53 protein-coding genes, 10 tRNA genes and 2 rRNA genes (1 of these 65 running past the window's edge) are annotated in these 57,671 nt (G+C 43.2%); 14 read left to right on the top strand and 51 right to left on the bottom strand.

The genetic code is table 11. The features are described 5' to 3' along the window. From uvsE to LF817_RS10415, 6 genes are all read right to left on the bottom strand, one after another. Positions 1–176 carry the 5' portion of a UV DNA damage repair endonuclease UvsE gene (gene uvsE, locus LF817_RS10440; RefSeq protein WP_253935748.1) on the bottom strand. 775 nt of this gene lie to the left of the window's left edge, so 176 of the gene's 951 nt are visible here — the first part of the coding sequence; its start codon is at positions 174–176; its stop codon lies off the left edge, out of view. A gap of 177 nt (positions 177–353) precedes the next feature. After that, positions 354–1,352, bottom strand: coding sequence for a biotin synthase BioB (gene bioB / locus LF817_RS10435; RefSeq protein WP_253935747.1), 999 nt, complete (start codon positions 1,350–1,352; stop codon positions 354–356). Between the two features lie 11 nt (positions 1,353–1,363). Then, entirely contained in the window at positions 1,364–1,966 is a 603-nt protein-coding gene (locus tag LF817_RS10430) for a biotin transporter BioY (RefSeq protein WP_253935746.1), read from the bottom strand. A gap of 354 nt (positions 1,967–2,320) precedes the next feature. Then, positions 2,321–3,145: an aldo/keto reductase gene (locus tag LF817_RS10425; RefSeq protein ID WP_253935745.1), complete on the bottom strand. Its 825-nt coding sequence runs from the start codon at positions 3,143–3,145 to the stop codon at positions 2,321–2,323. Between the two features lie 320 nt (positions 3,146–3,465). Next, positions 3,466–4,257 carry a DUF4362 domain-containing protein gene (locus LF817_RS10420; RefSeq protein WP_253935744.1) on the bottom strand — a complete coding sequence of 264 codons (792 nt, stop codon included), beginning with the start codon at positions 4,255–4,257 and terminating at the stop codon, positions 3,466–3,468. 74 nt (positions 4,258–4,331) lie between these two features. Further along, on the bottom strand, positions 4,332–5,177 hold the full coding sequence (locus LF817_RS10415) for an SAM hydrolase/SAM-dependent halogenase family protein (RefSeq protein WP_253935743.1): 846 nt from the start codon (positions 5,175–5,177) through the stop codon (positions 4,332–4,334). Between the two features lie 190 nt (positions 5,178–5,367). Here LF817_RS10415 and LF817_RS10410 point away from each other — a divergent pair, with 190 nt between their 5' ends. After that, entirely contained in the window at positions 5,368–5,787 is a 420-nt protein-coding gene (locus LF817_RS10410) for a MarR family winged helix-turn-helix transcriptional regulator (protein WP_253935742.1), read from the top strand. 20 nt (positions 5,788–5,807) lie between these two features. Further along, entirely contained in the window at positions 5,808–7,373 is a 1,566-nt protein-coding gene (locus tag LF817_RS10405; protein WP_253935741.1) for an MDR family MFS transporter, read from the top strand. 978 nt (positions 7,374–8,351) lie between these two features. On the opposite strand, the gene LF817_RS10400 is transcribed toward LF817_RS10405, so the two are convergent. Together LF817_RS10400 and LF817_RS10395 are read right to left on the bottom strand one after the other, a co-directional pair. Further along, complete coding sequence (locus tag LF817_RS10400; RefSeq protein WP_253935740.1) at positions 8,352–8,585, bottom strand: YuzB family protein; 234 nt, start codon at positions 8,583–8,585, stop codon at positions 8,352–8,354. A gap of 28 nt (positions 8,586–8,613) precedes the next feature. Beyond that, positions 8,614–9,558 (bottom strand): bifunctional riboflavin kinase/FAD synthetase, encoded by a 945-nt coding sequence (locus LF817_RS10395; protein WP_253935739.1) that lies wholly within the window; start codon positions 9,556–9,558, stop codon positions 8,614–8,616. Between the two features lie 110 nt (positions 9,559–9,668). Between LF817_RS10395 and LF817_RS10390 the strand changes: the two genes are divergently transcribed. Then, positions 9,669–10,211: an HD domain-containing protein gene (locus tag LF817_RS10390; RefSeq protein WP_253935738.1), complete on the top strand. Its 543-nt coding sequence runs from the start codon at positions 9,669–9,671 to the stop codon at positions 10,209–10,211. A 38-nt stretch (positions 10,212–10,249) separates the two neighbouring features. Here LF817_RS10390 and LF817_RS10385 read toward each other — a convergent pair whose 3' ends face one another. Then, positions 10,250–11,740 (bottom strand): UDP-N-acetylmuramoyl-L-alanyl-D-glutamate--2,6-diaminopimelate ligase, encoded by a 1,491-nt coding sequence (locus LF817_RS10385; protein WP_253935846.1) that lies wholly within the window; start codon positions 11,738–11,740, stop codon positions 10,250–10,252. A 257-nt stretch (positions 11,741–11,997) separates the two neighbouring features. On the opposite strand from LF817_RS10385, the gene LF817_RS10380 reads away from it, so the two are divergent. The 3 genes from LF817_RS10380 (at position 11,998) to LF817_RS10370 (ending at position 15,992) form a co-directional block, all read left to right on the top strand. Continuing rightward, a complete protein-coding gene (locus LF817_RS10380; protein WP_253935737.1) occupies positions 11,998–13,452 on the top strand; it encodes a UDP-N-acetylmuramoyl-L-alanyl-D-glutamate--2,6-diaminopimelate ligase in 1,455 nt (484 codons plus the stop codon). Positions 13,453–13,531: 79 nt separating this feature from the next. Continuing rightward, entirely contained in the window at positions 13,532–14,194 is a 663-nt protein-coding gene (locus LF817_RS10375; protein WP_253935736.1) for a type 1 glutamine amidotransferase domain-containing protein, read from the top strand. Between the two features lie 952 nt (positions 14,195–15,146). After that, positions 15,147–15,992, top strand: a complete 846-nt coding sequence (locus tag LF817_RS10370) for a GAF domain-containing protein (RefSeq protein ID WP_253935735.1) — start codon at positions 15,147–15,149, stop codon at positions 15,990–15,992. Between the two features lie 26 nt (positions 15,993–16,018). Here the strand turns inward: LF817_RS10370 and LF817_RS10365 are convergent, their stop codons facing one another. The 8 genes from LF817_RS10365 to LF817_RS10330 all read right to left on the bottom strand — a co-directional run bounded on the left by LF817_RS10365 (position 16,019) and on the right by LF817_RS10330 (position 24,438). Next, positions 16,019–17,140 carry an NAD(P)/FAD-dependent oxidoreductase gene (locus LF817_RS10365; RefSeq protein ID WP_253935734.1) on the bottom strand — a complete coding sequence of 374 codons (1,122 nt, stop codon included), beginning with the start codon at positions 17,138–17,140 and terminating at the stop codon, positions 16,019–16,021. A 1,050-nt stretch (positions 17,141–18,190) separates the two neighbouring features. Next, positions 18,191–18,790, bottom strand: coding sequence for a class D sortase (locus tag LF817_RS10360; RefSeq protein ID WP_253935733.1), 600 nt, complete (start codon positions 18,788–18,790; stop codon positions 18,191–18,193). A gap of 79 nt (positions 18,791–18,869) precedes the next feature. Next, the gene (locus tag LF817_RS10355) at positions 18,870–19,379 is read right to left on the bottom strand and encodes an LPXTG cell wall anchor domain-containing protein (protein WP_253935732.1); all 510 of its coding nucleotides are present in this window, start codon (positions 19,377–19,379) and stop codon (positions 18,870–18,872) included. Positions 19,380–19,558: 179 nt separating this feature from the next. Then, complete coding sequence (gene trxB, locus LF817_RS10350) at positions 19,559–20,512, bottom strand: thioredoxin-disulfide reductase (RefSeq protein WP_253935731.1); 954 nt, start codon at positions 20,510–20,512, stop codon at positions 19,559–19,561. Beyond that, complete coding sequence (gene arsA / locus LF817_RS10345; RefSeq protein WP_253935730.1) at positions 20,513–22,270, bottom strand: arsenical pump-driving ATPase; 1,758 nt, start codon at positions 22,268–22,270, stop codon at positions 20,513–20,515. Positions 22,271–22,331: 61 nt separating this feature from the next. Next, on the bottom strand, positions 22,332–22,754 hold the full coding sequence (gene arsC, locus LF817_RS10340) for an arsenate reductase (thioredoxin) (RefSeq protein ID WP_253935729.1): 423 nt from the start codon (positions 22,752–22,754) through the stop codon (positions 22,332–22,334). A gap of 30 nt (positions 22,755–22,784) precedes the next feature. Beyond that, positions 22,785–24,080: an arsenic transporter gene (locus LF817_RS10335; protein WP_253935728.1), complete on the bottom strand. Its 1,296-nt coding sequence runs from the start codon at positions 24,078–24,080 to the stop codon at positions 22,785–22,787. A 13-nt stretch (positions 24,081–24,093) separates the two neighbouring features. After that, positions 24,094–24,438, bottom strand: a complete 345-nt coding sequence (locus tag LF817_RS10330) for an ArsR/SmtB family transcription factor (protein WP_253935727.1) — start codon at positions 24,436–24,438, stop codon at positions 24,094–24,096. A 284-nt stretch (positions 24,439–24,722) separates the two neighbouring features. Here LF817_RS10330 and LF817_RS10325 point away from each other — a divergent pair, with 284 nt between their 5' ends. Further along, the gene (locus tag LF817_RS10325; protein WP_253935726.1) at positions 24,723–25,934 is read left to right on the top strand and encodes a threonine synthase; all 1,212 of its coding nucleotides are present in this window, start codon (positions 24,723–24,725) and stop codon (positions 25,932–25,934) included. 853 nt (positions 25,935–26,787) lie between these two features. On the opposite strand, the gene LF817_RS10320 is transcribed toward LF817_RS10325, so the two are convergent. The 7 genes from LF817_RS10320 to LF817_RS10295 all read right to left on the bottom strand — a co-directional run bounded on the left by LF817_RS10320 (position 26,788) and on the right by LF817_RS10295 (position 35,611). Further along, positions 26,788–27,474: an SIMPL domain-containing protein gene (locus LF817_RS10320; RefSeq protein ID WP_253935725.1), complete on the bottom strand. Its 687-nt coding sequence runs from the start codon at positions 27,472–27,474 to the stop codon at positions 26,788–26,790. 66 nt (positions 27,475–27,540) lie between these two features. Beyond that, positions 27,541–29,256, bottom strand: a complete 1,716-nt coding sequence (cydC, locus tag LF817_RS10315; protein ID WP_253935724.1) for a thiol reductant ABC exporter subunit CydC — start codon at positions 29,254–29,256, stop codon at positions 27,541–27,543. Further along, positions 29,253–30,983 (bottom strand): thiol reductant ABC exporter subunit CydD, encoded by a 1,731-nt coding sequence (gene cydD / locus LF817_RS10310; protein ID WP_253935723.1) that lies wholly within the window; start codon positions 30,981–30,983, stop codon positions 29,253–29,255. The genes cydC and cydD overlap by 4 nt, the downstream gene beginning before the upstream one ends. Positions 30,984–32,623: 1,640 nt before the next feature. Beyond that, positions 32,624–33,625: a Gfo/Idh/MocA family protein gene (locus LF817_RS10305; protein WP_253935722.1), complete on the bottom strand. Its 1,002-nt coding sequence runs from the start codon at positions 33,623–33,625 to the stop codon at positions 32,624–32,626. Positions 33,626–33,764: 139 nt separating this feature from the next. Further along, a complete protein-coding gene (locus LF817_RS20230) occupies positions 33,765–33,896 on the bottom strand; it encodes a hypothetical protein (protein WP_256558273.1) in 132 nt (43 codons plus the stop codon). A gap of 332 nt (positions 33,897–34,228) precedes the next feature. Then, positions 34,229–34,660, bottom strand: coding sequence for a VOC family protein (locus LF817_RS10300; RefSeq protein WP_253935721.1), 432 nt, complete (start codon positions 34,658–34,660; stop codon positions 34,229–34,231). Positions 34,661–34,663: 3 nt separating this feature from the next. Beyond that, positions 34,664–35,611, bottom strand: coding sequence for an MBL fold metallo-hydrolase (locus LF817_RS10295; protein WP_253935720.1), 948 nt, complete (start codon positions 35,609–35,611; stop codon positions 34,664–34,666). A 136-nt stretch (positions 35,612–35,747) separates the two neighbouring features. Between LF817_RS10295 and LF817_RS10290 the strand changes: the two genes are divergently transcribed. Then, positions 35,748–36,113 (top strand): hypothetical protein, encoded by a 366-nt coding sequence (locus tag LF817_RS10290; protein WP_253935719.1) that lies wholly within the window; start codon positions 35,748–35,750, stop codon positions 36,111–36,113. Positions 36,114–36,413: 300 nt separating this feature from the next. Here LF817_RS10290 and LF817_RS10285 read toward each other — a convergent pair whose 3' ends face one another. Next, on the bottom strand, positions 36,414–36,602 hold the full coding sequence (locus LF817_RS10285) for a helix-turn-helix domain-containing protein (RefSeq protein WP_253935718.1): 189 nt from the start codon (positions 36,600–36,602) through the stop codon (positions 36,414–36,416). A 255-nt stretch (positions 36,603–36,857) separates the two neighbouring features. Between LF817_RS10285 and LF817_RS10280 the strand changes: the two genes are divergently transcribed. From LF817_RS10280 to LF817_RS10265, 4 genes are all read left to right on the top strand, one after another. Next, complete coding sequence (locus LF817_RS10280) at positions 36,858–37,049, top strand: helix-turn-helix domain-containing protein (RefSeq protein ID WP_253935717.1); 192 nt, start codon at positions 36,858–36,860, stop codon at positions 37,047–37,049. Positions 37,050–37,102: 53 nt separating this feature from the next. After that, positions 37,103–38,566 carry a SulP family inorganic anion transporter gene (locus tag LF817_RS10275; protein WP_253935716.1) on the top strand — a complete coding sequence of 488 codons (1,464 nt, stop codon included), beginning with the start codon at positions 37,103–37,105 and terminating at the stop codon, positions 38,564–38,566. 28 nt (positions 38,567–38,594) lie between these two features. Next, positions 38,595–39,017: a universal stress protein gene (locus LF817_RS10270; RefSeq protein ID WP_253935715.1), complete on the top strand. Its 423-nt coding sequence runs from the start codon at positions 38,595–38,597 to the stop codon at positions 39,015–39,017. Between the two features lie 116 nt (positions 39,018–39,133). After that, positions 39,134–39,745 (top strand): class I SAM-dependent methyltransferase, encoded by a 612-nt coding sequence (locus LF817_RS10265; RefSeq protein WP_253935714.1) that lies wholly within the window; start codon positions 39,134–39,136, stop codon positions 39,743–39,745. 184 nt (positions 39,746–39,929) lie between these two features. Here LF817_RS10265 and LF817_RS10260 read toward each other — a convergent pair whose 3' ends face one another. Beyond that, positions 39,930–40,031, bottom strand: coding sequence for a putative holin-like toxin (locus LF817_RS10260; RefSeq protein WP_253935713.1), 102 nt, complete (start codon positions 40,029–40,031; stop codon positions 39,930–39,932). Positions 40,032–40,520: 489 nt separating this feature from the next. On the opposite strand from LF817_RS10260, the gene LF817_RS10255 reads away from it, so the two are divergent. After that, on the top strand, positions 40,521–41,501 hold the full coding sequence (locus tag LF817_RS10255) for an L-lactate dehydrogenase (RefSeq protein WP_253935712.1): 981 nt from the start codon (positions 40,521–40,523) through the stop codon (positions 41,499–41,501). Between the two features lie 404 nt (positions 41,502–41,905). Here the strand turns inward: LF817_RS10255 and LF817_RS10250 are convergent, their stop codons facing one another. From LF817_RS10250 to sigW, 11 genes are all read right to left on the bottom strand, one after another. Next, positions 41,906–42,940: a S66 family peptidase gene (locus LF817_RS10250; RefSeq protein ID WP_253935711.1), complete on the bottom strand. Its 1,035-nt coding sequence runs from the start codon at positions 42,938–42,940 to the stop codon at positions 41,906–41,908. Positions 42,941–43,176: 236 nt separating this feature from the next. Continuing rightward, positions 43,177–43,974, bottom strand: a complete 798-nt coding sequence (locus LF817_RS10245; protein WP_253935710.1) for a SurA N-terminal domain-containing protein — start codon at positions 43,972–43,974, stop codon at positions 43,177–43,179. 358 nt (positions 43,975–44,332) lie between these two features. Then, complete coding sequence (locus LF817_RS10240) at positions 44,333–45,205, bottom strand: AraC family transcriptional regulator (RefSeq protein WP_253935709.1); 873 nt, start codon at positions 45,203–45,205, stop codon at positions 44,333–44,335. 150 nt (positions 45,206–45,355) lie between these two features. After that, on the bottom strand, positions 45,356–45,613 hold the full coding sequence (locus LF817_RS10235) for a hypothetical protein (RefSeq protein ID WP_253935708.1): 258 nt from the start codon (positions 45,611–45,613) through the stop codon (positions 45,356–45,358). Positions 45,614–45,783: 170 nt separating this feature from the next. Next, positions 45,784–45,975, bottom strand: a complete 192-nt coding sequence (locus LF817_RS10230; RefSeq protein ID WP_253935707.1) for a hypothetical protein — start codon at positions 45,973–45,975, stop codon at positions 45,784–45,786. Between the two features lie 430 nt (positions 45,976–46,405). Then, positions 46,406–48,205 (bottom strand): glutamine--fructose-6-phosphate transaminase (isomerizing), encoded by a 1,800-nt coding sequence (gene glmS / locus LF817_RS10225; protein WP_253935706.1) that lies wholly within the window; start codon positions 48,203–48,205, stop codon positions 46,406–46,408. A gap of 1,532 nt (positions 48,206–49,737) precedes the next feature. Then, positions 49,738–51,087, bottom strand: coding sequence for a phosphoglucosamine mutase (gene glmM, locus LF817_RS10220; protein WP_253935705.1), 1,350 nt, complete (start codon positions 51,085–51,087; stop codon positions 49,738–49,740). A gap of 51 nt (positions 51,088–51,138) precedes the next feature. Then, positions 51,139–52,116, bottom strand: a complete 978-nt coding sequence (locus tag LF817_RS10215; RefSeq protein WP_253935704.1) for a CdaR family protein — start codon at positions 52,114–52,116, stop codon at positions 51,139–51,141. Continuing rightward, positions 52,109–52,927 (bottom strand): diadenylate cyclase CdaA, encoded by an 819-nt coding sequence (gene cdaA / locus LF817_RS10210; protein WP_253935703.1) that lies wholly within the window; start codon positions 52,925–52,927, stop codon positions 52,109–52,111. The genes LF817_RS10215 and cdaA overlap by 8 nt, the downstream gene beginning before the upstream one ends. A 139-nt stretch (positions 52,928–53,066) precedes the next feature. Next, the gene (locus LF817_RS10205; RefSeq protein WP_253935702.1) at positions 53,067–53,714 is read right to left on the bottom strand and encodes an anti-sigma factor family protein; all 648 of its coding nucleotides are present in this window, start codon (positions 53,712–53,714) and stop codon (positions 53,067–53,069) included. Between the two features lie 15 nt (positions 53,715–53,729). Then, positions 53,730–54,293, bottom strand: a complete 564-nt coding sequence (gene sigW, locus LF817_RS10200) for an RNA polymerase sigma factor SigW (protein WP_253935701.1) — start codon at positions 54,291–54,293, stop codon at positions 53,730–53,732. A gap of 157 nt (positions 54,294–54,450) precedes the next feature. On the opposite strand from sigW, the gene LF817_RS10195 reads away from it, so the two are divergent. Next, on the top strand, positions 54,451–54,642 hold the full coding sequence (locus LF817_RS10195) for an aspartyl-phosphate phosphatase Spo0E family protein (RefSeq protein ID WP_253935700.1): 192 nt from the start codon (positions 54,451–54,453) through the stop codon (positions 54,640–54,642). A 14-nt stretch (positions 54,643–54,656) separates the two neighbouring features. Here the strand turns inward: LF817_RS10195 and rocF are convergent, their stop codons facing one another. The 14 genes from rocF to LF817_RS10125 form a co-directional block, all read right to left on the bottom strand. Then, on the bottom strand, positions 54,657–55,559 hold the full coding sequence (gene rocF / locus LF817_RS10190; protein WP_253935699.1) for an arginase: 903 nt from the start codon (positions 55,557–55,559) through the stop codon (positions 54,657–54,659). 87 nt (positions 55,560–55,646) lie between these two features. Then, positions 55,647–56,162 (bottom strand): HAD-IIIA family hydrolase, encoded by a 516-nt coding sequence (locus LF817_RS10185; protein WP_253935698.1) that lies wholly within the window; start codon positions 56,160–56,162, stop codon positions 55,647–55,649. 90 nt (positions 56,163–56,252) lie between these two features. Further along, positions 56,253–56,328, bottom strand: a tRNA-Ala gene (locus LF817_RS10180). Between the two features lie 14 nt (positions 56,329–56,342). Next, positions 56,343–56,417 (bottom strand) — tRNA-Gly (locus tag LF817_RS10175). A 77-nt stretch (positions 56,418–56,494) separates the two neighbouring features. Then, positions 56,495–56,567 (bottom strand) — tRNA-Lys (locus tag LF817_RS10170). 130 nt (positions 56,568–56,697) lie between these two features. Further along, a tRNA-Gln gene (locus tag LF817_RS10165) sits at positions 56,698–56,772 on the bottom strand. 62 nt (positions 56,773–56,834) lie between these two features. Next, positions 56,835–56,920, bottom strand: a tRNA-Tyr gene (locus tag LF817_RS10160). 16 nt (positions 56,921–56,936) lie between these two features. After that, positions 56,937–57,012, bottom strand: a tRNA-Thr gene (locus LF817_RS10155). A gap of 4 nt (positions 57,013–57,016) precedes the next feature. Beyond that, positions 57,017–57,092: transfer RNA gene (locus LF817_RS10150), tRNA-Val, on the bottom strand. Between the two features lie 2 nt (positions 57,093–57,094). Continuing rightward, positions 57,095–57,169 (bottom strand) — tRNA-Glu (locus LF817_RS10145). Between the two features lie 20 nt (positions 57,170–57,189). Next, positions 57,190–57,261, bottom strand: a tRNA-Thr gene (locus tag LF817_RS10140). Positions 57,262–57,264: 3 nt separating this feature from the next. Continuing rightward, positions 57,265–57,339: transfer RNA gene (locus LF817_RS10135), tRNA-Asn, on the bottom strand. Positions 57,340–57,368: 29 nt separating this feature from the next. Beyond that, positions 57,369–57,482: ribosomal RNA gene (rrf, locus tag LF817_RS10130) — 5S ribosomal RNA — on the bottom strand. A 79-nt stretch (positions 57,483–57,561) separates the two neighbouring features. Beyond that, positions 57,562–57,671, bottom strand: a 23S ribosomal RNA gene (locus LF817_RS10125); the annotation flags it as partial.

The following is a 57,671-nucleotide window of genomic DNA, read 5'->3' as shown; positions in this document are numbered from 1 at the left end:
ATGTTATAATACAGAGCTCTTTGTGTATTTTTTATATTCGTTCTTATAATTCTCTCCAATTGTTCGTCACGCTCGTTTTTTGAAAGCTTTTGGTATCTTGAAAATGTCATTGTTTTTGCGGGTGTAGATTCATATAAACTCAAAGCATTTGCCACATAACCAAACCGTATTCTCATTAAGCAATCTCCCTTTCAAACAGGTCATTGGTTTGTATGTTTCCCTTTCCCCATTCATTTTAAAAGCTCATAAGCACGTTGGAGAGGTTTTTGGTGTGGCAGTCGCTTAGCATGGAGGCACCCATGTTCTATAAGGCTTAAAAACACAAAAAAAAGGCGCACTATGCGCCCTCGATCCTATCTATTTACCGTCTCTTCCTCTGTAACGTAATCAACTTCAAACCCTAAATCTTCTAACATTTGATGATCCTTCGTCCCTTCTTGTCCAGCTGTAGTCAAATAATCTCCGACGAATATGGAGTTTGCCGGGTATAGACCCAGAGGCTGGAGACTTCTCAAGTTGACCTCTCGACCGCCAGAAACCCGGATTTCCTTTGAAGGGTTGATAAACCGGAATAATGCAAGCACCTTCAAACAGTATGTCGGCGTAAGTTCATTGGTTCCTTCGAGTAAGGTTCCGTCAATCGCATGCAGGAAATTGACTGGAATTGAATCAGTATCAAGCGCTTTTAGAGCACGGGCCATATCTATGACGTCTTGTTTGGTTTCTTTCATTCCTACAATCACACCGGAACACGGCGAAATCCCCGCTTCTTTTACGTGGTTGACTGTTTCTACCCGATCATCATAAGAGTGACTCGTTGTGATGTTGTCGTGATGATTTGCGGAAGTATTAATGTTGTTATTATAACGATCGACTCCCGCCTCTTTTAAACGTTGAGCCTGATCAGGCTTCAATAAACCAAGACAGGCGCAGATTTTCATGTCATATTTATCTTTGATTTCTTCCACCGCAGAAGTCACGATATCGAGTTCTCTTTTGGAAGGGCCTCGTCCGCTGGCTACAATGCAATATGTTCCTGACTTCAACCGGTGCGCTTGCTCTGCCCCTTGTAAAATTTGTTCTTTATCCATCATCCTGTATTTTTGAATCGGGGCTGAGGAATCTCGCGATTGCGCACAATACCCGCAATTCTCAGGACAGAAACCAGATTTTGTGTTGATAATCATATTCAGTTTCACTTTGTTTCCGTAGTGATGTTTTCGAACCTGGTACGAACTATGTAATAAGTCCAGCATTTCATCATCTGGACTTTCAAGAACCGACAGAGCTTCCCTATCCGTGAGTTCCTTCCCCTCGAGTACCTTTTCAGCTAATACATTCCAATTTGTCATACGATCCCACCTCAGGCGATTTTTTGACTTCTACGAAATGAACTGTTGCGAAGGACACTTTTTTCCAGACGGTTCGCCAGCACTCCTGCTAAGACCGCCAAAACAATATCTTTAGGCAATGGTACGGCCATCCATGCCCATACGAGTGAATAAGTCAGCCCTTCAGGTGCCTCAAACCAAAATACATAAGCAGCGTACATCCAGTTGGTTCCAATAATATAATTGACCGCCATCGCCACTAACGCAGCGGTGATGTAAGAAGGCAGGGTGCGTTTACGCTCGACCATTTTACCAGCTATGTAAGCAATGAGAATATAGGATAGTATAAAGCCGAACGTAGGCATGATCGCTGTCCCAAGTCCTCCTTTAAATTGAGCAAAAACTGGAGCTCCAGCCAGCCCTAACAGTAAGTAAGTAAACATCGATAAAGCGCCTATCCGGCTGCCAAGAATAAGACCGGCTAATATAGCAAAAAATGTTTGCAGCGTAATCGGAACGCCTCCTATTACCATAAAGGGTGCAATAGTCGTAATATTGGCACCGACGGCCATCATCGCTACGAATAGGCTCCCCATCGTTAATTCAAATGCACTGTATCTCGTTTTTTGTCCCATAATCAACCTCTTCTCCTCTACATTTTATAAAACTAGCATAGAAGAAAATGCTTCCATATGTCAACTTAAATTTTAAATGGTTAACGAATAAACATAAAAAAAGAACGCCCTTTAGCGTCCCTCTTAAAATTTCTTATAAGCAGTTGTATTTTGAACGATTTCATTTTCTAAAACTTATCCCGCCAAAGACTCCTAAAAACCACCTTCCTCTAATCATTACTGACTGAACAGCAGAGATTCGAAGCTAGTCTCCCACAATCCTGTCATATCTTTTTTGAAAAGATAAAAAATCACCTATGACGTTTAATATATACAAATAAAAAAAAGGACGCCCAAAACGGCGTCCTGTTCTCATTATCTATGGTTCATTTCACTTGGTTCAGGGCCTTTACGTTCGCCGCGATCCAGTTCATGAATCTGTGCCATATCTTCCTCAGTCAGTTCAAAATCAAATACATCAAAATTTTCTTCAATTCGTGAAGGTGTCACAGACTTAGGAATAACTACTGTGTCATTTTGCAGATGCCAGCGGATAATGACCTGAGCCGGTGTTTTCTCGTGCTTCTTGGCAATCGTTTGGACAGCGTCATTCTTAAGAACTTCTCCACCTTGCATCAACGGGCTCCATGCCTCAACAAGAATACCATTCTCGCGGCAGAATTCTTTCAACTCATTCTGCGCTAGGAACGGGTGGCATTCCACCTGGTTGATTGCAGGCTTAACGTCACATTCGTCCAACAGACGCTGAAGGTGATCGATGTTGAAGTTACACACACCAATCGCTTTCGTTTTTCCGTCTTTCTGGAGCTGTTCCAACGCTTTATACGTTTCCACATATTCATCAAAATCCGGAGTCGGCCAGTGGATTAAATACAAGTCCACATAATCCAGCCCTAATTTTTCTAAGCTTTCATCCATAGCTTTTATCGTATTTTCATAACCTTGATCGGCATTCCAAACCTTTGTCGTAATGAAAAGATCTTCACGAGGGACATCACTCTTCGCAATCGCTTCGCCGACCTGACGCTCATTCTTATAGATCGCAGCCGTATCAATCGAACGGTAGCCTGTCTCAATCGCTTTAGTAACAGCAGGTACTGCGTCTTTCTCTTCTACTTGCCATACGCCAAATCCCAGCTGGGGCATGTCGATTTTGTCATGCAGTTTTACTGTGTTCATTATTGAATCTCTTCCTTTCTTTGTAAAAGGTTACAGAGGTAGTGTAGCACAGGTGAGAGGGGTCTGGCTCTCATTCTGCTTGCCTTGCTTGGTCTATTATGAGGAGCGATTTCAAGGGGGACTGCAAAGTATATTTAAAGCTTTACAGATTTACCAAAAAATCACCTCACCTATGGGGTAGAATGAAAAACTTTGTTCAGCGTTGTTAATGATTTTTCATAAGAGTGCAACGATGCTGCTCTGACTCAACTCTCTCTCTTTATCGAAAGCAAATGAAAAATCAATGCAAATAAAATAACCCCCGCTTCTCCGACGAGAGTTTACTCGAACACGCTTCGATAGGATTGTGTTTTTTCTATAATATCAATGACGCGCTCAGCCATCTGCGTCATGTCCGCTACATCTGCGCCTTCGTCACAATCCGACCATTCAAAAACACGCTGGCCCCCATTGATTGTTACAGTCATAGAATAATCAGGATTTTGGCTGCATCGCGCGCTTAAATCTTTCTCTTCCATATAATTTTCTAACACTAGTAATTTATAAATTTGGTTCAGCTGGGCTTCGGTAAATTGAAATCCGTTTTGTGTGATGCTATTTTCATCTGACTGGACGGTTAACGATTGTTTCTGCGTGCTTATGTTTACGCGGTTTCCGTTATCATAAGAGAAATCTATTTCGAAGGAGTCCTGACGATTGGCATCATAATCAATAGTAAGCAGATCAATAGGCGAAGTGTTTTCCCCGCAGCTCACTTCATAAATCGTCTCTTTCGTACGGTCAATTCTATTGATTTCTTCACACTTCTTTTTTGAAACTTTATCGGCACCAAATTGATCCTGGGTCGTATCAAGTTTGTATTCGATCTCTTCCCCATTAAAGTTCAAATCTTTAAAAACAGGATCCCCTTCTGAGGTGTAACTGACTATTCTCACCTCAGCATCTTCTCCTTGATCCACACTTCGAATGAATTCATCTAAATACTGTGGATTGTCTATCTGGCCATGACTTTCGATTACATTATGATCCTGCTGATTATACCCTTTAAACTCGTCTGAAATACCCGCAATTTGGACTGAACAGCCTGCTGCCAGGAAAATTAGAAGGCTCACCAAGTAAAACCTCATAGCATTCACCTCAACCTATTTGTCGAGACAGACAAATGGATTTTTTATGACTGCTCCATTCAACCCTCTCTTTTCCGGAAAATAACGACCCAATTGGAGCCTGTCCTTATTCCATAAGCTTTAGCAAAGGAACCCTGGTTAATCGCTACAGCCATATTATCCAGAGAATTAATATAAACAAGAGGCTCACCTTTATGAGTATCTGCAAATGAGCGTCCGAACGTCATGACGTTTTGATAAATCGTACGGCCTCCATGCTGAATTTCCACCTCAATCGTCCCGCCATATGGAATTTCCAGCTTTTTGAACAGCTCACGGCTGATGTTTGTCCATAAATTCCCGAAGCGAATATCAAGTATATCGATCATACCTTCTACGAGATTCCCCTCGAGCTGAGCATCTTTGACTGGAAGCCTCACGATGCTTTCGACAGGTATTTGCGGTCCTGTTCCTTCAAAAGAAATGACCTCTGAAGCCAACCTTGCACCTGTATAGGCATAAATATCGCGTCCATGAAAAGTGTAGGATTCTCCTGATTTAGGCAGTCGGTTAATTTCTTCGTCAATTTCCCTGGCGGCCACTATGCCTTCCGTACGGGCAATATGTGTAAGCGATCCATTATCAGGCGTGACCACATAATGGCCCGATCCGGTCTTAACAACAATACTTCTTCTAGTAGAACCGACTCCTGGATCGACTACAGATACAAACACCGTTCCTTCAGCCCAATAGGTGATCGTCTGCCATAAACGGTAGGAAGCTTCCCAAATATCATAAGGGGGGATGTCATGGGTGAGATCAAAAATTTTCAGGTCGTGGTCTACAGAGTTCGCTACACCGTGCATTGCACTAACGGCGCCGTCACTGATTCCAAAATCTGATTGTATTACTAAAGCTTTTTTCATGATGTAACCTCCAACTGGACTGCGTCAAATTGAACTTATAGTTAAAGTAATAATACAGAATTTTCCCACAAAACTCAATGACAATCGTTCGACCCTATGCTCTAATTTTGAGGAATTCTGACTGTTTGCCAAATTAGTTAACCAGGTTTACTATTAATGTAGTTATGTTTATTTGGGGAGAGGCTGATTTATGTCCAATCAAGAGAAAATGAGTTTAATTACTGAGCTTGAAAGCACGATGCGCAGTTTTATTAGAGAGTATAGACGCGAGTTTAACGAGCTTTTAGGGGAAGGGTTCACAGGCAGTGAATTCGCCTTTTTACGTGCCATTCATGAAAACAGCGAACAAAACGTCTCTCGGCTCGCAGCAGCGTTGAATGTCTCTAACAGCCATGCTACAACGATTATGGACCGCTTGGCTGATAAAGGGCTGATCACACGTACACGTTCAGAACACGACCGTCGTGTAGTGATATTTGAGCTTACGGAGCATGGAGAAGAAGTATTCTTTGTTCTTAATGAAAAAAGAACACAATATATGCAGGAGCGATTCGAGAAACTCTCGATTTCAGAAATCGAAGAACTTATAAGGATATTTAATATCTTATAAAATAAAAGGATGAACAATGTATGGAGCATCTAGAACAAAGACAAAAAGTAACCATCATGATCGCTATCATGGCGGCTATGCTGTTTGCTGCTTTGAACCAAACCATCATCGGCACGGCACTTCCGATCATCGTAGCTGATATTGGCGGGATGAAATATTTCAATTGGGTTTTTACTATATACATGCTGGCTTCAAGTATAACTGCCATACTCGTCGGGAAACTATCTGATACATATGGACGGAAGATCTTTATTCTTACAGGCATCGGAATTTTCATCGTCGCCTCCTTACTATGCGGCCTATCTGCCAATATCTATCAACTCATTATTTTCCGTGCGATTCAGGGGCTTGGCGGCGGAATGATCATTTCCACTTCATTCACAGCGATCGGTGACCTTTTTCCACCGCGGGAACGTGGGAGATGGCAAGGTATGATGGGGTCTGTATTTGGATTGGCCAGCGTATTCGGACCCACATTCGGCGGCTATATTGTCGATACATGGCAATGGAATTGGGTGTTCTGGGTTTTCCTGCCCTTTGGATTTGTAGCCTTTATCATGATATGGAAGATGTTCCCTAACCCTGAAAAAAGCGAGAAGCAAACGGTTGATTTCCTTGGGGCGGTCCTTCTTACTTTGACGATCATCCCTTTGTTATTAGCTTTCTCCTGGGCGGGACAAAACTTTGCGTGGAGCTCACCTATTATTATAGGGCTGTTTACGTGGTCGGTAATCGGTCTTGCGGCTTTCATAGTAGTTGAACGAAGAGCAGAAAACCCAGTCATCCCTCTCCACCTTTTTAAAAACAGCATCTTTTCCATATCTAATATGGCCGGGCTGTTGATGGGGATGGGAATGTTCGGAGCTATTATGTACATGCCATTCTTTATCCAAGGAGTCCTCGGCATCTCAGCTACACAAACAGGATTCATCATGATGTCGATGATGCTGAGCATGGTTCTAACGAGTACAATCGGCGGCCAGCTCATTACAAGGACCGGACGGTATAAAATTTTTGCGATAGCTGGGTTGTTGATTATGGCAGGAGGTATGTTTTCTATGTCTCTCATGTCCGTGGAAACTACGGTGACAGGAGTCGTGCGGAACTTGGTTTTTGTGGGTCTTGGCCTTGGATTGACTTTTCCGGTACTGACTTTGACGGTGCAAAATGCGGTCGAACATCAGTATCTTGGGGTTTCAACATCAGCTTCTCAGTTTTTTCGTCAAGCCGGGGGTACGATGGGTGTGTCCATCATGGGTTCGATCATGAACATGATTATGGGAAGAGAAATGGCTAATGTAAATGCAGTGAATGATTTCGAAGAGGCATCAGAGTTACAGGATCCTCAAGTGTTGATGGATCCTAATCAGATTAGTTCTTTAGCAGAAACCTCAGAAGTTCCAAGTGCTCAATTCGAACAAATGATTTTTTCCATGCGTGAGGTGTTAAGTCAGGCGCTCAACGGTTCCTTTTTATTCGGGACTTTCATTTTACTGGGGGCATGGGTATTAATATTATTTTTAAAAGAAATACCACTGCGTATGACGAACCAGCCTGCAAAAAAGGAAGAAAAAATAAGCTCTTAAGATAGGCAGTTGTCATTTTATATTGAAAACAAAGTAAAGTTTATGAAGAATTTTTCTTAAACTAACTGGCAGGATAGTGGAAGACTTGATTTCGAGACATTGGGTGAGAGGAACAGGGCGGCGGGGAATGACTCGCTTTCCGTGGGAGCGCGGTGAGCTTCCTCGGACGTCCCGTCCTGCGGGATCTCACCAAGCACTCTCTTCCCACAGGAGTCTCCCCATTCCCCGCCGCCCCTCCCTATAAATGCGCTTCTCGAAATCCAATTAATAAGAAAATTTTTAATTAAAGAGGGAGAATAACACTCCAGTGCAACGGTTAAATTGTCCTATTTTAAAACTCCACAATTTTAATTTAGTTTACTTGCCTTCCTGTGCAAGGTTGATAAGAAAATTCAGACATTCCAATCCTTTCTCAACTCAACACATAGCTACGAGGAGACTTCCTTCACTTCTGTGCGGTAAGGAATCATCGAATTCCTCGTTCTTCTTGTTTCTTTATCTCCGGCATCTCATTCCAGTTCATACGAAATTGAACGAAGCGCTTTCGCTTTTAAAAATGGAATATCGCAGTTCCCCAATCCTCGATACGAAGTAGCGAGAAAAAGTACCGCTTTCACTAAGAAGAAGCGGTTTTCATCACTCTGTTCTTTCGGATTAAGATCTTTATAGCAAGGTTTTGCAACCTGAGACACTTGGACAGAGAATCTGCGTACTAAAAGAAATGTTTGCTTTTTCTTGAAGCGGTTTCGAGATACATGTTTGGCCGAGGAGCGGAGGGAAACGGTGAGACTCCTGGGGGGGAGGAGCGGGACAGGTGAGACCCCGGAGAGTTTCCCGGAGCTCCTAGATTCTCATTATGTCTCGAAACTGAGTTTTCCACTAAAGGGAGCTTTAGTTTAACATGACAAATTAACAAACAAAGCGCTTGGAATTTAATATCCAAGCGCTTTGTTTGTTAATTAAGCCGTTTTCCTATATTTATTCAGCATAAAATGCCAATTCCTCTTCGATTTTAGTCCGGATTTTCTCAAGAGCTTCCTCAGGAGTATTGGCAAAAACCCGGGTACCATTGACCATTGCGTATGGCTTTATGGCACACAACCCGCAAAAGGAAAGGCACTCATTCATAAGCACGGCTACGTCCGGATACTCAGCTTCGATAATCGATTCAACATCGATCTCGTTAATCAAATTCCCGTCACAAATTTCCACGACGACTACCCCATACGGTCATTCTCCTTTACTCTGCTGCTAGTCCCAAAATCTCGCGAGCCTGCTGTTCATCATGCTGCATATGTTCCACAAGTGCATCAAGTCCATTGAAATTTTCTTCTCCGCGCATGAACCGCAAATATTTTACAGTTACCTTTTTTCCATACAAATCACCTGAAAAATTGAGAAGGTATGCTTCGACTTTATAAGTTTGGCCATTGACAGTAGGTCGATATCCTGCGCTGATCAATGAATAATATTGTGCAGATACCTGTTCATCATGCACCTCGACAACTCCAAGGTAAACGCCTGGTTTCGGCTCCACATACTCTTCGATTTCACCTAAGTTCAGTGTAGGAAATCCAAGCTGACGCCCAAGCTGTTCCCCTTTTTCAACAACGCCTGTCGTTTCAAATGGACGTCCCAGGAGCGCCTGCACGGCCTCCATCTGCCCGCCGGCTACTAGTTGTCGAACCTTAGTGCTGCTGACCTTCTCATGATTGAAGCTTACGTGGGGAAGGACGGTTACAGGTATGCGGTGCTCTTTGCAAAGCTCCGTCAACCCTTCTGCATCTGCATTTCTGCCTTTTCCGAATTTAAATCCTTCCCCAATAATAACTCGGCTGATGTTCAACTGGGTTAATTGTTCATTCACAAATTGTTCTGGTGTGATTTGCGCATATTCTTTAGTAAAATAGATATTATAATAACGATCAACCCCTGCACGTTTCAGCATCTGCAGCTTATCTTTAAAGGAAGATAGAGATTTTTCATAGGCGGGATCACCCTTCAGCACCCATAGTGGATGGTCAGAAAACCCGAACACGGCTACGTCTTCACCATTTTCCCGGTAAGCATTCGCTTGGTCCAGAAGCTGCTGGTGTCCAATGTGAAGTCCATCAAATTTACCTATCAATAAAATCGTCGGTTTTTCATTAGCTGGTGGTAAAGCGGTCACTTCGATCGTTTCCATATCTCTATACTCCCCTTTTTACGTTCGTACATACCCTATTTTCTATAGTATAACCATCCTGACTGACACTCAACTAATCTGCATATACACTTATGAAAGGAGTGCTATTAATGCTTAGTAAAGCTGAAGCTTTTGCTGTTAAAGCACATCAAGGGCAGAAGAGAAAGAGTTCCAATGAAGATTATATCGTCCACCCCATCAGAGTCGCAGAAACCTTGAAGCAAGCAGGCAGCAGCGAAGAACTGGTTTGTGCGGGTTATCTCCATGATGTAGTTGAAGACACGCCTTATGAACTTGAAGATATTGAAAGAGAATTCGGCTCCCGCGTTCGCAGCCTCGTCGCTGCCCACACCGAAGATAAAACCAAGTCCTGGTATGAGAGAAAAGCCCACACGATTGAAACGGTAAGAATCAGCAGCATAGATGTAAAATCTCTTATTATTGCGGATAAGCTGGATAATCTCCGTTCAATCGAAGAACACTACAACATCGTTGGAGAAGCCGTGTGGTCCTATTTCAAAGCTGGCTACGATTTGCAAAAGTGGTACTATCAATCAGTCGAAAACAATATGTACACAGGCCTCGAGGAAAAAGCTCCCTCGTTCTTCACAAGTTACTCAGATGCAGTGCAAAGATTTTTCTCGAACAAATAAAGCCAGAAGCTCTAATAAACAGCTTCCGGCTTCTTTTTTTATGAGGATTGTAAATAATGCGCTTCAATGATAGCTTCATCAGAATGCGGGATTTCTTTCCCTTTAATGATTTGAGCATTATTGATGCACCCGCTTGTCAGCAGAATAATATCGCCGGCTTGTCCAAGGTGAAGGGATTTCCTTACTCCTTCTTCTCTCGTTAACGCTGTATGGATATTTTGAGCATCTGGGTTTTTAAATCCAGCCATCACCTGATCGACAATGATTTGAGGGTCATGAAATCCAGGGTGATCTACGGTAACGATGATTTCATCGGCTTTTCCTTCAATCATGGCTGCCATCTTCGGCATTTTTTTAAAATCACGTATGCCAATACCGGCAATCATAACGATGAGCTTATTGTATTTTAATTTTTTCACTTCTTCGACCAGTCTAGTTAAAGCCACAGGTGTATGGGCGTAATCTAAAATGACTTTCGGATGGTTTTCTGCTTGAATCACTTGAAACCTTCCTTCGGGGCTTTTCAATTGCGGGAGAACTTCAACAATCTCTTTTATTGAATACCCGAAATGCAAAGCAGCCCCGATAGCAGAAAGTACGTTTGAGATATTATAAGTCCCATATACAGGGGCAAAAGCCTGACAAGTCTCCCCTTTATAATCCAACTTGAAATAAGACCCTTTTTCCCCAACCTCTAAATGAGAGGCTTTCAAATCAGCATTTGAATCCTCAAGTAAGCTGTATGTGATTTTCGGTCCCTCAAATAATTCAAGGACTTCTTTCCCCATACCTTCGTCATCTGCATTCACCACGGCACATTTTGCCTGCTCAAATAATTTCAGCTTACATGCTTTATAGTGATCGATCGTTTGATGATATTCTAAATGTTCTTCTGAGAAATTTGTGTGAATGGCTACATCAAACGTAATTCCTTCCACACGCTTTTGGTCAAGTGCAATCGAGGAAACCTCCATAGAAGCAGCCACATCTCCCTGCTGATCTAGTAAAGAAAAAATGTGATGAAGATCAACCGCTTCCGGAGTAGTAGGCGTACTTTTTTTATAGTTGAATTTCTCCTTGGAGCTCCAAATCCCTGTCGTTCCGACCAGACCTGTCGGCTTTCCTAAAAGATTCAATAAAGAGCGGACATAAGCTGACACAGTCGTCTTCCCGTTCGTACCTGTTACCCCGATGGTTAACAGTTTCTCATCTGTCCGGCTGTAGAAATGCTTGGACATATAGGCCATAGCTTTCCTTACATCTTCCACTAACACAAATGAACACTCAGGATAACTGCGGCTTAATGATTCCAGATGTTCGTCATGATCCCCTATCACCGCAACAGCCCCGTTCGCAATCGCTTCGTCGATAAACTCATGACCATCCTGGTTTTCTCCTCGAATACTGAAAAATACCGATCCTCTTTCTACATATTTTGAGTGGAACATCAGATTTGAGATGGTTTGTGTACCAGGACCATAAATAGACCTAAGGCCGATATGGTATACTTGATTGAATTCAATTTTCATCATTTTCTTCCCCACTTATGTGTTTATTAGCTTAAGCAGTCGTCACTTGGCAAGTACCAGCATGGGCAGAATTTCATCTATTTATATTATGGGCATACTCTATGTTTTTAAAAAGCCCATTATTTACCTATATTCTGCATGAATCAATATAATCATTTTCACTTAAAATTAACGTAGCCACTTTATATTCTGATAAGATAGCTTTTGAACAAAATATACTTTACTCTACCTAAGAAAAAAGGTGTGAACATACATTAATGAAATTAAACCAACTCCTAGAGAATATACCCTTTGAAAACGAAAAACCTCTTGCTGATCCAGAAATCAAGGGTTTGACAGACTCTTCATCAGAAGTGGAGCCTGGCTACATTTTCATTGCCATTACAGGCTATCAATCAGATGGTCACAGTTACATTACAGACGCTATTAAAAAAGGAGCCTCCGCAATAATAGGAGAGAAAGACGCTCCTGAGTGCCCGATTCCTTATATCAAAGTTCAAAATAGTAAAAAAGCGCTGGGAACAGTCTCAGCGATTTACTATCAGAATCCTTCACACCGAAAAAAAATGATTGGGATAACAGGGACAAATGGCAAGACTACAACCAGCTATATGGTCAAGCACGTGCTAGAAGATATAGGCTATTCTTGTTCACTTATCGGTACAATTCAAAACATTGTAAATGGCGAAAAATTCGAGACGAACAATACAACACCAAATGCTTTGCGAGTAAATGAATTGCTTGCTGACAGTACGGATGATGTCGTCATTATGGAAGCTTCCTCGCAAGGATTGGCCGAGTACCGTTTAGAAGGAATAGAATTTGATTTATGCCTATTTACTAACCTTTCCAATGAACACCTTAATTATCATGGCAGTCTAGACAATTACTTCGAAGCAAAAAAACAGCTTTTTTATAAACTGAAGCATAATGGTACAGCTATTATCAATGTCGATGACTTCTATGGAGAAAAATTAGCAGAAGAGCTTCACCAAAAAGGCATGAACATTTATACGTTCGGAGAGTCGAGAAATGCCGACCTCCAGATGAACGAGCTGAACCTTACTCACCCATACTCTGTACATTTAAAAGAGAATGGAGAGAAGTTCCCAGTAGTCTCTCCTATACCAGGCTATCATAACTTGTATAATACCACGATTGCTTATGCTGCTGCTAAAGCTTTTTTTGGAGAACGCCAATCCATTATTGATTCTCTTGAAAAATTCCCTGGAGTAGAAGGCCGTTTTAATATTTACCGGCTTCCTAACGGAGTTACTACAGTCATTGACCATGCCCATACCGCCGACGCCGTTTTGAATTGTTTACAAACCGCTTCTGATTCCAAGACAGGGCGTCTCGTGCATGTGTTTGGATTCAAGGGCCAAAAGGATATGGATAAGAGAAAAGAAATGATCAAAATCAGCGCAGAAATAAGCGATCAGTATATTCTCACACTGGATGATTTAAATAACGTTCCTGAAAATGAAATGATTGAGCATCTTAATGAACTGCAGAACGAGTACGGTAATGATAAGGGGAAAATTATGAAAGACCGTACTTTAGCCATTGAAGAGGCTATCCGCCTATCCGAAGAAGGAGATTGGGTCGCCATTACTGGAAAAGGCCATCAATCCTACCAGCAAACCTATGCGTATTCCGTCCAATCGGACAAGGAATGCATTCAGCTTTTCCTTTCCAAGAATACTGAATGATAGGTTTTACGTTTGATATTTTTAAATCGAGGGAAATAGAGGACAGTGAAACCAAACCTATCTCAGGAGGGTAATTTCAATGTCTAAAAAAGTATTAATGGTCGTTACAAACCACGAAAAAATTAATGAAGATACGCCGACAGGCATTTGGCTGTCTGAATTCGGTGAAGCTTATAACGAATTTAAACAACACGGCTATGAAATCACTGTAGCCAGCCCTAAAGGGGGGCAGTCCCCTGTTGACCCTAACAGCGTGAGCGAGGATGAACCAACCGAAATCCTGGACACAAAAACGTATTTAGAAGATACACTGCCTCTTGATTCAGTTTCTGCTAATTCATTCGATGCCATCTTCCTGCCAGGCGGGCACGGTACGATGTTTGATTTTCCAGATAACGAAAAACTTCAACAACTGCTTCGTGATTTTTATGAATCCGACAAAGTAGTTGCTGCTGTATGTCACGGACCATCAGCTCTGACAGGAGCTACTTTATCTAACGGGGAGCCGCTCGTAAAAGGTAAACGCGTCAACGCATTTACCGATGCGGAAGAGGTTGATACGACTCTCGATCAGCATATGCCTTTCTTACTTGAAAGCAAGCTGAGAGAACTGGGAGCTACCTTCCAATCCGCCCCTAATTGGTCTGAACATGTTGAAGTCGATGGCAACCTCATCACTGGGCAGAATCCTCAGTCAACTGTTGCAGTTTCCAAAGAGTTTATCAAAGTATTAGGTCAATAAAAGGAAAAAGAGCTGATGTGTCTATCACATCAGCTCTTTTTCCTTTTTGATATTCATATAAGCTCATTTTAGAGGAAGACTCAATTTCGAGATGTCCGTGCTGTTTCCGTTATGTTTAACAGCGGGAAGAGCTCCGGGAAATCACTCCCTTTCCGTGGGAGCGCAGTGAGCCTCCCCCAGGAGTCTCACCGTTTCCCTCCGCCCCTATGCCATATAAGTTTCTCGATGCAAGTGTCTCAGGCTGCAAAACCTTGCTATAAAGCTCTTAATCCGAAAGAACAGAGAGATGAAAACCGCTTCTTCTTAGTGAAAGCGATACGTTTTCTCGCTTACTCCGTATCGAGGATTGGGGAACTGCGATACTCCATTTTTAAAAGCGAAAGCGATACGTTTAACTTCGTATGAACTGGAATGAGCTGCCGGAGATATAGGCAAGTAAACTAAATTAAAATTGTGGAGTTTTAAAATAGAACACTCTAACCGTTGCACTGGAATGTTATTCTCCCTCTTTAATTAAAAGTTTTCATGTCAAGTGAATTTCGAGAAGCGCATATATAGGAAGGGGCGGCGGGGAATGGTGAGACTCCTGTGGGAAGAGAGTGCTTGGTGAGACCCCGGAAGACGAAGTCTGAGGAGGCTCAACGCGCTCCCACGGAAAGCGAGCCATTCCCCGCCGCCCTGATCCTTTCACCAAATGTCTCGAAATCAAGTCTTCCATAATCCTGCCATATAGTTTAATAACTCTCATATGAAAACCAACTACAGGCTTTAACATAATTTTTAAAAGACATATTAGCATCATTCTATTGTGCATTAGTATCATTGAGCATAGTTTTGATAGAGTGCAAAATTTTTGAAAGTATTCTAGTGTTTGTTAAAATTATATTATATTATAAAAATTTCATGTGACTTGTTATAGTGGAACTACATGATTTAATGAGGGGCAGAAGAAATGAACACTTTCGCAAACGACCTGCAGTACAGATCCCTGGAGGAAGCAGCAGATGATATTCTACATCAAATCAGCTTTTTTTTAGGAGTAAATACAGTTTACATAGCCAAAAAAGAGCCTCAATACATGCAGGTCCTGAAATCTTATAATCGTTCTCAATCGATTGTCGATAATGACCTGCAAGTCAATTACGAAGACTCTTATTGTCAATTTGTTATGGAAACAGGGGAACAGCAATTCAACACCTCTAACCTGAGCGAAGAAGAAGCCACCGCCCATATGAACCTGGCGCAAGAATTAGGTGTGAAATCTTTCCTCGGAGTTAAAATATACGATAAGAGCAACCATGTATTTGGTACGCTATGTGTAATGGACCCTGATCCCATTGAATTTACAAAGGAGCAAATAGCTTTTCTGAAATCTATAGCTAAGGTTTTTAGTTTTATTGTCAATCTCGACCAAACCAAGCAGCAGGTAGAGCTGCTTTCAACACCTATCGTTCCAATCACAGAAGGGGTAGTCGTTTTACCGCTTGTCGGCATTGTGAATGAAGACCGAGCTGACAAATTACTTCCATCCGTACTTCAGCAGGTACATACAGAAGAAGTGGATTACTTCATATTTGATTTATCAGGCCTTGTCAGCTTTGACGATCTGTTCTCCAATCATTTATTTGATGTTATCCACTCTTTAGAACTTATGGGGGTTAAGCCAGTACTGACAGGTGTCCGTCCGGATATGGCCATGGCCCAAGTAAAGATTGGATCCAAATTCAAAGATATAGTAATCTCGACTACTCTTGAACAAGCTCTGAATAAAATCGGTTACCATTTTGTAAAAAAATAAGCAGGCCGGCGTAAACGCCGGTCTGCTTATTTATCAGATAAAGCTAAATCTATGCGGTAATTGTTCGAGTCCAGCTCTGTCTGCTGTCCAAGAACTAAGCGGGCTAATTCCGCACCGATATAAGGTCCTGATGTTAAGCCGGACGCCCCCAGTCCATTCGCTAAATAAAGGCCTTCATAATTTCTCAAGGGGCCGAACACTGGTAAAGAGTTGGGAGTGAATGGACGAAATCCTACTCTTGTTTCTACCATAGTCCCCTTACCTAAACCAGGTGCCACTCCCAGCACTTTATGAAAAATTTCATGAAGTCCTCCGACCGTAACACGGGAGTCGAACTTTTCCTTCGTTTCATGGGTAGCCCCGATAACCACCCGCCCCCCATCAAAGGAGAGCAAATACTTATTAGTCGGAGGCATGACTACGGGCCATTCCTCTGTATTCGTATCTGGAAGTTCCAGGTGGACAATTTGAGCTTTTTGCGGATGCACGAGAAATTCCTCACCTAGAGGAAGCACCATTTCTTTAGCCCAGGCTCCTGTAGTCACAATAACCTGATCGGCTTTTATCGTACCTTCTTTCGTCTTAACTCCTGTAATTTGATACCCGTTCACATCTAACTGCGCATCTGCTTGAACAAACTCTACACCTTTTCGTTCACATGCCCTGATCAATGCATCACGCAGCGCACGTCCATCAACTCTCGCCGCTCCACTAATGAAAATTGAACCGTACTCTTCATCTAATGGAGGAAACATTTCTTTCGTCTCTTTTTTAGTGAGACGTTTGATTTCTCCCATTTCTGGTGCCGCTTCACGACGTTCGAGCGCCCGCTCCAGCATTTCCTCAAGTTTCTCATCTTCCTTATGAAGACGCAGCGCACCTACTCGCTTATAACCTGTATTTGTTTCCCCCTCAGCTTCGAGTTCTTCAATGAGAGCGGGATAATACCGTGCTCCGCCTTTAGCAAGTTCATACCAGGCTTTATTTTTACGCTGCGATAACCATGGGCAGATAATTCCGGCTGCTGCATCGGTCGCTTGACCGATATCTTTCCGATCCACTACTGTTACCTTCACTCCAGCTTTAGCCAGATGATAGGCGGTCGAAACACCTAATACACCGGCTCCAACGACAATATATGATTTCAATGGAATAACACCTTTTCCCTTATGATTTATAGTCCAATTCTCATTCTACAAGAAAAAAGATGGTTTTTCTAATCGCCCGATCAGCCCAGCAATTTTATTTTTACCTTCAGCGACCGCAAGCAGCTGCTTGTCTTTAATTAAAAAACTATAATAAACCTCGTTGTTAATTTTTCATAAGTTATTCAACAATTTGGCAGGATACTTTAAGACTCAGTTTCGAGATAACCAGGGTTCGTGGCTGTAATTAGAGTCTGGTATGGTTGGGAAGCTACTCGCTTTCCTGTGGGGGAAGTGGCGAGCTTCCTCGGGCTTGCAGCCCTGTGGGATCTCGCCTACATCCTTCTCCCACGGGAGTCTCGCAGCTTCCCAACCACACCAATCGATATGAGATGAACGAACCCCCTTATATCTTTCTTTGAATTATCTTTATCTCCGCCAGTCCAGTCCATACGCCGCTGAACGAAGCGCTTCCGCTTTCAAAGGTAGGAGTCTCGCACATTCCTAAAACCCCTAACTTATATTACGAGACGGAACTAATAAATGAGAAGCAGAAACTCTCTAGTACCAACGTTTGCAGAATCATTCAACCGGTTGTTTTAGAAAAACTAACTATCCAACAGGCTTTTCATTTCCGTGAAAGTAAGCTAGAAATGAACCCTTGTTGCAAGAAGGTTCTTCTTCTTTATCCATGTTCGTTTTTTTGGTGAGCGGTTGTTTATAGGGATAAACCGCTCAATATCAAGCTTTTATCATAACTGTAGCGCAGCATCTGACATCCTGAAATCGGTGTTTCCGTACCCTCTAAACATCGCAAAGAGCTCCGGAAATTGCGAGACTCCTGTGGGAAGAGAGTGCTTGGTGAGATCCCGCAGGACGGGACGTCCGAGGAAGCTCACCGCGCTCCCACGGAAAGCGAGTGATTTTCCGGAGCTCTAAACACTGTTAAACATAACGGAATCAATCCGAACATCTTGAAACTGGGAGCTTATGTGAGTTTCAATACTGAAATTTAGAAGAGCAATAAAAAAACAGCACGGGCTTCCATGCTGTTTACTCTACTTCCACCAAATCTGCTTCCACTATGTAGCGGTACGGAGCATCTCCGACAAACTGAAATGGGTAGCATGTGGATATCGTCAAAGTAGGTTTGTCTTTTTCTACTACGACGCTTTTATCATCTTCCTCTACCACGTACAATTGTCGAATTTGATACACGTATTCCTTTCCCTCGTACTCTAAGTAAACGAGGTCGCCGATCACAAGATCCCCCATCTCTGAAAACACCGTGTCCCGGTGGCCTGATATAAGCGTATGTCCATTCACATCCGGCGTTACAGTCCATTCACTATCATGCATCCCTACTCCCTGAGTGAGCGTATCATCGTCTGTTCCCCAGAAAACAGGATACTTTTGTTCGACAGAAGGAAGCTTCAATTCAGACATTTCTTCGCCTTTCTCGAAATCATGGCTTTCCTCTTCCTCTGATACATTCGTTGAGTCTAATACCTTATCATCATAATCTAAATAGTCATTGAGCTCACTTGCGCTCATCGATTGGATAACTTGCCGCTGCTCCCACCACCCATACCCGAAGTACGCAACAATAGAAAGCCCTGCAATAATGAATAGAATTCCTATTTTTCTTCTCATATCTTTACCTACCTCCATGGAAATGAAGGCAGGCCATAGGCAGCCTGCCTTCATCAGGGATGGTGATTGCATCCGTTCTTTAGTTCAATGATTTCTTACGAATAAGCAGCAGGCCGCCTGCTCCGACGAATAGAGCACCCATCATCATCATGAATGGACTATTGGTCGCCGTGTCGGGAAGCTCTCCACCTTCTTCTTCAGCTGAATCACTGTCGTCCCCATCGGATCCGGCAGCTTCATCTGCATCCTCACTGCTTTCCTCTTCAGAAGAAGTGTCTTCTTCTGAATCTTCATCTGATTCTTCTGTTGCCGTGTCTTCTGAAGATTCTTCAGAATCCTCAGAGTCACTACCGTCGTAGACTCCGTCCGTTAATTCTTCACAAGGTTGTCCATCTTTATCCCGATCAAGACCATCAGGATCATTATCCTCATTATAATCATGGGATTCCCAGAAATCCATCACTTCTTCACCTGTCTCAAAATCATCACAGTTTTTATTATCACTGTGTTCCGCAAAAGCCACACCCGAACCTAGAAAAATACCAGCAAAGAAACCGACACTGCACAAAACCATCAAAAGCTTCTTCAAGATTTCCATCTCCCTCTTAAGTATTTTCTTCCATCCCTATGTGGGGTACATTTTACATCAATTAACAAAATATGTATACAAAAAACGATGAATTTTCTGACAATTATCCACTTTTCTCAAATTAAAGCATAGTAAAAAACCAAAAATCCCCGAAGAAAGGGGGATTTTTGGCGATGGTTTTAAGATAAGCTTTGACTCCAGTCAATTGTCGCTTCACCTTCTAAGAAGCGTTCAGCATCCATGGCTGACATGCATCCAGTACCTGCAGCAGTAATTGCCTGACGATACTTTTGATCCTGGACGTCTCCACACGCGAAGACCCCTGGAATATTCGTATTAGTCGTGCCTGGTTCCACGAGCAGATAACCTTTTTCATCCATATCGAGCTTCCCTTTAAGGAACTCTGTATTCGGGTTGTGCCCGATAGCAACAAAAATCCCATCCGCTTCAATCAATTCTTCTTCTCCGGAATCCGAATCTTTCACCTTGAGTCCTGAAATCTTCATTCCGTCAGATACCATTTCCACAGGAGTTTTATTGAGCGCCCACGTAATTTTGTCGTTGGCCCTTGCCCGATCCTGCATAATTTTAGATGCACGAAGTTCGTGGCGGCGATGAACGACTTGAACCTCATCTGCAAATTTAGTAAGAAAGTTCGCCTCTTCCATTGCTGAGTCTCCTCCGCCGATGATGAGTACTTTCTTACCGCGGAAAAAGAAGCCGTCGCATGTGGCACATGTGCTTACCCCTTTTCCGATATTGTCTTTCTCTCCAGGGATATCTAACAGCTTAGCTGACGCCCCTGTAGAGATGATGAGGGATTGTGTCTCAAGCTCACCTAAACCATCGACAGACAGCTTGAATGGGCGCTGATCGACGTTCACATCGGTCACCCACCCTCTTTTGAAGGTGGCGCCAAATCGTTCAGCCTGCTTTTTCATATTATCCATCAGTTCAGGACCCATGATCCCATCAGGAAATCCAGGAAAATTCTCAACTTCCGTCGTCAGCGTAAGCTGTCCGCCGGGTTCTGGACCTTCAATCACTAGCGGTTCCATATTCGCCCTCGCTAAGTAGACGGCAGCTGTCAATCCTGCTGGTCCAGTCCCTAAAATGATAGCCTGGTGTGTCATTTAAATTCCTCCTTTAAAAACTACTGGTTTTGCAGCACTCTGCTCCCACGGCACTACTGCTGCTTCTTCTCTGTCGTTTAACACTCGTTCAATCCATTTAACTTCTTCCTGCGCTTTTGCCTTAAGTAACGGATCCTCTGTTTGAGCAGCTGACAAACACTGATTCATAATCCACCAGCTTGGCTGCAGACCGGCTCTTTCCAAGTCTGCCTGCAACCGTTCTGCTTCATATACAGGAGTCGCTTCGGGAAGAGTGACAATACACATTTTCGTGTAATTCGGATCTTGAAGAGTAGGCAGCAGATTCCTTACAGAATCAGGCACATGTCCGGTAGTGCGTTCCAACTCTCTATGATAAGACTGTGCTGCATCTAGTAATAATAAAGTATGCCCAGTCGGAGCAGTATCAATTACGATAAAATCCTCCTTAGAATGCTCTACCACATCTGCAAATGCACGAAACACCGCTATTTCTTCCGTGCAAGGCGAATCTAAATCTTCCTTTAAAAAATTCTGTTCCTCTTCACTTAGCGTACTCCCTGTCTCATGCAGAACTTGCTCTTTATACCGTTCAGTTTCTGCTTTAGGGTCGATATGACTGATAGAGAGCCGATCATTCTCATAGCCTTCAAAGATCCGGCTTACATGATCGGCTGGATCCGTAGTAGTCAGCCTTACCCGAAATCCTTTTTCCATAAGTCCAAGTGCAATCGATGAAGCCACGGTTGTTTTCCCGACACCGCCTTTTCCCATAGTAAACAGCAGTCCGCTCTTCATTTTCGCAAAATCATCAATCACGTCTTCAAGGGAAGGAGCATTCAGCTCTACACTTTCATCTTCCAAACGATCGACATTCGCTTTTCCCTGCATCCACTCTCTTAATGAATCGATTCCTGTTAAAGATAACGGGGCAAAAGGGAGTTCAAAGGTTTCGATTTCTTTCAAATCATCCGACAGCTGCTGCAAAGCCAGCTGTTGGTTGTTACGAAAACCGATGGAGACCTCATCTCCTTTTATGACAGGCCGGGAAATCAGTCCGTTGATAATCAGACGTTGATTCGTTATACCAATTTCCATGAGCTCTTTAGAAGAACGATCCGCTTCAAAAAGCGCGGACTCCTCTGGACGGCTGACAAGATACAATACCGTCTTCTCTCTATCATTTAAACTATTCATAGCCTGCTCATATACATGCTTTTTTTCTGCAAGGGAAGACATCGGTCCAAGACAGGAAGCTCCATTCGGATTATCCTCCATAAATCCTGACCAAGCTTGCGGCAGCTGCAGTAAACGCAGCGTATGACCAGTCGGGGCGGTATCAAATATAATATGATCGAATTGATCATGAAGCTCGTGGTCGCTTAAAAAAGCAGTAAAAGAATCAAACGCCGCAATTTCTGTTGTACAGGCTCCTGACATTTGCTCCTCCATGGAAGCGATAATAGAATCTGGAAGCTTCCCTTTGTAAGGGGCGATCGATTTCTCACGATGTTCCCTGGCCGCTTCTTCCGGGTCAAGGTTAGCCACTGCAAGGTTTGGTACATCATCGAGGAATTTCCATTCGTTCGTCAGTTCTTCGTCGAAAATATCTTGCAGATTCGAGGCGGGATCTGTACTAATAAGCAGCACACGTTTGCCTTGATCTGCGAGGGATACTGCTGTAGCACAGGCTGTAGACGTTTTTCCGACGCCTCCTTTCCCTGTAAAAAAGAGAAACGGAGGATCATGTAGTTTTGCTGGATCGAACACTTCATACATAAGAATGCTCCTTCGTCTATTTTAAGGAAAAGCCGAGAGCATCTCCCGGCTTTTTCTTTTATTATTCTTTATCTTTAGCGAACTGCTGGATGCGCTCACTGATTTGATCACGCACTCTTTGGAATACAGCCCATTTTTCTTCTTCTGTGCCTTCCGCTTTTGCTGGATCGTCAAATCCCCAATGGAAACGCGTAACATGAGAAGGAGTCATCGGGCACTTATCGTTCGCATCACCACAAAGTGTAATCGCATATTCAGCATTGTTCAGAATATCAGAATCAATAATGTCAGAAGTCTGGTCACTAATATCAATACCTACTTCATTCATAGCCTTTACAGCATTAGGGTTCAGTCCGTGAGCTTCGATTCCAGCAGAAAGAACTTCGAACTCGTCTCCAAGATATTTTTTTCCGAACCCTTCGGCTATTTGACTGCGGCAGGAGTTCCCTGTGCATAGAAAGTAAATTACTGGTTTGTTAGACATGTTGCATTTCTCCTTTTTATTGAAAGATTTTTATATGATTAGCAGCCATAAATATAGACCGACTAATGTAATGAATAAGGTTGGAACGGTGAGGATGATACCCACTTTGAAGTAGTATCCCCAGGAAATTTTTACGCCTTTTGTTGAAAGGACGTGCAGCCATAATAATGTGGCAAGAGACCCGATCGGCGTAATCTTCGGTCCTAGATCGGAACCGATGACATTGGCATATATAAGGGCTTCCCGCATCGTACCGGACGTATTCGTTTCCGCGATGGCTAACGCATCAATCATGACTGTAGGCATATTATTCATGATAGAAGATAAAATCGCTGCGATGAATCCCATGGAAACCGTCGCCACGAACATGCCCTGATCCGCCGTATATTGAATGACATCTGCCAGAACATCAGTAAACCCGACATTCCGCAATCCATAAACGACGACATACATTCCGATGGAGAAAAATACAATGGCCCATGGAGCCCCTTTTATAACGACAGCGGTCTCTACAGCCGGACTTCGACGAGCCATGACTAAGAAGAAAATCGCTACAATCCCCGCAATGATGGATACTGGGATATCCAGCGGTTCACTGGCAAAATAGCCGACAAGAAGTACAGCCAGCACTCCCCAAGACAAGCGGAACATTTTATGATCCAGCAATGCTTCTTTCGGCTCTTTCAAATCACTTAAATTGTAGTCGGCCGGAATATCCTTTCGGAAAAAGATATAAAGCACAAGAATACTGGCGCCTAAGGCAAAGAAGTTCGGCACAATCATCCGTGAAGCGTATTCCGCAAAGCCGATACCAAAGAAGTCGGCTGAAACGATGTTTACGAGGTTACTGACGACCAACGGCAAGGATGTCGTATCAGCAATAAATCCACTCGCCATAATAAAAGGTAAAATCATCGTTTCTTTGAAATTCAAATTTCTGACCATCGCCAATACGATCGGCGTTAAAATTAATGCAGCTCCATCGTTAGCAAACAATGCAGCAACGACCGCTCCAAGCAAAGTCACATAAATGAACATTTTCTTTCCATTGCCTTTTGCTATTCTCGCCATATGAAGAGCGGCCCATTCAAAGAAACCGATCTCGTCAAGTATGAGTGAAATGATGATAATAGCAATAAAGGCTAATGTCGCATTCCACACGATGTCGGTGACAGCAATTACGTCTTGAAAATCAACGACCCCGACAATTAAAGCCAGAATTGCTCCTCCACAGGCTGACCAGCCAATGCCTAAATTTTTCGGCTGCCAGATGACTAAAACTAATGTAAGTATAAATATGAGCGTGGCTAAAATTGCTAAATTCAAAATAATCCCCCTACTAGTCGCATTGAATGCGTAAACCTGCTCGCTCCAATGCCCTTAATTTTTCTATTTGATCTGGAATTTGCGCTAAAATCTGCTTAGTGATGGGATAGGTCTCGTGATCTTTATTCAAAGAATAAAAAATCCACTGTCCTTTTCGCTTCTCCTTCACAAGCCCCGCATCCCGAAGTTTACGCAAATGCTGACTGACCGAAGGCTGGCTCATTTGCAGCACCTCAACAAATTCACACACACAGCACTCCCCTTCACTGATTAAACCGATAATGGTCAAACGTGTTTTATCGCCCAGGAGTTTGAGTGATTGGGCAGCTGTGTCTATATCGATCATTGTTTTTTCCATGCTCTCACCTCGCTTATTATAATATAAGCATATGCTTATATATGCAAGTGGAAAGTTCCACGTCTTTATCTGATTACATCCATTGCATATAATAATATACTTATATGGCAATGTATAGAGAATGAGTGTAAATTCTTTGTAAATCAACAGCTTTTCATAAGCAGTTGAGCTGTTTCCGTTAAAGCAGAGACAGCTTTTTTGAATAGAACGGACGTTTGAACATACATAGGAAAAACATCTATGATACGCTGAAGTTACTTTTTACATATAAGGAGGACGATTAATTGAAGTTCAGTTATGTATCTCACCTATACTGTCCGAAATGTTCCGAAACCTACTCCACAGAAGAGGAGAACCACTTATGTACATGCGGCTCCCCTCTGCTAGTTGCTTACAACCTGGACGAACTACGCGGAAAATTCACAGCCGACGACCTTTTAACAAGGGCTCCTGACTTATGGCGCTACCATGAGTTGCTGCCTGTCCGACAGAACAACAATGTCATCAGCCTGGGAGAAGGGATGACTCCATTAGTAGATTTGCCTGCTCTTGGTAAAGACATGAGCATCCCCCGCCTTCTCATGAAAGATGAAGGAGTTATCCCTACCGGCGCTTTTAAAGCAAGAGGCGCAGCCGTTGGCGTTTCTAAAGCGAAAGAGCTTGGTGTTAAAGAATTGGCGATGCCAACGAACGGCAATGCAGGCGCCGCCTGGTCGCTGTACGCTGCAAGAGCCCAAATGAGCTCGACGATTATCATGCCAGTAGACGCCCCTAGCATCACTAGAAATGAATGCGCCTTATCCGGTGCCAACTTATTTTTAGTAAACGGACTGATCAGCGACGCTGGGAAAATTGTTGCTGAAGCCGTGAAAGAAAAAGGGCTGTACGATGTCTCCACACTAAAAGAACCGTACCGGATTGAAGGCAAAAAAACGATGGGACTCGAGATTGCTGAACAGCTAAACTGGAAGCTTCCAGACGTCATTCTGTACCCTACAGGTGGAGGTGTGGGCTTAATTGGCATATATAAAGCACTGCAGGAGCTTAAAGAATTAGGCTGGATCGAGTCTGATGAACAAATGCCCCGGCTTGTTGCCGTACAGTCCGAAGGCTGCGCCCCGATTGTCGAAGCCTGGGAGCAGGGCTTACATGAATCAAGTTTTTGGGAAAACTCCGAAACTATTGCATTTGGAATCAACGTACCAAAAGCGATCGGAGATTTCCTCGTATTGGACGCCCTTTACGAAACAAATGGCTGCGCTATCTCCGTTGATGATGATTCCCTTTTACAAGAGCAGCAACGGATCGCCGAGCTTGAAGGCGCGTTTGTCTGCCCTGAAGGTGCCGCTTCTTTCCTTGCCGCACGAAAACTGCGGGACAAAGATTGGATCAAAGAAGACGAGCAAGTCGTCGTATTGAACACAGGCGCCGGCATCAAATATCCGGACACCGTCAATTTTGAAGTTCCCACCCTTGAACCTGGAGATTCTATTTAGACGATAGGCTTTGTTAAAGGTGATTGTTGATATTGAAAGTGAGTTATTCAACAATATGGCAGGATAGTGGAAGACTTGATTTCGAGATTATTACTGGGTTCGTTGCCTTATTAAGAGTCAGGGGTGGTCTGGAAGCTACTCGCTTTCCTGTGGGGGAAATGGCGAGCTTCCTCGGGCTTGCAGCCCTGTGGGATCTCGCCTACATCCTTCTCCCACGGGAGTCTCCCAGCTTCCCAACAACCCCATGCGGAATGTAATTAACGTACCCCTTTGGCATTGGAGTATAAAAGACTTTCGCGCTCTCATCTAAGCCACTTATTTCAGCTATAACGCTTAGCGACTAACGAGTTTTATAAGATAACATCGAATCACTATAGTCTTCGTGTTCACTTTATCTCCGACAGTTCAGTCCATAAGCTGCTGAACGAAGCGCTATCGCTTATAAAATGGAGGGGCCCCGTTCCCCCCAATGCGAAGGAAGAGAGAAAATGAACCATGTTCACTCAGAAGAAAGCGTCTTTCATCTCTGTCCTTTGAGAATATAGAGCTCTATAGAAAAGTTTTCTGAGAACTTGCTATGATAATCAGTTTGCTTTTTCTTGAAGTGGTTTCGTGTTACTTATTAGGCAAAGGGGCGGAGGGAAACGGTGAGACTCCTGGGGGAGGAGCGGGACAGGTGAGACCCCGGAGAGCGAAGCTCGAGGAGGCTCAGCGTCCGCCCCCCGGAAAGCGATCCGTTTCCCGGAGCCCCTCAATTCTCATGATGTCTCGAAACCGACTCTTCCACTAAAGGGAGCTTATATGAATATCAACACAGCCAAACGGTAAGCCACAGACTTTCGCTCTGTGGTTTTTATGATGCGTAGAATTGGAACTGAACCTCGACAAACGCCTCGATCTCAAGCTGTCCTGGTTCAATCGGAGTCACCGTAGCAAACGCCTCGCCTCTCGCTAACGGAAATGCTCCGCCCGGCATACGCTCAAGGACTTTTACGGGTGCTGGATCAAGCGTCAAACCCATCGTTTGTGCCATCGAGCGAGCTTTCATGTAAGCGTCACGGAGCGCGATCGATAACGCCTGTTGATACAGCATTTCAGATTGTTTTATCGAAAACTGAACCCCCACAACTTGGTTAGCTCCGTTTTGTACCGCCGTATCTATGATTTCACCGGCAAGACGAATATCATCGCTAGTAACCGAAATCATATGATTGACTTGATACCCCTGAAACACTTGAGTCCCACTGTCATAATTATATTGGGGAAGAATAGAATAATCGACCGTTTGAATCGATTCCCTCGGCACACCAAGGTTCACAATCGACCCAATCACCCGCTCCATCACACGAGCATTCTCCTCCTGGACTTGCGTAAGACTCTGTCCTTCGGTAACGACACCAAGTTGAATGTTCACTACATTCGGCTGAGCAGCGACCTTGCCCGAACCACTCACCGTCATCAATCGATGCTGGATACCTTTAGTTTGAGGATACATAACCCCAGTCCTTTCTATCACTTCATACAGGTCGTAAGGAGGCAAACAACCACTCCTAACAATCTATTCATCACAAAAAAAAAGCAGAACGACCAAAGCCGTTCTGCCCTCTTACATAAACACACTCTTTTCAATCTGCTTCATCTCGTAAAAATATCCACGGCGAGCCATCAGCTCATCAAACGTACCAGCTTCAACGACTTCCCCCTGTTCCATTACAACAATCTGATCCATTTTCTCCAGTCCAGCCAGACGGTGGCTCACTAGGACTACCGTATCATCAAGCGCTTGAGCAAAAATCACATCATACAACGCACGCTCCGTCAGAGCATCCACAGAAGACGTCGGCTCATCAAGCAGCCACAGATGCTCCCCTTTCAACATTGCACGAGCAATCGCTAACCGCTGCTTCTCACCACCAGAAAGATTCTCACCACGTTCAAACACTTCATCTTCCAGTGAAAAATGTTCGAGATTCACTTTTCGAAGCGCTTCGCTTAGAACCTCGTCGGACAACCCTTCTTCAGCGACTTCTAAGTTGTGCCGTATGCTGCCGTAGAAAAAATGATTTTCCTGCAATACGACGTTAGAGCGGGCCCAAAGATCTTCGCTCTCTATCTGCTTGAAGTTCAACCCTCCAAGCCGAATCGCTCCCTTTTCGTTCGGTAGAACTTTCAACAGCATTTGGAGGAGTGTCGATTTCCCTGATCCGCTCGCCCCGACGATGGCTGTTTTTGAACCTGCGGGAAGTTCAAGGCTTACGTTACGAAGAGCCAGTCGCTCTTCTTCAGGGAACGAAAAGGATACACCATCTACTTCAATAGAAGGCGCCTGTCCAGATGCCAGCTTTACTGGAGCCTCAGGTTCTTTTTCTGGTTCCTCCCGGACAACAGAAAACAGACGGCGGGAGGCATGACGGTTGTCTTCTAAGTGAACCGGGAATACAGCCATTGGCGTAGAGTTTTCAAAAACCGTCAACGAAATCATGACGAGCATGGCAAGGTAGAGGCCGTCGAGTTCACCTTCAGCAACGAGCCAGGCTCCTAAACCAAGAACAAACCAGGAAATTACAAGCGATACCATCGTATTCATAGAAAAGCTGAACATAGAATGCAGACCATCCCGTTCCTGCTGGCCTACATACTCATCTGACGCATCGAGAAGCTGCTTTTCTTTTTGTTCAAGCTTTTGATAAATCTTCAAATCACGGTACCCATAAAGCAGCTCAGCAGCTTCTGTAGATAAAAGACCCCGGCTTTCACGCACCTCACTGTCGATCCGTCTTTGGCGCAGTGCAAACAAAGCGGGAACGACGAATCCTGTCAGCACAAGGCCGATGAGTAACACAATGGCAACCGAAAGCGAATAAAACGAAGTAAACAAGATGGTACTCAGGAAGACAATGACTAGTACAATTGGCGGGTAAAAGACCCGCAGGAAAAAGTTTTGTAAGCTCTCTACATCACCTACAATCCTGGAGAGCAAATCACCGCTTCGATACTTTTGGAAAATACGCGGAGCGAGAGGTTCGATTTTTTCATAAAAGGAAACACGCAATTCACTTAAGATTGTAAAAGTAGCTCGATGAGAAAAATACCGCTCGGCATATCGGCTGGCAGCTCTTATGAACCCGAACATCTTCAAAACAGCGATGATGACCGTTAAGGCGTAAAGCGGCGGAATTAAGGCCGCACGCGAAATTAAATACCCACTTGAAGCGAATAAGCCTACCGCTGTAATTCCAGCTAAAAACCCGAAGAAAATAGAGAGCAGAATATCTTTTCTCTCAATCATAACAAGCTTGAGGACAATTCCCAGATCCTTCATCGCGCCTCCCCTCCTTGCTGTACAGTAACCATGTCACGGTATTCGGGTATCGTGCGGATCAACTCTTCATGTTTCCCTTGGCCGATAAGCCTGCCATTGTCTAACAGCAGAATCTGATCGGCTGCCTGAATCGTATGCAGACGGTGAGCCACGGTGATGACGGTCGAGGATTGGGCCAGCTCCTGCAGAGACTTTTGCAGAATTTTTTCCGTTTGGAGGTCAAGCCCTGTAGTAGGCTCGTCGAACAGAATGATCGACGGCCGTTTCAAGAAAGCCCTCGCAATGGCCACTCGCTGTTTCTCTCCTCCAGAAAGTCCTCGCCCTGCTTCACCTACAGGTGTATCATAACCATGTTCAAGAGCTTCGATAAATGAGGCAATGCCCGATTTTTGAGCGGCTTCCTCAATTTGCGAGCGACTTACATCTCGTGCTCCGACGGCAATATTATCAGCAATCGTTCCTGAAAACAGGTAAGGCTGCTGGGAGATATAACTTAACTGGTCGAACCAATCCTGTTCCTTATAATCAGAGAGTGGCTCACCATTCACTTTTATCCCACCTTTAGACGGGGCTAACAATCCAGCAATGATATGAAGTAATGTCGTTTTACCAGAACCTGTCCGCCCGACAATCGCCACCTGGCTGTAAGGAGGAAAGCTGGCATGAATACGATCCAGAGTAAACCCCTCTTCTCTGTATCGGAAACTCGCACCTTCAAGCTCTATAGCCGGAGGTTGATTATTCAAGAACAGCGGCGCACTTCCCCAATCAACATTTGGAGTATCCTCTTCTAATTCATCTGTAATCTTCTGGGCAGCTACGCTGCTGCCCCGCCCCGCATGAAACGCACTTCCTGCGTCTTTTAAAAATTGATAAAACTCAGGAGCTAATATTAATATAAAAAATGCTGAAAAAAACGTAATATTTTCATAAACAACGAGACGGATGGCAATTTCCATCGCAATGAGCCCGATACTCAGCATTGAAATGAATTCAAGCATCAAGGAGGAAACAAATGCGACCTTTAACACTTCCATAGTGGCATCACGGAAACCAAGACTGCTTTCCTTGATCAATTGCCTTTGCTTTTGCGCACGGCCAAACAACTTAAGTGTCGTCAGCCCTTGCAGCGTATCGAGAAATCTTCCTGAGAAAGCCGTCATTTTCTCCAATTGCTCTTCAGATTTCTTTTTTGTCATCACACCTATAAGCGCCATAAAAAACGGAATGAAGGGAGCAGTTATCACCATGAGCAGTCCCGAATATAAATGCTGAGTAAACACAGCAATCAAAATCATAACCGGTACGATCGATGTCTGAATCATCTGAGGGATATAACTGCTGAAATAACTGTCGACATCATCGGTCGCATCCATTAATATACTGATTTTGCGGCCTGACTGTCCCTGCATCGATGCTTGTACAGGGTTCTTTGCATATTTATTTAAAAGTGATTTTCTGAAACCTCTCTTTGCCTTCGCCGCCATCTTCACTCCCATGCGCCCAGACAAATACGTAAATAAGGCTCGTACTATGAGTACGCCGAGTAAGCCGACCAACAATGGAACAATCGACTCGAACGGTTCGTTATTTAAAAATACCCCCTCAACGATCGCAACAAAATAATAAGCCTGGCCAATGATGGCCGCCCCGATCGCCAGGGAAATGATTACAAGTGATACAACAACCGACCGCTGGGAGAAGGCGATTTGCTTTAGGTGCTTCATAAAAAGTAGCTCCTATCTGGTTTTTCAATTAGTGAAATATTTCACATAGTGATTATATTATACTTTCTTAGCTCATGTGAATCAATTTGATTCGCCTTTATCCATTCTATCAAAAATACTGATGATGTATGCAGTTGGAGTAAATCTTAAATAAGACAGTTTCAAGACTTTCTGCAGTTACTTCAACGTAATGAGTGAAGAGCGGTTTTAGGAATGGAAGCAAAATGCTCTCAAGTACCGATGTTTGTAGAATATATAAAACTGCTAATTCAGAAAAACTAACTTACAGGTCCATCCAATACTATAGAGAAGGGACCACTGACCCTCTTCTCGAAAAAATCCAAACTCTCTTGGCAGATGCTTGGTTTCTCACTACATGTTGATGGGGTCTTGTAAATGGTGGGAAAAGGAAACAAGGAGAAAGGAGTGATTAGTTGTTGATTTTCCGTTCAGAAGAGAAGGAACTCTCATTAGCGCTAAGCTCAGGAGCTGGATAGGGTAATGGGATATAAATGTGAAAGCTGGAATACGCGGAATAGGTAAATTCCATCTGAAGCTAGGACGCTCCCATATGCTGCTAGAAAACGCTTAAAGGTAGTTTCGAGAATCTTCCAATTGTATAGTGGCTTTAGAAAACGGCGAGACTCCTGTGGGGTGTACATGATAGGTGAGATCCCAGTTCATATAAGCTCCCTTTAGTGGAAGACTCAGTTTCGAGATGTTAGAGCTGTTTCCGTTACGTTTGATAGCGTTTGGAGGTCCGGGAAATCACTCGCTTTCCGTGGGAGCGCGGTGAGCCTCCTCGGACGTCCCGTCCTGCGGGGTCTCACCAAGCACTCTTTTCCCACAGGAGTCTCGCAATTTCCCGGACCTCCTTTAAGTTTGCCAGGTTCACGGAAACATCTGAGACAGTGCATTGAGTGAAGTACAGTTATTTTGAGAGGCAACGAGAAGTCGCCCTATTTCCATTCCAACAAATTGATCTTTTCATGGCTATATGTTTATTGTCTAATCCCGGCATAGAGCTTAGCGACTAATGAGACTGGCAAGTCAACATCGAGTCATTTTGTTCTGGTTTCCTTAATCTCTGCCAGCTCAGTCCAGTCCATATACATTCTTTTGAAATGGATTACAATTAATCTTATCCAAGAAGACAAAAAGCAATTAACCGCCTGTGACACAGTCTAAATATGCAGCTTAGATGAGAGATCAGAAGTCTTTTCCAATGCCAGGAGGGGGTTCGTTTTTTCCAATTCGCATGAGGTGGTTGGGAAGCTGCGAGACTCCCGTGGGAGAAGGATGTAGGCGAGATCCCACAGGGCTGCAAGCCCGAGGAAGCTCGCCACTTCTCCCACAGGAAAGCGAGTAGCTTCCCAACCACCCCTGCCTCTTAATAGGGCAACGAACCCAGACTATCTCGAAACTGAGTCTTCTACTACCCTGCCATATTGTTGAATAACTCACTTATCAATATCAACAACCACCTTTAACATAGCCTCAAAATAAAGATTTTTATATGAATATCAACACGGCAGTTTTATAAATACAATACGATTTCATCGATCTGCGGGAGCACCCTTATATAATTTCGCAAAAGAAAAACGCAACCCCTCAGGAATTGCGTTTCTTTTTATTCTCTTCTAATGTGACGCCAATTCAACCCTTCGACCTTCTTGGTGAGATACAGCCGCTCCCTCATTTACGAGGGTCAGCTGCAGTGCATCTTCCTTCGTAATCGCCGGTGCTGTACCATCTTCTATAGCTCTGACCCACTGCTCCATAGGCATAGGCAATTTATCCGGAAGATCTTCAGGAATCACCCATCCTTCGGAATCAAGGTGGGAGCTTTTGATCCGCAATTGATTCTGTTCAATCAAAATCGTCCCTTCTGTACCATAGACCTGCAGCTGAAATGGGCTTCCGGCTGATACGAAACTAGTTTCAAGAACTGCAAGCACACCCGAATCATACTCAACCATAGCTGCTGCCTGGTCATCCACTTCCGTGTTAAACACAGAAGGCATACGAGCTGTCACTGCTTTAGGGACGCCAGCCAATCGATTTGCTAAATAAATAGGGTGGGCTCCCAGGTCGATAAGAGCCCCGCCGCCCGTCTTCTCTTTTTCATAAAAATGATGCGGAAGCCAGCCATCCGGATGATCATCTGAAGATACCGCACCGTTGTGCGCAACCCGACATCGAACCATCGTGACTTGACCAAGCCAGCCTTGATCTACAGCCTTTTGTGTATATAAATAATAACCCTCGATTAACCGCGGAAGTGAAATCATAAACTCCACATCTGCTTTTTCAACTTCCATCAGTATGCTGTCACACTCTTCCATCGTTAAAGCCAGCACTTTTTCTGTGAAAATATGTTTGCCATACCTCGCCGCTTCCATCAATACGTGGGTATGGTCGCTTGTTGGAGTGGTGACAATCACACCGTCAATATCCGGATTAGTTAAAACCTGATTAAGATCTGCTTCAAAAGGAACCCCTAATTCTTCTCCCCAGGCTTCCCCGCGTTCCTGATCCTCGTCCCACACAACTTCAATCGAGATTCTTTCATTTTCCATTGCTTCTCTGGCATAATCTACCGCGTGCACATGCCATTTACTAAGTAAGGCCACTCGAATCACGTACATCCACCTTCTTTTTATCTTTTGTATTAATGCTCTGATCCTTGCAACTCAGTTAAAACCGAGGTTCAACAGTCCTTTTCAGCAAAAAAATCACTTATACAGCCGGTTTCCATATTCAAATCAACCCTGTGATGGATCAGCCAAAGCCCCGTTCACGCTGGGCCGCAAGTGCTTCTTGTAACTCATTTATATCTTCCGGCTCCAGTAGTTCTTTATATATCTCTTTCTCCTCCCCGTACTCAAGCTTCAATAATATTACTTTCTCCATTGGTACAACACTTTCTATGCGATCAAAAGGAATTTTTCTTCTAGGAAGTGCCACCCCCCTATCCAGCGAAATATAACTATCCGAGATCCTTACATAATCTTTTTCCAGCTTTCGCACGTTATGAACCAACCGTATTATACCAAAGAGAAAAAGCATCACAGCCAGTACGACAAGATAAGGAGGAATTCGGTTATCTGTTATGCTTGGCAGCACTAAAAAAACAGTACTTACCACCACATTGAATAAAGAGCCCAGCCCTTTTTTCAGCCAGCTTTTTTGAGAATTATATGGGAAGTTTTTGTACTCATGTGTGATGCTATCCCTCCTCTGCTCTAGCTAATGATTAACATATCGTTCTCATCAAACTCCCACATTTCCCCGTAAGCGACCTCCCAGTAGTAACCGTCCGGATCAGTGAAGTAACCGCTGTATCCTCCCCAAAATACTTTTTCAGGAGCTTTCACGATTCTTGCCCCAGCCGCTTCCGCACGCGCCATGACTTCGTCGACTTCTTGTTCTGATTTGGCATTGAAGGCAAGCGTTACACCCGGAAACCCGCCTCTTTCTGGAGGGTCCGCTTTATTTATGTCTTCTGCCAGAGACTCTAGAGCATAAAGCGAAATCTTAGACCCAGGAGTGTTAAAAAAGATAATTTCCGGATCATCAGCTTTTTCATTTGTAGGAAATCCGAGTTCATCCCGATAAAATTTGACAGACCTTCTCATATCTTTTACTCCAAGGGTAATCAAATGAACTCTATTCATAGTTTATTTCTCCCTCTTTCTTAAATAATCCAGCAGCCCCATCGCACACACCTCAAAATCGAGAGACAGTATTTCAAACACATGATGATCTTCATGGACGCTGAAACCTTTTAAATAAGTGGAAACTTTATCGTGCAGGCGTTTTTTTAACCCTTTCAACCCTTCCCCATTGAAAAAGGCAGTCTCAGCTGCTTCCAAAAATTCAGGGATCCACTTCAGCACTTGATCGAAGGCTGCTTCGGGTTCCTCCGACATTCCGAAATGGCCGAAATAAATACGATCAACATTCAATGTTTTAAACTTTGCAATCGACTGCTTCATCGCTTCAGGATCGAATTGGTTCGGTGAAGTCGAAGGCAGGTAAAACGTGATCCCTTTATCCTCGGTTTGATGGTAGCGAATGCCTGCCGTGTCTCCCGTAAAAATTCCATTACTGACAGGATCGTAAATTCCTAAATGATGGTTTGCATGACCTGGCGTATCATAAAACTCCAACTTGCATTCTGAGCCAATCTCAAGTGTATCGCCTTCTCCCTTAACAAGTAACTGTTCTTCCGCAATCGGCAGGACCGGATCAAAAAGTTCATCAAAAGAGTCCCCATATACGGCCCGCGCTCCATCTATAAGCCTTGAGGGATCAGCCATATGTCGTTTCCCCTTTTTATGGACGATAACTTTTGCTTCCGGACATTCGCGCAGCAACAGGCCCGCTCCGCCGGCATGATCCAAATGAATATGAGTCAAAATGACATACCGGATGTCCTTAGGATCAAGATCCAGTTTCTCTAATCCTTCGATTATTCTAGGAACAGATAGGCTCGGCCCTGTTTCTATAAGGGTCAGCTGCTCCTCATTCAACACATATGTACCTGTCCTTCCTGGAAACCCTAGATCAAAACCATCAATCAAATGTATACGATGACCAAGATCGATCGGTGCTTTCTTTTTCAACTACAATCACCTCATGAATATGACTTACCTTCATTTTACTAAATACTGGATGATAATTATAGTTGGACAATTCTGCCATCTTAAATTGTCACACTTATGGGCTGGGTGCGTATCATGTTTTTGAGGAGTGATGAACATGACATACATGCGAAATATGAGCGGAAACCAGCAGCAAATGAAACCTACAAAACAGTATTGCAAACAATTAATGAACTACCACGTAATGGGTACGATGGAGGATGGGTCTTCCTTTGACGGCATCGTAATGGACGCTAATGATAATGAAGTAACGATGCTGATGGGCGAAGATGTGATGGTGGATGAAAACGGGAATGAAGAAAATGAGAGCAGACAATGGGGATACGGAGGATATGGAGGCTATGGCAGAAGAAGAGCCCGACGTTTCCGCAGAAGGGTATTACCTCTGGCAGGGCTGACTTCACTGCTGCTTTACCCATATATCGCCCCATACCCTTACTATCCGTATTATCCTTATTACTAAGAGTTTCTCATAAATATCGCTCTTATTCGTTTTTGCAGGTTAAATCGCTTTCATTCTAATGAATGGAGCGATTTTTTTCTAATCAATAATATACGTTGGTGACGCTTATCAAACGCCCGCGAAAAAGCGATTCGTTTCCGTGGGAGTTTTCTCTAATTCACACACAGGAGAACTATGTGAAGCATACAACACTGAGTTTGGGCTAAACCCTGAGTAGAGTTAAACAGACTGTTATACAAGCTGTTTATGAATTGAATTAGTCCCGCTGTAAGGAGCTGCCTCGTGACAACTCCTTCTATCTTATAGCTGGTCTCCGTGCTGTAATTTTGAAATATGCTCACGTAAGTCTGCCTTTTTTACCCTCCAGTGGCTGCCGATCTTAAAACCTGGAATTCTTCCTTCTTGGACAAGCTTGTATGTGGTCACTTCACTGATTTGCAAAAACTCTGCTACCTGGGCGACGGTCAAAATTTCACGTTCCTGCTCCATTTGATCCTTCCTTTAACAATATGGCTTGTGTCCAGTTTATACGCTGTTTCCCATTTACTCAATCTAAATGAAAAATTAACACGAACACTTGTAAGCGCTATACCTCAGTAATGGCAGCAACATCGGCCTCACCAACATTTTCCTCAAGTAAATAAACTATTGATTTATCAATCATTTTCTTATAATCTATTATAGTTGGTTATAACGGGTTATAATTCAATTTACTATTAAACATACAGGTTATACATCGGAGGAATGAAGATGGAAAGAGAGATCATGACCGTTTCACAAGTTGCGGACTACTTGCAGCTAAGTGAAATGACCACATATAAGTTGGTTCAAAAAGGGACGATCCCCGCATTTAAAATAGGAAGTCACTGGCGGGTAAAAAAAGAAGACTTGCATGAATGTATCGAACAGTTAAAAAAAGGTGAACGTCTTAAATGACTACTGTTTAGAGTCAGTGGTCGTAAAAAATCTATTAAAGAAAGAGTGAAACCATGTCAACAACTACAACACTAAAAGAACAATGGTTCGGAAATGTAAAAGGGGACGTCCTCTCGGGAATTGTCGTCGCTTTAGCACTTATTCCTGAAGCTATTGCTTTCTCTATTATTGCAGGTGTAGACCCGATGGTGGGCCTTTATGCCTCCTTCTGTATCTCTGTCGTCATCGCTTTTGTCGGCGGCCGTCCCGGAATGATATCGGCCGCTACCGGAGCTATGGCACTTGTAATGATCACCTTAGTGGCTGAGCATGGCATAGAATATATGCTGGCTGCTACCATATTGACGGGAGTCTTCCAAATTTTATTCGGAGTCTTCAATCTTGCTAGATTTATGAAATTCATACCACGATCGGTCATGGTCGGGTTTGTGAATGCGCTGGCTATTATGATTTTCACTTCCCAGCTGCAGCATTTCGTGGATGAATCGTGGATTATGTATGCATTGGTAGGTTTGACGTTAGCTATTATATATTTATTACCTATGGTTACAAAAGCCATCCCATCGACACTTGTGGCTATAGTCATCGTTTCAGCAGTTGCCATCTATATGAACGCCGGAGTGCGTAATGTAGGTGATATGGGTGAATTGACGCAGACACTTCCATTATTCGCGCTGCCTAATATTCCGTTGAATATGGAAACATTCATGATCATTCTCCCATACGCTCTAGCTCTTACCATTGTCGGTTTGTTAGAATCACTATTAACCGCTTCTATTGTAGATGATATGACTGATACGGAAAGTAACAAAAACCAGGAAAGCCGCGGACAGGGAATCTCAAACATTGTAGCCGGATCATTTGGAGGTATGGCGGGCTGTGCCATGATCGGTCAATCTGTCATTAATGTGAAATCCGGTGGACGAGGCCGTCTGTCCTCTTTAGTTGCAGGCGTATTCCTTATGTTCCTGATCATTGCACTTGGCAATGTCGTTGTCCAAATTCCAATGGCTGCTCTAGCAGGTGTCATGATTATGGTATCGATCGGGACTTTTGACTGGAGTTCTCTAATGAACCTCCACCGAGTTCCTAAAACAGATGCCGCCGTTATGGTAGTCACCGTAGGTACCGTTGTCTATACGCACAACTTAGCTTACGGAGTATTAGCAGGTGTCGTACTCAGTATGATTTTCTTCGCTGTTAAAATATCAAAAGTACGAGTTCTTTCCTTGTACGTAAATGAAGGAAAGAAAAAAATCTATTATGTTCAAGGTCAGTTATTCTTTGCATCCGTAACAGATTTCTTATCTTCCATTGATTTCAAAGACAGTGTGGAAGAAGTAGAGATTGACTTAACCGAATCTCATCTATGGGATGACTCCGCTATAGGAGCACTTGATAGTATTGAAACAAAATTTGAACAAAAAGATATTCGCGTCCATTTCAAAGGATTAAATGGCGAGAGTTCAAGATTGTTACACCGTTTAGGCGGGGTTTCAAAAAGTGCCGGCCATTAATTACTATAGGTAAAGAAGGAGCAAATATATGTTTGAAAATATTTTACTCGCAACAGATGGTTCAGACCATTCGAACAGAGCCATTGATCAGACTGTAAAAATGGTGAGTCCCTATAAAGAAGAAGTACAGATTGAACTTGTATATGCAGTAGATGGCGACACATCGAAAAGCGATATTCTGAACTTCGGAAGTGCTGATACGGCTACAGTTAAAAGAAAAGAGATGTTTCTGAACACTGTTCAAGAATTGGAATCCCAAGGCATTAAAGCTGAAGTGACCATCTTACATGGCGAGCCAGAAGAAGTCATCATTGAGCATGCCAATAAACATGACTATGACTGCGTCGTAGTAGGCAGCCGGGGTCGAAATAAATTTCAAACTCTCGTTTTAGGAAGCGTCAGCCACAAACTTATGAAATATGTCAAATGCCCTGTCATGGTCGTCAAATAACCTCTCAAAAACCCTCGTTCTCCGCTGAAGAACGAGGGTTTTTTCGCATCAGCAGCCCTTTTATTATAATATGATATAATGGTTTATAACCTATTATAAAAGTGGTGAAATGAATCATGCTGAAAGATACAGGGGAGCGCATCATACCAAAAGAAATGAATATTATGAACCGAATGCTCCTTGAACATGTGGCCCGATATCACTTTTGTGAGCCTTATATAAAAGGACGTGTTCTTGATATAGCTTGCGGCGTAGGTTATGGAGCAGCCCACATTGCCAAGGTACGAAAAGAGTCGATTGACGAAATCATAGGTGCGGACATTTGTGAAGATACGATCAATTACGCCATCCAAAATTACTACCACCCGCTCCTCAACTTCCAGACGGGTGACATCATGAACGACAATTGGGTAGAGGAAATCGGCAGGTTTGATACAGTGCTCAGCTTTGAAACGATTGAGCATATCCCTGATGTCCAAGTATTTATGGAACATATGCACAAGCTTCTTGAACCAGGAGGCACCCTCGTGTTATCCACTCCTTTTGGAAAAGGTTTAAATCACCCAAGCGGTTCTCCTTTTCATCATTTTCAAATGACTCCTGAAGAATTTAAAGAACTATTCACGAAATTCAGCGAGGTTGAACTTTTTTACCAAAACGGCGTAACCATTGAACCTCCTCGTAAAGAAGTTTATTATCCCCTCGGGGTAGCGGTCTGCCGTAAATAAATTAGGTTTATTGCTGCCCCAAAGTGGTATAAAAGTAACAAAGCTGGTATGATAAGAATTAGAAAGACATACAATAAAAAGGTCGCAGCTGCAACTGCGACCTCTCGATAATGATTCCCCCAGGGGATCAGCTATTCACATAAAATAGGCCTCTCCCGATCAACTGTCAGGTTAATAGGGAGGTCTATTTTTTATTGATCATTTCTATGATCAACGCAAGCAATGCAATGAGAAATGTTCCAAAAGTAAACAATACAGTCAGAACTTCATACATGCTAATAGGCATCACCCCCTTACTCTCCGGGGTTAGCCGACCACCCTAAAAGGAACATTATCTGGAATTAATTGTACCACACTATTCGTTACAATCCCACCAAAAATAAGAACGTACGTTCTGTTTTTGGTGGCTTTCAAATTACGTGAATTCTATTATTTAGGTATGTTAACCGTTATTGCTGATTTTTCGTAAATAAAAAAAGTTATTCAGTAATATGGCAGGATTATTGAAAACTCGAGCCTGAGATAACAGGATCCCGGCTTTAGTGAGTGATCCGTTTCCTGGAGCCCCTGAACCCCTCATTTTGTCTCGAAACTGAGTCTTCAACATAATGGAGGTTATCTACCTGATGACAGCCTTCCTATCCACTAACTTCTGGAATTTGATTAAATAAATAGTAAAATAAAAATAATAAACCCCTTGAAAAAGTTTGTGAAATGGTGCACAATAAGAATGTGAAGTGATTCACAAATATTCTTTGACGTAGGAGTGTTTTACATGAACACCACAAGAAAAGAAAAAGTGAACCGTGTCGTTTTAATAGGTGCAGGACTCGTAGGAAGCAGCTACGCCTTTGCTTTAATTAACCAAGCCGTTACGCAAGAGCTCGTCATTATTGACCTCGATAAGGAAAAAGCTATGGGAGACGCTATGGACTTAAATCATGGGAAGGCCTTCTCTCCTTCTTACACCAATACTTGGTATGGAGATTATAACGACTGCTCAGATGCAGATATCGTATGTATTTGTGCTGGCGCGAACCAAAAGCCAGGTGAAACCCGATTGGATTTAGTTGAAAAAAACATGAAAATTTTCAAGGGGATCGTTGGTGATGTCATGGACAGTGGCTTTGATGGGATTTTCTTAATTGCCACGAACCCTGTCGATATTTTAACTCAAGCTACTCAAGTGTTCAGTGGTCTTCCTAAAGAACGCGTGATCGGAAGTGGAACGACGTTAGATACCGCAAGATTCCGCTTCTTGCTCAGTGATTACTTCAACGTGGCTACTCAAAACGTCCACGCTTATATTATCGGAGAACACGGAGATACAGAACTGCCCGTATGGAGCAACGCCACGATTGGCGGCGTACCGATTTCAAATTATATTGATACGAAAGAAGGATGTCATCAAGAAGATCTTGATCCCATCTTTGAAAATGTACGGGATGCAGCCTACCAGATCATCCAGAAAAAAGGGGCCACTCATTATGGTATTGCGATGAGCCTCGTCCGTGTAACTAAAGCAATTCTAGGTAATGAAAACAGTATTTTAACCGTCAGCTCTTACCTTAACGGTGAATATGGCGCGACCGATGTTTATGCCGGTGTACCTACAATTGTAAACCGCCAGGGGGTCCGTGAAGTGTTAGAAATGAGGTTGTCGGACAAAGAGCAGCAGCAATTCGATCACAGCATTGAAACACTGAAGAATACAATGAACCCAGCGTTAGAAAAGCTTCAAAACGCAAGTAGATAGACAAATAGGAAGGAGCAGGTGCAGACCACCGCTCCTTTTTTGTATTCATTGCACTACAATTTATCATCGAACGTCAAATCAGCGTCAGCTAAGGCCTGTTCCAAATCATTGCCATACCTTGATAAATATATCATCTGGCCATTGCGAACCTTTATCAGAATAGAAACGCTCCCTTTGGTGGAAGACTCCGTTTCGAGACATTGTGGGAGTATGGGGCTGCACAATACCGAAGAAGCTCGCCACTTCCTCCACAGGAAAGCGAGTAGCTTTTTCAACAACCCCTGACTCTTAATAGGGCAACTAACCCAGATGATCTCGAAAACAAATCTTAAACTACCCTGCTATATTGTTGAATACTTTTTATATCCACGATATTGAACGCAGCTCTATTATTTAATAAAACCTCAGCTCTCTACACCACTCTCTAAAATACGGAAAGACCGATCTCTGCAATCTATTTGAGCAACCGCACCATAAGGCAATACAATTTTCGGTTCAGTATGACCAAAATTCATGTTGTATAAGATAGGTAGATCTTCTAATCCATACTCCTCCATAACGGTTAGAATTTCTTTTTTGTATTCCTCATAAAATTTTTCATCCTGGGGCTTACCAAATATGATTCCGTTCGCTTGGTGAAGAATGCCTTGTGCCGCATAATTCCTGAGCCAGTATTTTATAAAAGAAGGATCAGGCTTTTCTTCGGAAGTTTCAAAAAACAAGATACTATTCTTCCAATGTTTGCTTTCCGGCCAAATTATAGTGCCCTTGGCGAATTCAAGCACTTCGATGCAGCCGCCAATTAACTGCCCCTGAACAACACCTGAGCCTTGAAGCAGTTCATAACCTGAATTTTCCTGCATACCTCGCCTTTTAGTTTTATTCGCTTCCTCCCACTCTAAGTACTCACTCGTCCATTGTTCAGAGGGGCGGATTTCACCAATGTGTTCATCACTAAAAAGCGTACGCTTTACCATCTCAATGGTATAGGGATCCATTTCCACGTTTTCCGCAAAATCTACTAATACAGCTGGTCCGTAGAAAGAAGCAATCCCTGCCTTATGACAAAACAAATGACACATTGTAACGTCTGAGTAGCCCATGAGAATTTTAGGATTCTTATGAATTACATCAAAATCAATATAAGGCAGTAAACGCAGGCTGTCATCACCGCCGATATTGGCAAAAATAGCTTTGATACTCTTATCCTGAAAAGCTGACATTAAATCTTCGGCCCTTGCCTTCGGATTTTGGTAAAGATAGTCTCCACCTTTTAAACTGTTTGGCATCGGAACCACTTTAAGGCCAAACACTTCTTCCAGCCTCCGCACCCCCTGCTCGTAGCGCCAGCGAAGCTCAGGCTCGCCAGCTCCGCCCCATGAAGGACTGATCGTCGCTACTTTATCTCCTGGCAGCAATTTCTTTGGTTTCATTAACATATGTATGCCCTCCTATCCTTGTAAAAGGTGCTGTTCGTTAGTACTAAGCTCATTATATCGTGTTCTACCTTACTCTTGTAAGCACCTTTCCCTTTCTTTTCGAAGCCTTTTACTGTAATGGAATATGACTTTGGGCTAGTTCAAACGTGATAATAAATTACCAAGCAGCATGATTTTTAAGCATTTTTTCTATAAAAAAAACCAGGCCCGATAAAAGGACCTGGTTTCAAAAGAAATTATAGGTTAACCGTTACGTCTCCGTCTTCACGTAATTGCTCGACAAGCTTTTGTGTTTGTTCAGATTCTTTTTGACTCTTCACTTGTTCTTCAAGGTCAGGTTTGACTTCTTCATAGGACGGTACTTCTTCTTCTCCGCCCATTTCTTCTTGCTGAGCTTTCATTTGTTCATACATTTCTTCCATTTCTTCTTCTGAGGCTTCCGTGTCCCCAGTTTCACTTGCTACCAATTGATCTACCTTCACCTGAGTTTCCACTTGAGACATGACTTCATCTTCACTCATGCCCTGCTCCTCTAGAGCAGCTAGAAATTCATCTTTAGATTCCAATTGTTGTTGCTGAGCCAGTTCGTCGAGCGTTTCATCTATATCTTCTTGTGAAGCTTCAATACCTTGGTTTTCTGCTTCCTGGATTAGAAGCTCTTGACCAACTAAGCTTTCTGCAACCTGTTGCTTCAGTTGATCCTGGTCAACTTCTTCACCGCTCATTTGCGACTGCATAGCCATTTGCTGGAATTGACCTTCATACGTCTGTTCGAATTCATCTTTTTCTATTTCTTCACCATTGACCTCTGCGACAACATCAGGAATACCTTCTAAGTCTGGTTCAGGCATCTCAGGCTGTTCTGGCTGTTCTCCGCCTTCACCTTCACCTTCGCTACCTTCTGTCTCTTCCTGCTGAGTGTCTTCACCTTCACCATTACTATTATCTTCACCAGCTTCGTCATCATTATTACAAGCTGCTAATAGCAGTACGAAACCGACTAGTAATAAACTTAACAACCATTTTTTCTTCATTGTCATTCTCCTTTCCTAACCATCGTGTAAGCCATTGTAACACGTATATAGTTTTTGTATACACTTGACTCTGTAACAAATGGACTACGCTGTGCCTTTTACAACACCTTTATGTCCTGTCATAACAGGCCTCACCAGTAATCAGCACCGCTCTGAAAGCTAAATGTGTAAAAAATGTGGGATTTAAATGAAATTACGTGTTAAAGCCGGATACAGCGCATTTATAACAAGTTCTTCCCACTGATTGTCTCATTTCTCTCCCATGAAAAAAAGAACGGCTTGGATGACCAAGCTCGTCCTTTCATTGCATTCTCACTTTCAACTGAAACTGTCATTTAACCCTATTGCTCAGACCCTTTTACCTTTTCGCGATCGGAATCCATATTTCACTTTTGAAGTTTGTTTTCTTCACATCCTTACCTTCATTCCATAAGATTTCCGGACCTTCCCTCTGTTCATAGTTCGACGTAGGGAACCACTCTGAATAAATGCGCCCCCACACATTTTGAAGGGTGTCAGGGAACGGGCCGACCGCTTCGAATACTGCCCATGTGCCTGCTTGAACCTCAAGCGCTGTCAATTGAGAAGGAGCGATTTGAGTTGTAGCTGCCCCAATATAATGGTCAAGTTCTCCCCTCTCTTCCATCCGGCCTTCTGAAAAGTTTGTCGATGCGCTGATCAGTCCTCTTGGCTCAATGTCGGAAAGATCCTTCATGAGTTTGATTGTGTCTTCATCTAAACTTTCCCACATCGATGCTATGGCTGGGTTGACTCCATCAAAAATAATAGGCACCCTCTTCTTTATTCCTACAATTTGAAAAGCATCTTTTTCTTCAATTCTATACTTCATTTCTACCCCTCCATTAATTGTTAATTGAAAGGTCATTTTTGGATAAGCGTTCAAATACCGGCTGTTCTCTCTAGCTTCTGATGGCGTTATCCCATGGAACTCTTTGAAAGCTCTTGTAAAAGCATCAGGTGAACGATACCCATATTGCCCAGCTGCATCAATCACCTTCACGTTGCTGTTCTTCAATTCTAGAGCCGCACATGTGAGACGCCGACGGCGAATGTAGTCAGACAACGTAATTCCTGATAGAAAAGAAAACATTCTTTGAAAATGATATTCTGAACAGTACGCGCGTTTCGCTACTTCTTTACGATCAATATAATCCGACAGGTGGGCTTCAATAAAGTCCATGGCCTCATTCATTTTATTAAGCGAATCCATACAATGACCTCCCTTCCAACTAAAGATTAGCAGGTTTTATACCATCCGACCCGTTTATTGTTGCACGATAGTGCAGGGGAGAGATTGTCTTATAAGACCTCATTAAAAATGAACCCGCTTCAATCAACGGGTTCATTTTACTAAACATTATTAATCTTCTTTTGGGTCATCAAATAAATCTGTGAATTTAGCCACATTCTCATAACTGAATTCAAATGCCATCTTTATCTCGCCAAAACCTGGCTGGTAAAAATAGCCCTGGACTTCATAGCTATTTTTATTCTCCCTAACTTTAGTAAGGTGAAAATATCTTCTGAAATATTGCGCCATTTCTTCCAGTTTTCTGTTCCGTACTTTAATCCATTCTTTTTTGGATTCTTCTGTGTGAAAGTCGGATTCCTTTAACATATGTTCACTCCTCTAGGGACATCAAAGTCTAAAAACTGTATTACCATAATGATATAAGAGCTCGCACTTATTTTCAACTGCTACCTCTATAAAACTTTATAACTATAAAACATTTCTGCGTAAGAGACAGCCGCCTTTGAGTGGTCCACCCGTTCGTATAATTAGGTCCATCAGCTCACTGAGCTTTTTCGAAGGTAAAAGGCTTTAATGGCAAATCTTAAAGCTGTCAGTTGGCAGGCTAGCCCTGTACCCCATCCGATCAATGTTGAATACGCAGCAAGTTCATGTAATGCCACACCGCCTGATATACATGAGGAACCGAGCATAATGAACAGAATAGTTAATTTCCGATTTTTCTCCATTGCCTTTCCCCCCTTCATTGACCGTCATGTATAGTTCTCTTCTGTAAAGGAGCTTGATTTTGTTTGTAAAAGAAAATCTCAGAGTCGAAGTTCATTCCCTTATGGCTTTTGGCATCCTTCAGAGGTTCCTTCTCACTAACTTTATTTAATTGTTCACATCGTAGCACCCCACATTGGGAAGCGACTGCACTGCCGGCTTTCCTGCCTTCTCAGGAAGGTCACATTTTCTCACCTGGTCGTTGCAGACAATCTGGAACCTGCTTTACTCCGTACTCCTAAAATAGATTCCATTTGTCAGTTACAATCATTTCAAATGACCATCTATAACCCAATTCTTTATTTTAGGAAAATAGAGTTCATATGTGGTTTTGCAATGTCCTGCCAATAAATAGAAAGCCAGAAGCAGGGTTCCGCTTCTGGCTATATTTGATTATTCGACTGTCACACTTTTAGCTAAGTTACGAGGCTTATCAACGTCACAATCACGGTGAAGAGCAGCGTAGTAAGAAATCAGCTGAAGCGGCACCACGGATACAAGCGGTGTCAGCAGGTCATGGACGTGCGGAAGGATAAAGGCATCGCCATCCTTTTCAAGACCTTTCATACTGATAATCATGCTGTTAGCGCCACGTGCTTCAACTTCCTGGACATTTCCACGGATGGAATAGTTCACGCTCGCTTGTGTAGCAAGAGCAACGACCGGAGTTCCTTCTTCAATAAGTGCTATTGTTCCGTGTTTCAGCTCTCCGCCAGCGAAACCTTCTGCCTGGATATAAGAGATTTCTTTTAATTTCAATGAACCTTCTAAGCCGACATAAAAGTCGATTCCGCGCCCGATGAAGAAACAGTTGCGTGTCGTCGGCAGGTACTCGCGAGCCAGCTGCTCAAGCTCTTCTTTTTGATCCGTCAAGGCTTCCATAGCGGTTGCTACAATACCTAGTTCCTGCATTGGATCAAAGTCCAGCTCTATGCCTTTAGCGCGTGCGGTATCTACTGCTAAGATAGCTAGAACGGCCATTTGAGCTGTATAAGCCTTTGTTGACGCGACAGCAATTTCTGGACCGGCGTGCAGGTGCATCGTGTAATCAGCTTCCCGGGAAAGGGTGGATCCAGGCACATTCGTAACAGTAAGTGCCGGATGACCAAGTTTTTTCGTTTGGACGAGTACAGACCGGCTGTCTGCCGTCTCGCCACTTTGTGAAATATATACGAATAATGGCTTCTCAGAGAGCAGTGGCATATTATAAGAAAATTCACTTGCCACATGCACTTCTACTGGAATGTTCGCTAGTTTTTCAATGAATTGTTTACCTAGAAGTCCGGCATGGTAACTCGTGCCCGCTGCGATAATGTATATGCGGTCACAGTTCTTCATAGCTTCACGAATTTCAGGCTCTAATTTAATTTCATCGTTTTCATTTTGATATTTTTGGATGATTTTACGAATAACAAATGGCTGTTCATCAATTTCTTTCAGCATGAAATGAGGGTATGTTCCTTTTTCGATATCCGTCGCGTCAAGTTCTGCTGTGAACGGCTCACGGTTTACAACCTCGCCTTCAGGAGACTGGATAATTACTTCGTTACGGCGAAGTAATACAGTTTCTTTATCCATAAGCTCCAGGAATTGATCAGTTACATGCAGTGCAGCCATAGAGTCACTTGCAACCGCATTGAAATTCTCTCCAAGGCCTACAAGCAGCGGGCTTTTGTTTTTAGCGACATAGATCGTATCCTCATCTTCTGCATCGATCAAGGCGATAGCATAAGAACCTGTAAGAAGGTCTACAGCTTTACGGAAAGCAGCAGCCACGTCCTGAAGTTCGTTGTTCAACACTTCAATCAGCTGGACGATGATTTCTGTATCAGTTTCACTCTTCATCTCAACATTTTCAAGGTAGTCATTTTTAATATCAAGATAGTTCTCAATGACACCATTATGAACGATTGTAAAACGTTCCGTGCGACTCTGGTGAGGGTGAGCGTTTTCTACACTTGGAGCACCGTGTGTCGCCCACCGAGTGTGCCCGATGCCAAGAGTGGAATGAACGTTAGCGTCCACTGCTTCTCTCAGGGCAGCAATACGTCCTTTTACTTTAGAAACTTTCACACCGCCGTTTAGTGTAGCAATACCAGCAGAGTCGTACCCTCTATATTCAAGCTTCTCTAAGCCAGTTAATAAAATCTCTTTCGTATCTTCATGTCCAATATATCCTACAATTCCACACATAGTCGTTTTCCTCCTAATAATCAAAAAAGGAGCAAACAACGGTCTAAAATCATCAACAGGGGCCGTTATTTGCCCCTTTCCCGTTAACATTTATAAGTTATAAGCACTTTATCCGCATGCGTTGGACAAAGAGTCGCCTCTTTGGTTTCTCATACAGACGATCAGTTGAAGTGTGGCAACCGGGAGGCATCCGCCGAACGCTCGATGAACCTCCTCCTCGTCAACTGTACATGTTTCGTTGTGTACAGCCCTGGCGCTTTATTAAACTGACTGGTCCCTTTCCTCCTTTTCTATCTTCGAATAAAAACCTTTACTTCAATGTCGAGAGTTACGGTGTCGTAACCGTATTCGCCATTTTTTTCAAGGCTATTCCTCATTTTACCTGAAAACAAGCTTTAGGGTCAATGACTTTTATAGTCAATTCCCTACTTTTAGGCCATGTTAAAGGTGGTTATTGATATTGATAAGTGAGTTATTCAACAATGTGGCAGGATACTTGAAGACTTGATTTCGAGACAACCCGGCGTTCGTTGCCTTAATGAGAGCCGGGGATGGTTGGGAAGCTACTCGCTTTCCTGTGGGGGAAGTGGCGAGCTTCCTCGGGCTTGCAGCCCTGTGGGATCTCGCCTACATCCTTCTCCCACCTCTTACATCAAAATAAGTTTGTGGCGTGAATCTGTTCATATATCTCATGGGGGGACTATCCAGCTCCAGCGCTTAGCGGCTACTGAGACTTCCTTCACTTCTGTCCGATAAGTCAACATCGAATCACTTCGTTCTTCGTGTTTCCTTTATCTCCGTCAGCTCCGTCCAGTCCATACGCCGCTGACCAAAGCGCTTCCGCTTTTACAAAGGAGTCTCGCAGCTTCCCAACCACCCCGTTCGATAGAAGTGAGAAACGAACCCTCCCGTTAAATAAGAGCGACTTCTCTGTTCCTGCCCAATGAAATATTGAATTCTGCCTCAAGTATATTTATAAGAGACCTATGTTAAGACAATCAGTATGCTACCCTCCATACTCACTTTTTTTGCAGGAGAAACACCGTAAACAACTGGAACATGCGTGTACCGATCTCTAACGTTTTGATTCATTAAAGAGGGAAACCACCTCCCATTTTGACTGGCACACACATGGATAGAGTGGATGCATTTCACTACCGATAGCCATATTCTTAGTGAAAACTCCATAACTAATTTTTCTTTGTTGAAGTACTGTCATAAGAGTTTCCGTTCTACTAATGATCGGCAAAGAGATCCGGGAAATCGTGAGACTCCTGTGGGAAAAGAGTGCTTGGTGAGACCCCACAGGACGGGACGTTTCCGAGGAGGCTGACTGCGCTCCCACGGAAAGGGATTGATTTCCCGGACCTTCAAGCACTGTTATTGTGACGGAAACACCCCTAACATCTCGAAACTGAGTTTTCCATTATAGGGAGCTTATATGAATATCAACAAAGAGCTTTTTAACATAGCTTACTATTAAAATATGCGCAGGAGAGCCAATTGTGCTCCACCTGCGCATACACATTGTATTATTCTTTCATCCCTAATTCTTCCTCGACGACTTGTACTACTTTATTGACATACGTTTCACACTGCTCTTCTGTCGGCGCTTCTACCATGATTCTAACAAGAGGCTCTGTACCGGAAGGACGTACGAGTACTCGCCCGCTTCCCCCCATTTCCTCTTCTACCGCTTGAATTGCTTCTTGAATACGAGGATGGGTCTGTACAGCTTGTTTATCGATTACACGAATATTCTTAAGCACCTGAGGGAATTTCTCCATTTCTGCTGCAAGCTCAGATAATGGTTTCCCAGTTTCTTTTATTACGTTTACGAGCTGAAGCGCGCTTAACAAACCATCACCAGTCGTATTATGATCCAGGAAAATGATATGACCTGACTGTTCTCCGCCTAAGTTGTAGCCTCCACGGCGCATCTCTTCCATCACATAACGGTCGCCTACTGCGGTTTTATCACTCTTGATCCCTTGAGCTTCTACCGCTTTATAAAAGCCGAGGTTGCTCATAACTGTCGATACAACTGTAGAATGTTTAAGCAGCCCTTTTTCGTTCATATGCTTGGCGCAAATGTACATAATTCGGTCGCCATCCACGATTTCGCCTTTTTCATCAACAGCGATCAGGCGATCTCCGTCGCCGTCAAACGCTAAACCGATATCAGCATTCTTTTCACGGACGACTTTCTGTAACGCTTCAGGATGCGTCGAACCTACATCCTTATTAATATTCAATCCATCCGGAGATGAACCGATGGATGTAATATCTGCTTCTAAGTCGGCGAACAAATGAGATGCGTGCGATGACGTCGCCCCATTTGCACAGTCAAGTGCGATATGAAGACCTTCAAAATCATAGTCCACTGTCTGCTTCAAGTGCTGCATATACTTTTGACCACCCTCGAAGTAGTCATTGATCTGTCCCAGGTCCGCACCTGAAGGACGTGGCAGCGTATCTTCTTCTGCATCGATCAGCTGCTCTATCTCATCTTCTTGCGCGTCGGTAAGTTTGAAACCATCGGGACCGAAAAATTTAATACCGTTGTCTTCTACAGGGTTGTGGGAAGCAGAAATCATAATTCCCGCTTCCGCTTGAAGAGCCTTTGTTAGAAAAGCCACCCCTGGAGTAGAAATCACGCCTAGACGCATAACTTCCGCGCCGATGGATAGTAATCCAGCTGCTAACGCGCCCTCGAGCATTTCTCCAGAAATACGGGTGTCGCGGCCGATCAATATTTTTGGCCTTTGTACTTCTTTTGTCAATACATAGCCGCCATAACGGCCTAATTTGAAGGCAAGCTCGGGTGTCAACTCCTTATTCGCTACACCACGAACTCCATCTGTTCCGAAATATTTTCCCATTTATAAATTGACCTCTCTTTCGTTGTTGGCTCATAGACCGTGACTCTCTATTTATTGCGTGGCTGATTCGCCGTTCTCTTCGGTTTGTACCTCGACCTCAACAGTTTCGGGCTCCACCTCAGCCACCTCATCTGGAAGAGGAATCTCAACTTCTACCGTTTCATCACTTTCTATTTCAGTTACGTCTACAGGTATATCTTCAAGGTTCTCAATCTCTTCTAACACGTCATTCGGACCACGAATCGTTACGCTCTCTGTTTCCGAATCAATAGAATCAATCGTAACTCCAGCTGAAGGTTCCCCTTCAGCTTCAAACGAGATCGGAACCTCTTTTTCTGCTTTGCTTATAGGTACTGTGACGTCTACACTAGTTGGATCTAAGAGAACATTCAGCTCATTCCCTTGGGCATCGTAGACCTTCACAGGTGCTTCAATGTCCTCAAGCGTATCCTCAGCCTCTCCTACATCGATCATCGCTTTTACGGAAGCCACTCGTTCTACTGCTGCCGATGATCCAGTAATGGTCACTTGTTCAGGATCTATTTGGGCTTCTCCGATAGAATATTCATTTTCAATTTGATTTTCATTGATGTAATCCACATCGACTTCAAAGTCTTGATTTTCTTTTTCTTCGATGGTTACTTCTACTTGTCTAGGCTCAATACTGACCGATAACTGATTAGAGATCCCTGAGTGTTGGACATTGACTTCATGTGTGCCTGGGCCCAGGTCATTCAAATCAACAAATACATTGAAATTCTGTTGTCGTATCACGGGAGCTAAAGCTCCGTTTGGTCCCTCTACAGCAACCGTAACATTCTGTGGCAGCCCGCTCACAACATATTGTTCACTGTCAAATTGGACTTCCAAGGGGATATCATTCATCACTTCCGATTCAGAAGAAGTATCATTGAACCACTGGGAGTCACTGTCCATGTTATCATCCACGTTAATCGATACCCATAGGAGCAAAGCTAAAAGCAATGAGATAATTCGAATAAACCACTTGTTTCTGAATAAATTATCCATTCTTCTTCCCCCTCCAATTCCATGTTTTAGTGGCAGGGGTTTTTGCGGTATGATCAAGCTCGCTTCTTAAGATCTCTTCTAATTTCTCCTGATCAAGTTGTCTGTGCAACTCTCCGTTCTTAGTACAGGACACAGCGCCCGTTTCTTCAGATACAATGATTGTCACGGCATCGGTAACTTCACTGATCCCCATCGCTGCCCTGTGTCTCGTCCCTAATTCTTTTGAGATGAACGGACTTTCTGATAGTGGAAGATAACAGGCCGCAGCTATAATCTTATCATCCTTAAGTATCACCGCACCATCATGTAGTGGTGTATTCGGTATAAATATGTTCGTCAATAATTCACTAGTCAAATGACCATCTACTGGAATACCTGTTTCTACATAATCTCCCATTCCGGTCTCTCTTTCAATCGTAATCAGGGCGCCGATTCGACGTTTCGCCATATAGTTACAAGACTTTATAATCGCCTGGATTGATTTCTCAATCCCTTCATCTTCAGCCGTTGTGCGGCTAAAGAAACTTCCGCGGCCTAATTGCTCTAAAGCCCTCCTCAATTCAGGTTGAAAGAGGATGATAATGGCGAGGAAACCCCAGGTAATAGCTTGTGACATCAGCCATCTTAGTGTGGTTAGTCCGAATAAATTACTCAATAACCATATACCTAATACAACGAAGATCCCTTTTAATAACTGGACGGCCTTCGTTCCCTGGATCAGCATGATTAATTTATATACAACAAACCAGACAAGGGCGATATCAATAGCAATCAATAATACATCTAATACATCCAGTCCCCCATCAAGCATGCTTACACTTCCTTTTGAAGAAATTGATCGACTAAAAAAACGCCATAACCTGTATTATTATATCACACTTCACTTTTTACATATATTAAAACCCAAACACAAAAAAATAAACCACTATGATTAATATAGTGGTTTATAACTAGTCAGAATCCGTAGAAAAGATATCGGATACGAATTTCTTCGTATTGTACCACATCCACTCGAATACTTGATTAACTTCATGGACTTCACCACTTGCATAAGCTTGATAATTCTCACCGTTAGCCAGTTCATTTTCTGGATCGTCGGTTACAAAATCTCCGTTAATTAATGTGATGTCCCCATCAATCTTTCCTTCGACTTTCAAGTCACCATTTCTTACGACTAAATCTCCGTTCACTGTGACATCTTCAGGCACAATCACTGTATTACTCTGAATGATGAGATTCTCCTGCTTAGAGACTGTCACCTGGTGGTCCTGGTTCCAAGCAGAGAAGATTCCACTGAACATCAATATGAAAAATATAGCAGCTGATGTTAATATAGGATGACGCTGCAGCATTTTGGCATAATTCTTCCTTTTTCTCTCTTTTGGAAGATTCGCCATGACATTGGAAGTAAATCCTTCTGGAGCCGCAACTGGTCCTGTATTTTTTATCAATGTAATCGATCTTTTCAATTCGTGAAAATGGTTTTGGCAGGATGGGCAAGCTTGAAGATGGTCACGCAGTCGTCTTTCTTCGTCTCTATCTAATTCGCCATCTAGATACTTATGCATAAGCATCACAGCTTCTTTATTGCATTTCATTCCCTCTCAACTCCTTTACACATGTCGAAGCCTCTTTCTCAAGGCCTCCCTGCCACGATGTATTCTCGTCTTTACTGTTCCAATAGGAATATCCAATACATCAGATATCTCTTGGAGAGCTAACTCATCTAGATACCTTAAAACTATGACGCTTCTATATTTAGGGGGAAGAGCCAGAATTTCTCGATGAATGTAGCTCTGTAATTCCAAGCTCTCCACTTCTTCCTCCGGCAGCGCTTGCTCAGCAGCCAGTTGTGAGTACATATCTAACCCTTCCGTCCCTTTTACTTCAGCGTCGAGGTAGTAGTCCGGCTTTTTCTTTCGTATTCGATCAATCGTCAAGTTCGTTGCAATCCTATAAAGCCAAGTGGAAAACTTCCGTCGCTCATCAAAGCTGGACAAATTCGTGTACGCACGAATAAAAGCTTCCTGAGCAAGATCTTCAGCTTCATAAGAATTCCCTATCATCCGGTAACAAATATGGTAGACCTTGTTCTGATAAAAGGAAACGATATCTTCATAAGCGGATTGATCCCCTTTTTTGACCTCTTTAATTTTTTTCTTTATCATGGTTTCCATCTGCTATACCTCCGCTATCGTGCGGCTGCTATTATCTACGTTCACGCCCGCAAAAAGGTTTCAAAAATATTTTTGTTCTTGTAAAATAATGTTTATATTATAATAAAAGTGGATATAGATACTAGAGTTTAAAAAATCTTTTTTGGAGGTAAACGTCATGAATGTAGAGTTTAAGCTGTTAAAAGAGATAGAAGAATGTCGAAACGAAATGAATCGATTAGCTAAAAGCCACTCTTTAACATCTGAAAGAGTCGTATATGTAAGTGCTAAACTAGATTTTTTATTGAACGAATACGAAACATTGAAACAAAAGCATCAGCAACCCACCTTGGGCAAGGTCAGCTGCTGATCATTGCTACTCTACTATTTTAAACTCTCTCCAAACAATGACCCCATTAATCCAACAGCCATGCTTGCCGTTTTATTTTTTTCATCGAGTATAGGATTTACTTCAACGAATTCCGCAGAAGTGATTAATTGTGCCTGATAAAGCATCTCCATAGCCAAGTGGCTCTCTCTGTAGCTTAAACCGCCCATAACAGGGGTCCCTACACCAGGCGCTTCATTCGGATCAAGACCATCTAAATCTAAACTTAAGTGTACACCATCTGTGTGATCTTTTAAATACTCAATCGTTTCCTCCATCACCGCAGGCATGCCCATCTTATCAACTTCATGCATAGTATAGACTTTAATACCCTTTTCTTTAATCAGTACTCGCTCACCTTCATCCAGGGATCTAGCACCGATGATTACTATATTTTCCGGTCTGATTTTAGGCGAATAGCCTAATATGTTCGTCAGCTTTTCATGGCCGATTCCAAGACTTACAGCCAAAGGCATTCCGTGGATATTACCGGATGGAGAACTATCCCCAGTATTAAGGTCACCATGCGCATCATACCAAATGACTCCGAGATTCTCGTAATGTTTGGCTATCCCCGCTAAAGTCCCCATAGCAATACTATGGTCTCCACCCAATACTAGTGGGAAACTTCCTTTATTCACTACTTCATCTACTTTTTCTGCTAAACGAATGCTTCCTTCAGCCACTTCCTGTAAATTTCGCAGGTTATCCACCTTTTGAGCGTTATGTCGGTCAGGACGGGAAATATCAATATCTCCCAGATCCTCTATACGTAATTTCAAATCCTCAAGACGTTCCAGAACACCGGCATACCTTATAGCACTGGGTCCCATGTCTACACCTCGACGATTCTGACCTAAATCCATTGGTACACCTATGATGGATAGCTGTTGATTCATCTATAATTCCTCCTTTGTCTGTCTTCTATAATTGTATACGGTTTCATACAGATGACTCAACCAGACATAGATATGTATATATATACGTTATTTGAAGGATAACAGCCAATTTACTGCATGATTAAAATCTTCAGCAACATAATCGACGGGTGTCCCTCCATCTTCCAATAGATAAGTATAGGAGTCTTCACCTGATCCTGTTAAAACTAAAACGGCCAGGCACCCAGCATTATAAGCAGCTTCTATATCTTTTATCCGGTCTCCAATGACAACACATTCACCGGGAGAAAGATTGTACTTTTCACAGGCTTGTTCAATCATGCCCGTTCGCGGTTTCCTGCAATTGCAGGCAGCTGCTGGTGAATGTGGACACACAAACACATCATCTAAACCGAATCCCCTCAATTCCTCACCAAAATCTTCTAACGTAGACAATCCCTTGGAGATACCTGGCTGGTTCGTAAATGAAAACAAAAGGACACCTTGTTGTTTTAATCGACGAATGGAAGAAGGAACACCAGAGTACAACTCAAATTCACCAGGATATTTTATTTCGTCTGAACCACCTAATGTACCATCCCGGTCTAGAAACAAAGCTTTCATTTAACCGCCTCCTCAATTAAAAGCATACAATAAAAAGCTGACATCGATTCATGATGTCAGCTTTGGATAGTCAGTTATTATTAATATGTATGGTGGAGCCTAGCGGGATCGAACCGCTGACCTCCTGCGTGCAAAGCAGGCGCTCTCCCAGCTGAGCTAAGGCCCCTTATTTAAAAAATATGGAGCGGGAGACGGGATTTGAACCCGCGACCCCCACCTTGGCAAGGTGGTGTTCTACCACTGAACTACTCCCGCCTGTTAAAAGGAATCCATATAATCGATAGTATAATAATAAAGCGGATGATGCTAAAAAGCAATATCCGCCTGTTGAATGAGCCATGGAGGGCTCGAACCTCCGACCCTCTGATTAAAAGTCAGATGCTCTACCAGCTGAGCTAATGGCTCACAATAATAAAATTGCTCTGATGATGATACACGTTCTTTCAGTGACGCTGCAATCCTAATGGTTAATATATTTTCCGTACAATTTAAGACAAATAAAAAAAAGCTAAAGCTTTTTAAATAAAAGTTTAAATGGCTGGGCCAGCTGGATTCGAACCAGCGCATGACGGTACCAAAAACCGTTGCCTTACCGCTTGGCTATGGCCCAATTGTACATTAAGTATTGTTTCCTTATAAAGCATTTTTATTCCAAAGTTTAAAAATAAAAAATGGTGGAGGGAGTAGGACTCGAACCTACGAACCCGATGGGAGCGGATTTACAGTCCGCCGCGTTTGGCCAACTTCGCTATCCCTCCACATTAAACATGGAAATGGTGCCGGCCAGAGGACTTGAACCCCCAACCTACTGATTACAAGTCAGTTGCTCTACCAGTTGAGCTAGGCCGGCGTTATGGTGGAGGATGCAGGGCTCGAACCTGCGACCCCTTGCTTGTAAGGCAAGTGCTCTCCCAGCTGAGCTAATCCTCCATTGGTGACCCGTACGGGATTCGAACCCGTGATACCGCCGTGAAAGGGCGGTGTCTTAACCACTTGACCAACGGGCCAGAAAAACTATTTCTTCCAGAGCTTCCAGCCGGATTTGAACCGGCGACCCCTTCCTTACCATGGAAGTGCTCTACCACTGAGCTATGGAAGCAAGTGGCTCCATCGGTAGGATTCGAACCTACGACCGATCGGTTAACAGCCGATTGCTCTACCACTGAGCTACGATGGATCAATATTAAGAAGTAATAGTGGAAATCGACGTAGCAGCGTCCTACTCTCACGGGGGTAAACCCGACTACCATCGGCGCTGAAGAGCTTAACTGCTGTGTTCGGCATGGGAACAGGTGTGACCTCTTCGCTGTCGCCACTACATCGTTGATTGAGGTGAACCCTCAAAACTGGATAAGACATCGGACATCTTCACAAACGTAACCTTTTCACGAAGGTTGATATAGTTAAGTCCTCGATTGATTAGTATCCGTCAGCTGCACGTGTCACCACGCTTCCACCTCGGACCTATTGACCTCATCGTCTCTGAGGAATCTTACTTACTTGGCGTAA

The sequence above is a fragment of the Halobacillus sp. A1 genome, from assembly GCF_024189295.1.
Classification (GTDB): Bacteria; Bacillota; Bacilli; order Bacillales; family Halobacillaceae; genus Halobacillus_A.
Note: the sequence above shows the minus strand (reverse complement) of the source record. Positions and strands in the feature narration are given on the sequence as shown.

What these genes read in the sequence shown, in the direction of transcription:
- bioB (WP_253935747.1), bottom strand. Translation starts at nt 1,352, where the DNA reads ATGACAAATTGGAATGTATTAGCTGAAAAGGTACTCGAGGGGAAGGAA.
- LF817_RS10430 (WP_253935746.1), bottom strand. Translation starts at nt 1,966, where the DNA reads ATGGGACAAAAAACGAGATACAGTGCATTTGAATTAACGATGGGGAGC.
- LF817_RS10425 (WP_253935745.1), bottom strand. Translation starts at nt 3,145, where the DNA reads ATGAACACAGTAAAACTGCATGACAAAATCGACATGCCCCAGCTGGGA.
- LF817_RS10415 (WP_253935743.1), bottom strand. Translation starts at nt 5,177, where the DNA reads ATGAAAAAAGCTTTAGTAATACAATCAGATTTTGGAATCAGTGACGGC.
- LF817_RS10410 (WP_253935742.1), top strand. Translation starts at nt 5,368, where the DNA reads ATGTCCAATCAAGAGAAAATGAGTTTAATTACTGAGCTTGAAAGCACG.
- LF817_RS10405 (WP_253935741.1), top strand. Translation starts at nt 5,808, where the DNA reads ATGGAGCATCTAGAACAAAGACAAAAAGTAACCATCATGATCGCTATC.
- LF817_RS10395 (WP_253935739.1), bottom strand. Translation starts at nt 9,558, where the DNA reads ATGGAAACGATCGAAGTGACCGCTTTACCACCAGCTAATGAAAAACCG.
- LF817_RS10390 (WP_253935738.1), top strand. Translation starts at nt 9,669, where the DNA reads ATGCTTAGTAAAGCTGAAGCTTTTGCTGTTAAAGCACATCAAGGGCAG.
- LF817_RS10385 (WP_253935846.1), bottom strand. Translation starts at nt 11,740, where the DNA reads ATGAAAATTGAATTCAATCAAGTATACCATATCGGCCTTAGGTCTATT.
- LF817_RS10380 (WP_253935737.1), top strand. Translation starts at nt 11,998, where the DNA reads ATGAAATTAAACCAACTCCTAGAGAATATACCCTTTGAAAACGAAAAA.
- LF817_RS10375 (WP_253935736.1), top strand. Translation starts at nt 13,532, where the DNA reads ATGTCTAAAAAAGTATTAATGGTCGTTACAAACCACGAAAAAATTAAT.
- LF817_RS10370 (WP_253935735.1), top strand. Translation starts at nt 15,147, where the DNA reads ATGAACACTTTCGCAAACGACCTGCAGTACAGATCCCTGGAGGAAGCA.
- LF817_RS10360 (WP_253935733.1), bottom strand. Translation starts at nt 18,790, where the DNA reads ATGAGAAGAAAAATAGGAATTCTATTCATTATTGCAGGGCTTTCTATT.
- trxB (WP_253935731.1), bottom strand. Translation starts at nt 20,512, where the DNA reads ATGACACACCAGGCTATCATTTTAGGGACTGGACCAGCAGGATTGACA.
- arsA (WP_253935730.1), bottom strand. Translation starts at nt 22,270, where the DNA reads ATGTATGAAGTGTTCGATCCAGCAAAACTACATGATCCTCCGTTTCTC.
- arsC (WP_253935729.1), bottom strand. Translation starts at nt 22,754, where the DNA reads ATGTCTAACAAACCAGTAATTTACTTTCTATGCACAGGGAACTCCTGC.
- LF817_RS10330 (WP_253935727.1), bottom strand. Translation starts at nt 24,438, where the DNA reads ATGGAAAAAACAATGATCGATATAGACACAGCTGCCCAATCACTCAAA.
- cydC (WP_253935724.1), bottom strand. Translation starts at nt 29,256, where the DNA reads ATGAAGGATCTGGGAATTGTCCTCAAGCTTGTTATGATTGAGAGAAAA.
- cydD (WP_253935723.1), bottom strand. Translation starts at nt 30,983, where the DNA reads ATGAAGCACCTAAAGCAAATCGCCTTCTCCCAGCGGTCGGTTGTTGTA.
- LF817_RS20230 (WP_256558273.1), bottom strand. Translation starts at nt 33,896, where the DNA reads ATGGAGAAAGTAATATTATTGAAGCTTGAGTACGGGGAGGAGAAAGAG.
- LF817_RS10300 (WP_253935721.1), bottom strand. Translation starts at nt 34,660, where the DNA reads ATGAATAGAGTTCATTTGATTACCCTTGGAGTAAAAGATATGAGAAGG.
- LF817_RS10290 (WP_253935719.1), top strand. Translation starts at nt 35,748, where the DNA reads ATGACATACATGCGAAATATGAGCGGAAACCAGCAGCAAATGAAACCT.
- LF817_RS10285 (WP_253935718.1), bottom strand. Translation starts at nt 36,602, where the DNA reads ATGGAGCAGGAACGTGAAATTTTGACCGTCGCCCAGGTAGCAGAGTTT.
- LF817_RS10280 (WP_253935717.1), top strand. Translation starts at nt 36,858, where the DNA reads ATGAAGATGGAAAGAGAGATCATGACCGTTTCACAAGTTGCGGACTAC.
- LF817_RS10275 (WP_253935716.1), top strand. Translation starts at nt 37,103, where the DNA reads ATGTCAACAACTACAACACTAAAAGAACAATGGTTCGGAAATGTAAAA.
- LF817_RS10270 (WP_253935715.1), top strand. Translation starts at nt 38,595, where the DNA reads ATGTTTGAAAATATTTTACTCGCAACAGATGGTTCAGACCATTCGAAC.
- LF817_RS10265 (WP_253935714.1), top strand. Translation starts at nt 39,134, where the DNA reads ATGCTGAAAGATACAGGGGAGCGCATCATACCAAAAGAAATGAATATT.
- LF817_RS10260 (WP_253935713.1), bottom strand. Translation starts at nt 40,031, where the DNA reads ATGCCTATTAGCATGTATGAAGTTCTGACTGTATTGTTTACTTTTGGA.
- LF817_RS10255 (WP_253935712.1), top strand. Translation starts at nt 40,521, where the DNA reads ATGAACACCACAAGAAAAGAAAAAGTGAACCGTGTCGTTTTAATAGGT.
- LF817_RS10250 (WP_253935711.1), bottom strand. Translation starts at nt 42,940, where the DNA reads ATGTTAATGAAACCAAAGAAATTGCTGCCAGGAGATAAAGTAGCGACG.
- LF817_RS10245 (WP_253935710.1), bottom strand. Translation starts at nt 43,974, where the DNA reads ATGAAGAAAAAATGGTTGTTAAGTTTATTACTAGTCGGTTTCGTACTG.
- LF817_RS10240 (WP_253935709.1), bottom strand. Translation starts at nt 45,205, where the DNA reads ATGGATTCGCTTAATAAAATGAATGAGGCCATGGACTTTATTGAAGCC.
- LF817_RS10235 (WP_253935708.1), bottom strand. Translation starts at nt 45,613, where the DNA reads ATGTTAAAGGAATCCGACTTTCACACAGAAGAATCCAAAAAAGAATGG.
- LF817_RS10230 (WP_253935707.1), bottom strand. Translation starts at nt 45,975, where the DNA reads ATGGAGAAAAATCGGAAATTAACTATTCTGTTCATTATGCTCGGTTCC.
- glmS (WP_253935706.1), bottom strand. Translation starts at nt 48,205, where the DNA reads ATGTGTGGAATTGTAGGATATATTGGACATGAAGATACGAAAGAGATT.
- glmM (WP_253935705.1), bottom strand. Translation starts at nt 51,087, where the DNA reads ATGGGAAAATATTTCGGAACAGATGGAGTTCGTGGTGTAGCGAATAAG.
- LF817_RS10215 (WP_253935704.1), bottom strand. Translation starts at nt 52,116, where the DNA reads ATGGATAATTTATTCAGAAACAAGTGGTTTATTCGAATTATCTCATTG.
- cdaA (WP_253935703.1), bottom strand. Translation starts at nt 52,927, where the DNA reads ATGCTTGATGGGGGACTGGATGTATTAGATGTATTATTGATTGCTATT.
- LF817_RS10205 (WP_253935702.1), bottom strand. Translation starts at nt 53,714, where the DNA reads ATGAAATGCAATAAAGAAGCTGTGATGCTTATGCATAAGTATCTAGAT.
- sigW (WP_253935701.1), bottom strand. Translation starts at nt 54,293, where the DNA reads ATGGAAACCATGATAAAGAAAAAAATTAAAGAGGTCAAAAAAGGGGAT.
- LF817_RS10195 (WP_253935700.1), top strand. Translation starts at nt 54,451, where the DNA reads ATGAATGTAGAGTTTAAGCTGTTAAAAGAGATAGAAGAATGTCGAAAC.
- rocF (WP_253935699.1), bottom strand. Translation starts at nt 55,559, where the DNA reads ATGAATCAACAGCTATCCATCATAGGTGTACCAATGGATTTAGGTCAG.
- LF817_RS10185 (WP_253935698.1), bottom strand. Translation starts at nt 56,162, where the DNA reads ATGAAAGCTTTGTTTCTAGACCGGGATGGTACATTAGGTGGTTCAGAC.